Annotated in this window: 49 protein-coding genes (1 of these 49 running past the window's edge); 21 read left to right on the top strand and 28 right to left on the bottom strand. The window is 32.5% G+C overall.

Annotation, left to right across the window (positions count from 1 at the left end):
• Window positions 1-536, bottom strand: partial view of an FKBP-type peptidyl-prolyl cis-trans isomerase gene (locus AC1EUV_RS05055; RefSeq protein WP_480197595.1) — the 5' portion only. Its footprint begins 328 nt before the window's first position; the window shows 536 of its 864 coding nt (coding positions 1-536); the start codon lies at window positions 534-536; its stop codon lies beyond the left edge, outside the window.
• 74 nt (window positions 537-610) lie between these two features.
• Complete coding sequence (gene typA, locus AC1EUV_RS05050) at window positions 611-2380, bottom strand: translational GTPase TypA (protein ID WP_480197594.1); 1770 nt, start codon at window positions 2378-2380, stop codon at window positions 611-613.
• Between the two features lie 147 nt (window positions 2381-2527).
• On the opposite strand from typA, the gene AC1EUV_RS05045 reads away from it, so the two are divergent.
• The 9 genes from AC1EUV_RS05045 to AC1EUV_RS05005 all read left to right on the top strand — a co-directional run bounded on the left by AC1EUV_RS05045 (window position 2528) and on the right by AC1EUV_RS05005 (window position 12788).
• Complete coding sequence (locus AC1EUV_RS05045) at window positions 2528-3178, top strand: hypothetical protein (RefSeq protein ID WP_480197593.1); 651 nt, start codon at window positions 2528-2530, stop codon at window positions 3176-3178.
• Window positions 3179-3424: 246 nt separating this feature from the next.
• Window positions 3425-4183: a hypothetical protein gene (locus tag AC1EUV_RS05040; RefSeq protein WP_480197592.1), complete on the top strand. Its 759-nt coding sequence runs from the start codon at window positions 3425-3427 to the stop codon at window positions 4181-4183.
• Between the two features lie 68 nt (window positions 4184-4251).
• Window positions 4252-5289 (top strand): hypothetical protein, encoded by a 1038-nt coding sequence (locus tag AC1EUV_RS05035; protein WP_480197591.1) that lies wholly within the window; start codon window positions 4252-4254, stop codon window positions 5287-5289.
• A 2-nt stretch (window positions 5290-5291) separates the two neighbouring features.
• Window positions 5292-6707 (top strand): MBOAT family O-acyltransferase, encoded by a 1416-nt coding sequence (locus tag AC1EUV_RS05030; protein ID WP_480197590.1) that lies wholly within the window; start codon window positions 5292-5294, stop codon window positions 6705-6707.
• A gap of 56 nt (window positions 6708-6763) precedes the next feature.
• Window positions 6764-8785, top strand: a complete 2022-nt coding sequence (locus AC1EUV_RS05025) for a S9 family peptidase (RefSeq protein ID WP_480197589.1) — start codon at window positions 6764-6766, stop codon at window positions 8783-8785.
• Between the two features lie 4 nt (window positions 8786-8789).
• Entirely contained in the window at window positions 8790-10427 is a 1638-nt protein-coding gene (locus AC1EUV_RS05020) for an AMP-binding protein (RefSeq protein ID WP_480197588.1), read from the top strand.
• A complete protein-coding gene (locus tag AC1EUV_RS05015) occupies window positions 10424-11263 on the top strand; it encodes an alpha/beta hydrolase (RefSeq protein ID WP_480197587.1) in 840 nt (279 codons plus the stop codon). Before AC1EUV_RS05020 ends, AC1EUV_RS05015 begins: the two co-directional genes overlap by 4 nt.
• Window positions 11264-11265: 2 nt before the next feature.
• Window positions 11266-11847, top strand: a complete 582-nt coding sequence (locus tag AC1EUV_RS05010; protein WP_480197586.1) for a Crp/Fnr family transcriptional regulator — start codon at window positions 11266-11268, stop codon at window positions 11845-11847.
• 89 nt (window positions 11848-11936) lie between these two features.
• On the top strand, window positions 11937-12788 hold the full coding sequence (locus AC1EUV_RS05005) for an SDR family NAD(P)-dependent oxidoreductase (protein WP_480197585.1): 852 nt from the start codon (window positions 11937-11939) through the stop codon (window positions 12786-12788).
• A 14-nt stretch (window positions 12789-12802) separates the two neighbouring features.
• Here the strand turns inward: AC1EUV_RS05005 and AC1EUV_RS05000 are convergent, their stop codons facing one another.
• Both AC1EUV_RS05000 and AC1EUV_RS04995 read right to left on the bottom strand, forming a co-directional pair.
• Complete coding sequence (locus AC1EUV_RS05000) at window positions 12803-13090, bottom strand: LETM1 domain-containing protein (protein WP_480197584.1); 288 nt, start codon at window positions 13088-13090, stop codon at window positions 12803-12805.
• Entirely contained in the window at window positions 13090-14253 is a 1164-nt protein-coding gene (locus tag AC1EUV_RS04995) for a proline dehydrogenase family protein (RefSeq protein ID WP_480197583.1), read from the bottom strand. The genes AC1EUV_RS05000 and AC1EUV_RS04995 overlap by 1 nt, the downstream gene beginning before the upstream one ends.
• Before the next feature lie 86 nt (window positions 14254-14339).
• Here AC1EUV_RS04995 and aroB point away from each other — a divergent pair, with 86 nt between their 5' ends.
• A complete protein-coding gene (gene aroB / locus AC1EUV_RS04990; protein ID WP_480197582.1) occupies window positions 14340-15407 on the top strand; it encodes a 3-dehydroquinate synthase in 1068 nt (355 codons plus the stop codon).
• On the opposite strand, the gene bshA is transcribed toward aroB, so the two are convergent.
• Window positions 15404-16537, bottom strand: coding sequence for an N-acetyl-alpha-D-glucosaminyl L-malate synthase BshA (gene bshA / locus AC1EUV_RS04985; protein ID WP_480197581.1), 1134 nt, complete (start codon window positions 16535-16537; stop codon window positions 15404-15406). The genes aroB and bshA overlap by 4 nt on opposite strands.
• A gap of 120 nt (window positions 16538-16657) precedes the next feature.
• Between bshA and AC1EUV_RS04980 the strand changes: the two genes are divergently transcribed.
• From AC1EUV_RS04980 to AC1EUV_RS04970, 3 genes are all read left to right on the top strand, one after another.
• Window positions 16658-17290, top strand: a complete 633-nt coding sequence (locus AC1EUV_RS04980) for an NUDIX hydrolase (RefSeq protein WP_480197580.1) — start codon at window positions 16658-16660, stop codon at window positions 17288-17290.
• Between the two features lie 47 nt (window positions 17291-17337).
• Window positions 17338-18150 (top strand): lysophospholipid acyltransferase family protein, encoded by an 813-nt coding sequence (locus tag AC1EUV_RS04975; protein WP_480197579.1) that lies wholly within the window; start codon window positions 17338-17340, stop codon window positions 18148-18150.
• A 64-nt stretch (window positions 18151-18214) separates the two neighbouring features.
• On the top strand, window positions 18215-19168 hold the full coding sequence (locus AC1EUV_RS04970) for a hydrogen peroxide-inducible genes activator (RefSeq protein WP_480197578.1): 954 nt from the start codon (window positions 18215-18217) through the stop codon (window positions 19166-19168).
• Between the two features lie 27 nt (window positions 19169-19195).
• On the opposite strand, the gene AC1EUV_RS04965 is transcribed toward AC1EUV_RS04970, so the two are convergent.
• The 8 genes from AC1EUV_RS04965 to AC1EUV_RS04930 form a co-directional block, all read right to left on the bottom strand.
• A complete protein-coding gene (locus AC1EUV_RS04965; RefSeq protein ID WP_480197577.1) occupies window positions 19196-19390 on the bottom strand; it encodes a hypothetical protein in 195 nt (64 codons plus the stop codon).
• 113 nt (window positions 19391-19503) lie between these two features.
• A complete protein-coding gene (locus AC1EUV_RS04960) occupies window positions 19504-19773 on the bottom strand; it encodes a hypothetical protein (RefSeq protein WP_480197576.1) in 270 nt (89 codons plus the stop codon).
• Between the two features lie 61 nt (window positions 19774-19834).
• Window positions 19835-20458, bottom strand: a complete 624-nt coding sequence (locus tag AC1EUV_RS04955; protein WP_480197575.1) for a CatA-like O-acetyltransferase — start codon at window positions 20456-20458, stop codon at window positions 19835-19837.
• Window positions 20459-20461: 3 nt separating this feature from the next.
• A complete protein-coding gene (locus AC1EUV_RS04950; RefSeq protein WP_480198279.1) occupies window positions 20462-21160 on the bottom strand; it encodes an HAD family hydrolase in 699 nt (232 codons plus the stop codon).
• Entirely contained in the window at window positions 21157-22119 is a 963-nt protein-coding gene (locus AC1EUV_RS04945) for a type I phosphomannose isomerase catalytic subunit (RefSeq protein ID WP_480197574.1), read from the bottom strand. The genes AC1EUV_RS04950 and AC1EUV_RS04945 overlap by 4 nt, the downstream gene beginning before the upstream one ends.
• Before the next feature lie 3 nt (window positions 22120-22122).
• Window positions 22123-22533, bottom strand: coding sequence for a 6-pyruvoyl trahydropterin synthase family protein (locus AC1EUV_RS04940; RefSeq protein WP_480197573.1), 411 nt, complete (start codon window positions 22531-22533; stop codon window positions 22123-22125).
• Between the two features lie 2 nt (window positions 22534-22535).
• The gene (gene idi, locus AC1EUV_RS04935; RefSeq protein ID WP_480197572.1) at window positions 22536-23057 is read right to left on the bottom strand and encodes an isopentenyl-diphosphate Delta-isomerase; all 522 of its coding nucleotides are present in this window, start codon (window positions 23055-23057) and stop codon (window positions 22536-22538) included.
• A 19-nt stretch (window positions 23058-23076) separates the two neighbouring features.
• Window positions 23077-24294, bottom strand: coding sequence for a hypothetical protein (locus tag AC1EUV_RS04930; protein WP_480197571.1), 1218 nt, complete (start codon window positions 24292-24294; stop codon window positions 23077-23079).
• Between the two features lie 72 nt (window positions 24295-24366).
• Here AC1EUV_RS04930 and AC1EUV_RS04925 point away from each other — a divergent pair, with 72 nt between their 5' ends.
• The 3 genes from AC1EUV_RS04925 to AC1EUV_RS04915 all read left to right on the top strand — a co-directional run bounded on the left by AC1EUV_RS04925 (window position 24367) and on the right by AC1EUV_RS04915 (window position 27039).
• Window positions 24367-25074 carry a peptidylprolyl isomerase gene (locus AC1EUV_RS04925; protein ID WP_480197570.1) on the top strand — a complete coding sequence of 236 codons (708 nt, stop codon included), beginning with the start codon at window positions 24367-24369 and terminating at the stop codon, window positions 25072-25074.
• Between the two features lie 34 nt (window positions 25075-25108).
• Entirely contained in the window at window positions 25109-26695 is a 1587-nt protein-coding gene (locus tag AC1EUV_RS04920; RefSeq protein WP_480197569.1) for a peptide chain release factor 3, read from the top strand.
• A gap of 113 nt (window positions 26696-26808) precedes the next feature.
• Window positions 26809-27039, top strand: a complete 231-nt coding sequence (locus AC1EUV_RS04915) for a hypothetical protein (protein ID WP_480197568.1) — start codon at window positions 26809-26811, stop codon at window positions 27037-27039.
• 36 nt (window positions 27040-27075) lie between these two features.
• Here the strand turns inward: AC1EUV_RS04915 and AC1EUV_RS04910 are convergent, their stop codons facing one another.
• The 4 genes from AC1EUV_RS04910 to AC1EUV_RS04895 form a co-directional block, all read right to left on the bottom strand.
• Window positions 27076-30039 (bottom strand): ELWxxDGT repeat protein, encoded by a 2964-nt coding sequence (locus AC1EUV_RS04910; RefSeq protein ID WP_480197567.1) that lies wholly within the window; start codon window positions 30037-30039, stop codon window positions 27076-27078.
• Between the two features lie 35 nt (window positions 30040-30074).
• Window positions 30075-31709: an alanine/glycine:cation symporter family protein gene (locus tag AC1EUV_RS04905; protein ID WP_480197566.1), complete on the bottom strand. Its 1635-nt coding sequence runs from the start codon at window positions 31707-31709 to the stop codon at window positions 30075-30077.
• Window positions 31710-31829: 120 nt separating this feature from the next.
• Window positions 31830-32936: a hypothetical protein gene (locus AC1EUV_RS04900; protein WP_480197565.1), complete on the bottom strand. Its 1107-nt coding sequence runs from the start codon at window positions 32934-32936 to the stop codon at window positions 31830-31832.
• Between the two features lie 71 nt (window positions 32937-33007).
• Window positions 33008-34633 carry an arylsulfatase gene (locus AC1EUV_RS04895; RefSeq protein WP_480197564.1) on the bottom strand — a complete coding sequence of 542 codons (1626 nt, stop codon included), beginning with the start codon at window positions 34631-34633 and terminating at the stop codon, window positions 33008-33010.
• Window positions 34634-34764: 131 nt separating this feature from the next.
• Between AC1EUV_RS04895 and AC1EUV_RS04890 the strand changes: the two genes are divergently transcribed.
• Genes AC1EUV_RS04890 through fdhD form a run of 5 tightly spaced genes read left to right on the top strand, consistent with a single transcriptional unit; the run spans window position 34765 to window position 42284 of the window.
• Complete coding sequence (locus tag AC1EUV_RS04890) at window positions 34765-35847, top strand: AI-2E family transporter (RefSeq protein ID WP_480197563.1); 1083 nt, start codon at window positions 34765-34767, stop codon at window positions 35845-35847.
• A 2-nt stretch (window positions 35848-35849) separates the two neighbouring features.
• On the top strand, window positions 35850-37022 hold the full coding sequence (locus tag AC1EUV_RS04885) for a THUMP-like domain-containing protein (RefSeq protein ID WP_480197562.1): 1173 nt from the start codon (window positions 35850-35852) through the stop codon (window positions 37020-37022).
• A 59-nt stretch (window positions 37023-37081) separates the two neighbouring features.
• The gene (locus AC1EUV_RS04880) at window positions 37082-38701 is read left to right on the top strand and encodes an NADH-ubiquinone oxidoreductase-F iron-sulfur binding region domain-containing protein (protein WP_480197561.1); all 1620 of its coding nucleotides are present in this window, start codon (window positions 37082-37084) and stop codon (window positions 38699-38701) included.
• 11 nt (window positions 38702-38712) lie between these two features.
• Window positions 38713-41478, top strand: coding sequence for a formate dehydrogenase subunit alpha (fdhF, locus tag AC1EUV_RS04875; RefSeq protein ID WP_480197560.1), 2766 nt, complete (start codon window positions 38713-38715; stop codon window positions 41476-41478).
• A gap of 11 nt (window positions 41479-41489) precedes the next feature.
• A complete protein-coding gene (fdhD, locus tag AC1EUV_RS04870; protein WP_480197559.1) occupies window positions 41490-42284 on the top strand; it encodes a formate dehydrogenase accessory sulfurtransferase FdhD in 795 nt (264 codons plus the stop codon).
• A gap of 38 nt (window positions 42285-42322) precedes the next feature.
• Here fdhD and AC1EUV_RS04865 read toward each other — a convergent pair whose 3' ends face one another.
• The 11 genes from AC1EUV_RS04865 to AC1EUV_RS04815 form a co-directional block, all read right to left on the bottom strand.
• Complete coding sequence (locus tag AC1EUV_RS04865) at window positions 42323-43351, bottom strand: LacI family DNA-binding transcriptional regulator (RefSeq protein ID WP_480197558.1); 1029 nt, start codon at window positions 43349-43351, stop codon at window positions 42323-42325.
• Window positions 43352-43354: 3 nt separating this feature from the next.
• On the bottom strand, window positions 43355-44245 hold the full coding sequence (locus AC1EUV_RS04860) for a glycoside hydrolase family 17 protein (protein ID WP_480197557.1): 891 nt from the start codon (window positions 44243-44245) through the stop codon (window positions 43355-43357).
• 35 nt (window positions 44246-44280) lie between these two features.
• Entirely contained in the window at window positions 44281-45699 is a 1419-nt protein-coding gene (locus AC1EUV_RS04855; protein ID WP_480197556.1) for an MFS transporter, read from the bottom strand.
• 56 nt (window positions 45700-45755) lie between these two features.
• Window positions 45756-46388, bottom strand: a complete 633-nt coding sequence (locus AC1EUV_RS04850; protein WP_480197555.1) for a hypothetical protein — start codon at window positions 46386-46388, stop codon at window positions 45756-45758.
• 38 nt (window positions 46389-46426) lie between these two features.
• Complete coding sequence (locus tag AC1EUV_RS04845) at window positions 46427-47857, bottom strand: MFS transporter (protein WP_480197554.1); 1431 nt, start codon at window positions 47855-47857, stop codon at window positions 46427-46429.
• A gap of 30 nt (window positions 47858-47887) precedes the next feature.
• Window positions 47888-49378: a glycoside hydrolase family 30 protein gene (locus AC1EUV_RS04840; protein WP_480197553.1), complete on the bottom strand. Its 1491-nt coding sequence runs from the start codon at window positions 49376-49378 to the stop codon at window positions 47888-47890.
• A 20-nt stretch (window positions 49379-49398) separates the two neighbouring features.
• Window positions 49399-50688 (bottom strand): glycosyl hydrolase family 17 protein, encoded by a 1290-nt coding sequence (locus tag AC1EUV_RS04835; protein ID WP_480198278.1) that lies wholly within the window; start codon window positions 50686-50688, stop codon window positions 49399-49401.
• A gap of 36 nt (window positions 50689-50724) precedes the next feature.
• Window positions 50725-52017 (bottom strand): glycosyl hydrolase family 17 protein, encoded by a 1293-nt coding sequence (locus tag AC1EUV_RS04830; RefSeq protein ID WP_480197552.1) that lies wholly within the window; start codon window positions 52015-52017, stop codon window positions 50725-50727.
• A gap of 5 nt (window positions 52018-52022) precedes the next feature.
• Window positions 52023-55469 carry a hypothetical protein gene (locus AC1EUV_RS04825; protein WP_480197551.1) on the bottom strand — a complete coding sequence of 1149 codons (3447 nt, stop codon included), beginning with the start codon at window positions 55467-55469 and terminating at the stop codon, window positions 52023-52025.
• Window positions 55470-55503: 34 nt separating this feature from the next.
• Window positions 55504-57045, bottom strand: a complete 1542-nt coding sequence (locus AC1EUV_RS04820) for a sugar porter family MFS transporter (RefSeq protein ID WP_480197550.1) — start codon at window positions 57043-57045, stop codon at window positions 55504-55506.
• 105 nt (window positions 57046-57150) lie between these two features.
• Window positions 57151-57671 (bottom strand): hypothetical protein (locus tag AC1EUV_RS04815; RefSeq protein ID WP_480197549.1); only part of this gene is annotated, 521 nt, incomplete at its 5' end.

Here is a 57671-nt window from a genome sequence, read left to right as displayed (position 1 = left end):
GAAGGGATAAATAAAACACCTTTTCCTGTATTATCAAAAGATAGTGGTTCCCCAGATTGGGATGTATTATTACCGTCTTTGAAATTTTCAAACCCAAACTGCCAACCTCTAATAACATTCGGTAACGATAACCAGGTATAACTCAATCGCTCATCAAATTTTACACTATCTAATGTAAATCCGCTATAATTTACGAGTACCGAATCTCCTTTTGTAGGATTATTATTAGCTCCTTCGTTTTCTTGTAAGTAATATAGCTTATAATTTATATCATTCTCGACAATTTCTTGTACTATTAAATTAGGTTCAGAAAATAATGAAGTAACATTCTCTCCAGTTGTAATAGTATCAATAACACCGAATATATTATTACCAGTAGGCGGAATATAATGATGCGTTTTTAGATATTCAATAAGTGTTGAATCATCAATTAATGCTTGAGTAGCAGCATCAAAACTATCACCGTCATCATCACTGCTGCAAGCAATAATGGTTAGTAATAAACCAAAAATTATAATTAAATTCTTAAACTTCATAAATCTTTTAAAATTTTGCGCAATTTACAATTTTATCTATTTTCTATATATAGAAATAATAATTTAACAAAAAATTACCTAAAATCTATCTTTCGCATACGTAGATTTTGCGGAGTTACTTCTAAATATTCATCTTCTTTAATGTATTCCATACATTCTTCTAAAGAAAAATCTATTTTCGGAAAGATTTTTGCAGCATCATCAGCTCCAGAACTACGTACGTTTGTCAACTTTTTACCTTTAATCAAGTTTACGCCCATATCCTCTTGTCGAGAATTTTCACCAACTACTTGTCCCTTATAAATCTCTTCGTTAGGGTCAATAAAAAACTTACCTCTATCTTGTAGACGGTCAATTGCATAAGCAGTTGCTTTACCAGCTTCAGAACTTACAATAGCACCATTCACCATGTCACTAAATTCTCCTTTGTAGGCATCATATCCACGCAAGCGATGATTAATAATAGCTTCACCTTGTGTAGCTGTTAAAATCTTATTTCTTAAGCCTATCAATCCTCTAGAAGGAATATCAAATTCTAAGTGTTGCAAATCACCTTTAGGTTCCATAACCATTAAATCACCTTTTCTGAGTGTTACCAAATTGATAGCTTTACTCGCTAATTCTTCTGGAACATCAATAACCAACGTTTCGTAAGGTTCACTTTTAACTCCATCAATTTCTTTGAGAATTACTTGAGGGCGCCCAACTTGCAACTCGTACCCTTCTCTACGCATGGTTTCAATTAAAACTGATAAATGTAAAATACCTCTACCAAACACATTGAACTTATCTTCTGTATCAGTATCTTCTACACGTAGCGCCAAATTCTTTTCAGTTTCCTTATATAAACGGTCTCTTAAATGGCGAGAAGTAACAAACTTACCTTCTTTACCAAAAAATGGAGAATTATTAATGGTGAACAGCATACTCATTGTAGGCTGATCAACTTTAATACGAGGCAAAGGTTCTGGGTTTTCAAGATCAGCAATTGTATCACCAATATCAAATCCTTCAACACCGGTTATTGCGCAAATATCACCACTACGTACCTTAGGAGTTTTAGCTTTACCCATTCCTTCAAAAACATGTAATTCTTTAATTCTTACTTTTTTAGTGACGCCATTTCTTTTGCAAAGCATATAATCTTTACCTTCTTCTAAATTACCTCTATATACCCTACCAATAGCTATTCTTCCAGTAAATGATGAAAAATCTAATGAAGTGATTTGCATTTGGGGATTACCTTCTCTATATGGAGCTTCTGGAATAGATTCTACAACGGCATCTAATAATGGTATAATATCTGTAGTGGGTTGCTGCCAATCTGTGCTCATCCAACCATTCTTTGCAGAACCATAAATAGTTACAAAGTCCAATTGTTCCTCTGTAGCATCTAAAGCGAACATTAGATCAAACACTTTTTCATGCACTATATCTGGTGTACAATTCTCTTTATCAACTTTATTGACTACAACAATTGGTGTTAAACCCAGTTCAAGTGCTTTACCTAATACAAATCGAGTTTGCGGCATTGGACCTTCGAATGCGTCTACTAACAATAGAACACCATCAGCCATTTTAAGAACTCGCTCTACCTCTCCGCCAAAATCAGCATGACCAGGAGTGTCAATAACATTAATCTTAACTCCTTTATAGTTTACTGATACGTTCTTTGATAGAATAGTAATACCACGTTCACGTTCTAAGTCATTATTATCAAGTAACAAATCTTTTCGTTCTTTACGATCATCTAAAATCTTAGCCTGATCAATAATTTTATCAACCAAGGTAGTTTTACCATGATCTACGTGAGCTATTATTGCTATATTTCTGATAGATTCCATCCTCTTGATTTTGAAGGTGCAAAAGTAGTTGTTTTAATTTGTAATTAGCACATAAACTATCCTTTTTTAAAAAAGAATATAAAGTATATTTTTTGGTATAATTTTTGTTAAATTTGATAGAAAATATTCAAACACAAAATTTAAATCATGAAAAGAATTATTCTACTAGTTTTTGTTTTTATCTTATCTGCCCCAGTAACTTCAAAAGCTCAAAAAAAATCACCAAAAAAAGAACTGACGGGTATAATAACCGATTATGATAATAACCCCATAAAAGGAGTGCGAATATTTGTAGATTCTTTAAAGACTAAAGTGAAAACGGATAAAAAAGGGATTTATAAAATTTCATTATCAGCTAAAAACAAACTTGTTACAGCTTTTTCTTCGAAGCATGGTCTGATTGATATAGAATATACTGGGCAGGATAAAATAAATTTTATTTTCCCAAAAGAAAGTGTAATTATCTCTAAAAAAGAATTTTCAGATCTTGGTTATGGTGTTAATAGCTTTAACGATGGCCCTGATTACTCAAGTTATACAGATATTATACAGCTCTTCAGGTCAAAATTTCAAAATGTTGAAGTTATTGGCGAAAATATATTTATAAAAGGAGCAGGAATGTCGGTAAGTGGTGGTCGAATGTCTCCAATTTTTATTGTGAATGGAACTCAAGTCAATAATGTTAATGCCATAGCTCCATCCGATATTAAGCATGTTTCTATAGAGAGAGGTAACACAAGTCTATATGGTTCTAGAGGCGCCGGAGGTGTAATTAAAATCAAACTTAAAGGAAAATAATTCTAAAGGTATAATAGTTTAAAAGCCTAGTAAATAATTTGCTAGGCTTTTTTATTACCCAAGTTTGAAATAAAGTAGTATCTTTATAATCAACCAACTAAACTAAATATCAAGATGTTTCCCTTTAATCTTGCCATACTTACTTGCCTTAATTTTAACACTTACGACCTCCAACTTCGATTAAATTTAGAAGTATTAAAACCCTTGTTCCTTTTTAAACAAAACAACTAATTAAAATCATTTATTATGAAAATTTTTAAAACCTTAAGTTTACTAATATTATCACTATGTCTTTTACCAATTAATTCTTGGGCCCAAGATGATCAACCAACTATGTTTGTTGTACATCAAGACAATGTAAATTTTGCAATGATGCCACAATATGAAGCAACGGCTAAAGAACTTTTAGAGTTATGCAAAAAGCATAATATCAAAGCTCCATGGACTTCAATATCTATTGAAGATGGTCGATATGTACATGTATCGCCTATCAAAAGTATGGCTGACCTTGATAAGAATCCCATGTCTGTATTAGCTGAAAAAGAAAGTAAAGAAGTTATGAGCAATTTATGGCAAAAATATGACGAATGTTATGATTCGCATAGTAACTCTGTTATACATATGGTACCAGAATTATCTTACTGGCCAGAAGGTGTTTCTAATGACGGTAAAAACTTTAGAGAGTATCATTTTTTATATTATCCTCCTAAAAATGGAAAAAAAATGAAAGAAGCTATGAAGGCTGTCAAAGAAATGTTCAAAAATAAAGGTTCTAAAGCTGCTTACACAGTATATAGAAGTGGTTTTGGTAGCCCAGAAAGTTATTATATGGTTTCTATTTCAGGTGAGAATCAAGCTGAGACTGCAAAAAATGGAATGGAAAATGATAAATTATTAGGAGATGAACGCAAAGCTGTATTCTTTAATGTAATTAAACTAACGTCTAAATATGATCAAGTATTGGGCAATATAAGACCTGACCTTTCTTACACACCTGCAAAATAATAATTTTAAAAGTCCTGTTAAATTTAAACTTAGCAGGATTTTTTTCAAATATACTCTACAACTAACTTATGCAACTTAAAACTTCATTCATTATTGCACTTACATTAAGTGTGATTGGGCTTACTGCGTGGGAATTCTTTTGGCGTTCAAAAGGATATTTTCCTACTTTAAATGATGATAAAGCACTTTGGGCTGTACATAGAGCCAAAGTTGATGATTTAACCAAAGATAATGTCATTATATTAGGCTCTTCTAGAGCTTACTATGATATTCAAATAAATGAATGGGAAAAAGTTACCGGAAAAAAACCCTTGCAATTATCTTCAACAGGTTCATCTCCACTCCCTTCATTTCATGATATTGTTAATAATACTGATTTTAATGGAACTGTTATCCTTGGTGTTACTCCTGGATTATTCTTTTCAACCACATTTCCAGAAGCTTTTCCTTGGAAAAGAGTTCAATCAAAAGTTGATTTTTATAAAGATAGAACCTATGCTCAACGCTTAAATCATCAATTATCAATACCTCTGCAGAAGAATTTAGTTTTAATGTCTGCAGACGAAGAAGAATGGGCAGATGATATTGATCTAAAATCATTATTAAGAAAAATTAAGATTGGAAATAGAACAGGTAAGCCTAGAATGCCTCCGTTTTATTTTTTTGGTGATGTAGATTCTGAAAGAAATATGACTATGACCGATAGAACTGCTTCAGATACCGCATTCGCTAGTACTGTTATTAAGGTCTGGAAATTTTTTGGTGCCGGAGCTCCACCACCAGATAAAAAATCTACTACAGCCTTTTTTTTAAAAGATTTAGAAAAATTTAAAAAACGAGGAGGAAACCTCATATTGGTAAGACTTCCTTCGAGCGGTGGAATTAGAATAGGAGAAAATCAAGGCTTACCAAGAACAAAATTTTGGGGTGAATTGGTAAAACGAGCAAATGTTAAAGCCTATCATTTTGAAGATTATGACCAATTTAAAGATCTTAAGTGCCCAGAATGGTCTCACTTATCTAAAAAAGATGCACAATTTTTTACTACAGAGCTAGCAAAAATTATGATTAAAGATGACGTAATTACTAAATTTAAAAACAACTAATTATGTTATTTAATTCGCTCAGTTTTGTAGTATTCTTAATAATTGTACTTGCATTATATTATTCTAGGTTGTTTGGTTGGACAGGAAAAAAGCGTTTGCTTTTATTAGCAAGCTATCTCTTCTATGCCATGTGGAATCCGCCTTTGGTGATTTTATTATGGATATCAACAATTGTAGACTGGACAGCTGGCAATAAACTAGCTGTAGAAGAAAATGAACGTAAGCGCAAAGGTTGGTTACTTTTAAGCATGACTGTCAATCTTGGTTTTTTAGCATTCTTTAAGTATGGAGATTTTTTATTAGATAATTTTATCAAAATAACGAATCTTTTTGGCATTGATTTTCAAGCTCAACCTATGGATATTATTTTGCCAATGGGTATATCATTCTACACCTTTCAGACGATGTCTTATACTATAGATATGTATAACAGAAGAATACAACCTGCCAGAACATTTTTAGATTTTGCTTTATATGTAACCTTTTTCCCACAATTAGTGGCTGGCCCTATAGTAAGAGCTAAAGATTTAATTACTCAATTCTACGAAGAGAAAAAAGCAACCACAAATCAGTTTTTTTGGGGATTGTTCTTATTAACTATTGGATTATTTCAAAAAGTTGTATTAGCCGATACTTTATTAGCCGGAACTTCAGATGAAGTATTTGGTTCTAAAGAAATATTAAATAGTCTAGATGCTTGGACAGGGACATTGGCATTTTCAGGGCAAATATTTTTTGATTTCGCAGGCTATTCTACTTGTGCGATTGGTATTGCTTTAATGCTAGGCATTATACTACCAGATAACTTTAGATATCCATACGCAGCTATCGGATTTTCTGATCTTTGGAAACGCTGGCATATCTCATTATCAAGTTGGCTAAGAGATTATCTATATATCCCATTAGGTGGTAATAAGCATGGTATAACCCGATTATATGTTGCCTTGTCATTAACGATGCTTTTAGGAGGGCTGTGGCATGGAGCAGCTTGGACTTTTGTCGTATGGGGTGCTTTACACGGTATTTATTTAATTATTGAACGAATATTGCGCAATAAAGTGAAAATTAAGATTAATGCCTTTAATGGCATATTCCTCGCTTTCTTAACTTTTACACTAGTAAATTTTACTTGGGTCTTTTTTAGGGCAAGAGAATTTTCTACTGCCAAAAACATGATTACCTCTATGTTTTTTCTAAACCCCGATGGAGAAAAAATATTACAAAGTTTTGATATCATAAAAGTATTTGTAGTAATAGGTTTACTTTTTATCTGTCATTGGATTATGCGTAATACAAATATGAAAGAAGTTTCTCTTAAGACAAAACCTTGGATATTAGGTGTTGTTTGGGCGGTTCTATTTTTCTTAATAGCTATTGCTCAAGGAAGTGGTGAACAGTTTATTTATTTTCAGTTTTAATATTATTTGTAATTTGACTATCTCAAATAATTATAACCTTTTGGACCAATTTTAATATGAAAAAATTAATATTTCTTTTTTTAGTCTTAGCTTTTTTTATCAGCTACGGTCAAACAAAAACCAATCTTGAACTTTTAGATATTTTTAATCTAGAGTATGTTTCTGATCCTCAAATTTCTCCAAATGGATCTAAGATCATATATGTTAGAAATTTTAAAGATGTAATGACAGATAAAAACCTGTCTAACCTCTGGATGGTAAATTTTGATGGTACCAATAATCGCCCTTTAACAACAGGAAATCAAAACGACTCATATCCAAGATGGTCACCAGATGGTAAAAAGATCATTTACAAATCGAATGCTCAAGATAAAAAAACGAAGCTCTATTTACTATGGTTAGATACCAAAGAAAAAGTAGCATTAACAAATACAAAATTTTCACCTAGTGGGGTTTCTTGGTCTAAAGATGGTAAACAATTAGCATTTACTATGTTTACTCAAAAGAAAAACAATTCAATAGTCAAATTACCAACTAAACCAGAAGGTGCTAAGTGGAATAAACCTCCTATATACATAGATAAATTAGTGTATCGATTTGATGGTCAAGGTTATTTAAAAGATGGTTATAACCAATTATACACTCTTACATTAGATGGTGGAACGCCTAAACAGCTTACTTTTTCAGACAATCATCATGGAACACCTACATGGTCTAAAGATGGTAAGTCTCTTTATTTTTCTGCTAATCTTCATCAAAATAATTTATTTGAGCCACTCAATAGTGAAGTTTATCGGCTAACTATTAGCGATGGAAAGGTAAAAGAACTAACAAATAGATATGGCCCTGATACTAATCTATCACTTTCACCAAATGGTTCTAAGATTGCATATATCGGTTTTGATGATAAGCATCAAGGTTATCAGATAAACAACTTATATGTAATGAATTCTGATGGTACAAATTCAAAATTGATTTCTAAAAACTTTGATAGGTCGGTACAAAATATACAGTGGGGAGGCGATGGTAAAAGCATCTATTTTCAATATGATGATAAAGGAAAAACTAAAATCGGTACTAGCAACCTTAACGGGAAAGTAACAACTGTTACAGATAATCTTGGAGGGCTATCTTTAGGAAGGCCATATAATGCAGCTACTTATACAGTTTCTACAAATAATAAACTAGCATATACCTTAGGAACAACTAAGCATCCTGCTGATTTAGGAACAACCTTTAAAGGTGTGAATAATAAGATTACTAGTTTAAACGAAGATTTATTTTCATTTAGAAATATTGGTAATGTAGAGGAGCTTTGGTGGAAATCATCCTATGACAACCGTGATATTCAAGGGTGGTTGGTTACACCTCCAAATTTTGACCCTTCAAAAAAATATCCTTTCATATTAGAAATTCATGGTGGCCCATTTGCTAGCTATGGCTCTGTTTTTTCGGCAGAAGTGCAAGCTTTTGCAGCTGCTGGTTATGTGGTGCTATATACAAATCCACGAGGAAGTACAGGTTATGGTGAAGAGTTTGGTAACCTCATTCATCACGATTATCCTAATCATGACTATGATGATTTAATGTCTGGTGTAGATGCAGTTATTGCTAAAGGGTTCATCCATAAAGACAATTTATTTGTTACCGGCGGTAGTGGTGGCGGTGTATTAACTGCTTGGATTGTGGGTAAAACCAATCGCTTTAAAGCTGCAGTAGTTGCAAAGCCCGTTATCAATTGGTATAGTTTTGTGTTATATGCCGATAATCCGAATTTCTTTTATAAATATTGGTTTCCTAACAAACCTTGGGAAGATCCATCTAACTATTTAAAACGTTCGCCTTTATCATATGTTGGTAATATTAAAACACCAACCATGTTACTTACTGGTGAAGAAGACTATAGAACTCCTATTGCAGAGTCAGAGCAATTCTATACCGCTCTAAAGTTACAGAAGGTAGAAACGGCTATGGTTCGTATTCCTGGAGCCTCACATGGTATTGCAAATAAGCCAAGTAATTTAATAGCTAAGATTGCCAGTATTTTAGCCTGGTTTGATAAATATAAAGATAAGTAAAATCATGGAATTCAACTCTCCTCTAGAAGCCTTTTTGCATTGGGAAAAAGAAATGCCAGATCGTGCATATTTAAATCAACCAGTAAATGGTAAGAATATTCAATATACATTTAAAGAAGCCGGTTCGCAAGCACGTAAAATAGCTGCTGCAATTAGTAAATATGATTTACCTCGTGGGTCTCATATAGCATTGCTGTCAAAAAACTGTGCGCATTGGATTATGAGTGACTTAGCTATTATGATGGCCGGGCATGTATCTATACCCATTTACCCTACTTTAAATGCTGATTCTATTCATCAAGTGCTTACCCATAGCGAAGCTAAAGCAATTATTGTTGGTAAGCTTGATGACTTTACTTCGCAGGAGTCTGGTGTTCCAGATATTCATAAAATTAGTACAGGTCTTTACGGTGAATCAGTTGGTCAACTTTGGGAAGATATCATCAAAACACAAGAAGAAATAAAAGAAATCTCTCTACCAAGCAAAGATGATTTATATACTATTATATATACTTCTGGCACTACGGGAAACCCAAAAGGTGTGATGCATACAGTTGGCAACCTCATAGAGAGTTCTAAAACCTTAATTAGAACCTTTGCAATACCAAATCATCTAAATTTATTCTCGTATTTACCTTTAGCCCATGTAGCTGAACGAATGGGTGCAACGGTCGGATTAATCACCGGATCAAATACTTCTTTTGCAGAGTCATTAGATACATTTGCTTTAGATTTAGAAAGAACACAACCATATATTTTCTTTGCAGTACCTAGAATATGGACAAAATTTCAAGAAAAAATTCTTGAAACCATTCCTCAAAAAAAATTAAATATAATATTAGCTATTCCCCTTATAAATTCTATTCTTAAAAAGAAACTCAAACAAAAACTAGGGTTAAAAAATGCTAAAGTAATTGTTTCTTCAGCAGCACCAATTTCTGTAAGCCTTATAAAATGGTATAAAAGAATTGGTATTAAAATAGTTGAAGTTTATGGAATGACCGAAGATTGTGTTATCTCTCATGGAAGTCCACCGGCCATCAGCAAAATTGGTACCGTTGGTAAACCATACGATAGCGCTAGTGCAAAATTATCCGCTCAAGGTGAAGTTCTAATTAAGAATAACTGTTTAATGAAAGGTTACTATAAAGAACCAAAACTAACAGCAGGTGTCTTTACAGAAGATGGTTATTTAAGAACTGGAGATATTGGTGAATATGATCATGATGGTTATTTAACAATTACGGGACGTGTAAAAGATCAATTTAAAACAGATAAAGGCAAATACATTTCTCCTGCTCCTATTGAGCTGAAAATGGCTAAAAATACCGATGTAGAGCAAATTTGTATTGTGGGCGCAGGTATTCCACAACCGATTGCTTTAGTCACTTTGTCAGAATTAGGTAAAGCAAAATCTAAGGAAGACTTATCGGATGGATTGATTGAAACGGTTAATGAAATAAATCCCTTTTTCGAGAAACATGAAAAAGTAGAGAAAGTGGTGATTATGAAAGAAGACTGGAATGTTGATAACGGTTTAACAACACCTACTTTAAAAGTAAAGCGAAATGCCATAGAAAAAATACACCAACCTTATTACAAAGAATGGTTTGATATGAAGGAAAAAGTAATCTTTGAATGATAAAAGAAGAAAAAATTCATATTAACAACCTAATCTTTGACTGTAAAGTTTCCGGAAATAAAGAAGATCAATTAGTGGTTTTCTTACATGGATTCCCTGAAACTTCTTTTATGTGGATCAATCTTATGAAAAAAATTTCTCCTAAAGGTTATTACTGTGTTGCTCCGAATATGAGAGGATATAGTAAGGGCGCTATTCCAAGAGGTAAAAAACATTATTCAATAGATAAACTAAGTACTGATATATTAGACCTTACTAAAAAATTAGGAAAAGAAAAGTTTCACTTAGTTGGTCATGATTGGGGAGCTGCAATTGGTTGGTATTTAGTGCATGAACATTCAGAAAAGATTCTAAGTTGGTCTGCGCTTTCGGTACCTCATATATCTGCATTTGCAAAAGCTATAACCTCAGATAAAGATCAGATTAAAAAAAGTCAATACATTAGAAATTTTCAAATACTATTTTTACCAGAAATACGTATTAGAAAAAATGATTTTGAAGTATTTAAAAAACTATGGAAGAATAGTAGTCAAGAAGAAATTGATAATTACTTATCTATATTTAAAAATAAAAGATCACTAACTGCTGCTATAAATTATTATAGAGCAAATTACAAAGTGTTTTTAAAACATAGCATCGGTGATATTAATGTCCCTACGCTATTTATATGGGGAGAAAAAGATATGGCTATCGGTGAAACTGCAATTGAGTATAATCATCAATATATGAAAGCCTATTATAAATTTGTAAAACTAGATGCTGGTCATTGGTTAATTCAGACTAAATTTGATGAAATTAAAGAAGAGGTTCTAAAACATCTTTTGAAGTTTAAATAGTAATGCATCAAAAGCTTATAAATTATATAGAAAATTATATTCAGCTATCAAATGTTGAAAAAAAATTAATCCTATCTAAATTCAATATAAAACATTATCTAAAAGGACAATATATTGTTCAAAGTGGAGATGTTTCCAAATTCCTCAGCTTTATATTAAACGGCAGTGTTAAATCATTCTCTCTAGACCCTGATGGTAGAGAACATGTACTAATGTTAGCTATAGAAGATTGGTGGATAAGTGACTTGGGGAGTTTTACTGAAGGTTCTCCTTCAGATTTTTATATCCAATCCCTAGAGAAAACTTCTTTAATCCAAATAATCAGACCAGATTTAGAATTATTATTTGCTAAAATACCAAAACTTGAACGTTTTTTTAGGATTATTATACTTCGAAACTTAATCTTTACTCAAAAAAGAATTGTGACTAATTTGAGTCTTCCTGCCAAACAGCGCTATCTTAAATTTAGAAGCATGTACAGCAACTTAGAGCAACGTTTCCCACAATACTTAATTGCTTCTTACTTAGGTATTAGTAAAGAGTTTTTGAGTAAAATTCGTAATGAAATAGCCGCTACAAGTTAATCTACTTTAACTTAATTTATTAATCTAGTTCATTTTTCATCATTTCTAATCAATATAGCTTTGAGTAATAAATTTAAAGTTAAGAAATCATGAAAAAAAGATTTGATAAGAAAATAGTAATAGTTACAGGAGCTTCTAGTGGTATTGGAGCTTCAACAGCAAAGTTATTTGCAAAGGAAGGAGCAATTGTAGTATTAGTAGCTAGAACAGAAAGCAAGTTAATGTTAATATCAGATGAAATTCAAAGTAATTCGGGATCGTCATTTCTTATATCTACAGATGTGTCTGATGAGCAACAGGTTAATACTATGGTCAAACGCGTATTAAATGAATTTGGTAGAATAGATATTGTATTCAATAATGCTGGTACTTCATATGTTGGTGAGGTAAAGGGTGAAGATTTCACAAACCACCTAAAACAGATGCTTACTATAGATTATATAGGAACAGTAAATATTATTAAAGCAATATTACCTACAATGTTAAAGCAAAATTCTGGGCACATATTAAATATGAGCTCGGTAGTTGGTCTAAAATCTTTTGCAAAATTTACAGGATATTCGAGTGTAATGCATGCTATTACTGGATTTACAGATGGATTGAGACAAGAACTAGCAAGCACCAATATAAATGTTTCTATTATTCATCCTGCCCTAACTAAAACGGGACTATTAGATCATGTTAGTGAAGACGCTATGCCTAAACCATTTAAATCTATGACCCCAATGACTTCAGAACAAGTAGCAAAAGCAGCTATAAATGGAATCCTTAATAAGAAAAATAAAATTATAGTTCCTTTTCAACCTAAAATATTATTGTTTTTGAATACGATTTCTACTCGATTAGGCGATTCGTTTATAAGGCTGATCTCTAATAGAAAAATAGCAAGAATACTTGGAATGTATAGAGGTAAATTATACCATGATTTACACAGTAATTAGATAAAGTTATCAGATTATTCTTCCTCATCACCTCTAAAAGCACTTGGCATAATATCAGGTATAAGTTTAGCTACTATTGGTAATAAAATTAATCCTCCCGGAAGTAGAAAAATTGCAAATGCTGGTATGGTTTTAAAAACCTCTAACAACTGATGCTTCATTTGTTCTTTTTCTTCTTCAGAAAGCTTTGTATGTGTATACTTAACAATTAAAGAAAGTAATTCTTTATTGTTCTGCAATTCTTTTTCTAAACGCATTTTATTCTTTAGAAGTAGCGCTTTTACTTCGTCTTGCGTAATCATTATAACTTTCGGCGTTTCCGTTCTCTCTTTAATAAGCTTAATTCTCTACTAGTTTGCCCAGCTACAGAAGTATTTTCTTCGGCTCTCCTTATTAAATATGGCATCACATCTCGTACAGGTCCAAATGGTAGGTATTTAGCAACGTTGTAACCTTCATTTGCTAAATTAAAACTTATATGGTCGCTCATTCCGTATAATTGCCCAAACCATAAGCGCTTGTCAGTTTTAAGAATATCTTTTTCTTTAGCTAATTGCATTAATTTATAGGAGCTTTCTTCATTATGAGTGCCAGCAAACAATGCCAATTTCTCATTTTCCATAAAGAATTTTATAGCAATATTATAATTGTCATCAGAAGCTTGCTTGTCCTTACATATCGGAGATGCATAACCTTTCTCTTCTGCTCTATCTCTTTCTTTTTCCATATAAGCTCCACGAACTACTTTCATACCAATAAAATAGCCTTTTTGCTGGGCTCGCTCATATAGTGAAATTAAATAATCCATTCTATCATGGCGGTACATTTGTAATGTATTGAAAACTATAGCTTTCTCTTTATTATACTTTTCCATCATCTCTTCTATCAAATCATCAGCAGCGTCTTGCATCCAACTCTCTTCTGCATCAATTAATAATGGAACATCTTTTTCGTAAGCAGATTTACAAACAGTATCAAAACGTTTGACTACACTTGCCCATTCATTTTTTTCCTCAACACTAAGCTGCTCTCCCTCTGTTAACTTTTGGTATAATGCAAAACGGCCAAAACCAGTAGGTTTAAATACAGCGAACGGAATACTTTGCTTTTCATGTGCAAAATCAATACTTAATAATGTTTTTTCAAGAGCTAATTCGAACTGTTCTTCTTCTTCTTTACCTTCTACTGAATAATCTAAAACAGCATGCACATTTTTTGAATACATCTTTTTTATAGTAGGTAAACAATCTTCTTCGTTAACTCCACCACAAAAATGATCAAAAACCGAAGCTCTAATCAAATGCTCTACAGGCATATGTGCTTTTAAAGCAAAATTTGTAATAGCAGTACCAATACGAACCAAAGGTTCACTCTGTATCATTTTAAATAAAAAATATGCTCTGTCTAATTCGGTATCTGTTTTAAGTGAAAAAGCAGTTTGGGTGTCTTCAAATATTTTTTCCATTGATTAGCTAAATGTTTTAACAAATATAGTTACTCGCCATAGTTTTTTCAATAAATTCGCACTTATTTATACAAAATATCATCTAGGTGAATTCTATAAAATCTACAGATTATTATATTCATTTTCAAACAAAAGCTTTTAAGGAGCTTAATGAATATTTATCTAATCAAAATCAATCTAAAATAGCAGTACTTGTAGATACCAATACACGTACAAGTTGCTTGCAATACTTTTTAGATCAATTAGATAATAATATTACTATTGAAGTAATAGAAATTAAAGCTGGTGAAAAACATAAGAATATAACTACCTGCTTAGAGGTATGGAATGAACTTACAAGGTTTAATATTGATAGAAAAAGCATTTTAATAAACCTTGGTGGTGGAATGGTAACAGATCTTGGTGGATTTGTAGCTTCTACTTACAAAAGAGGTGTCAGATTTATTAATATACCAACTACCCTATTAAGTATGGTTGACGCTTCTGTAGGTAGCAAAACTGGAGTCGACCTAGGTAATCTTAAAAATCTTATCGGATTGTTCAGCAATCCAGAAATGGTACTAATTGATACTCATTTTTTGAATACTGTGCCAGCTAGAGAATTACGTTCTGGGATGGCAGAAATTATTAAATATGGTCTATCTTATGATATTAATTTATGGGATGAAATAAGTGAGTCTAAAAACCTATTTAACAACAATTTAAATAAAATAATAAAAAAATCTATTGAAGTAAAAAATGGAATCGTTTTACAAGATTTAAAAGAAAATAATTTACGTAAAATATTAAATTTTGGACATACCATTGGCCATGCTGTGGAGTCTCATTTTTTAGAGAATGATAATCTAGAAACATTAACTCATGGGGAGGCGATAGCTATTGGGATGATTGTAGAGCTTTATATTTCTCACAAGCTGTTAGGCTTTCCTAAGGACAAGCTCGAAGAAATTTCATCTAAAATTAAAGTGATTTACGGACAAGTAAATGTGCCAAAAAAAGATTATCCTGCTATTCTTGAATTTATGAGACATGATAAAAAGAATACAGGCAATGAGATCAACTTTGTGCTTTTAAATGACTTAGGGGATTACAGTATTGATTGTAAAGCTAATGAGCAATTAATAGAAGATGGATTAAATTATTATTATACCTAACAACATCCTGCTTTTACATTTCTATACAATTCTTCATACGTAGGTAAAATTCGCTCTAAAGAAAAACGTTGTGCAAAGTTTTGGGCATTTATTTTAAACTGTTCTAAACGTTGCTCATTTTCTAAAATATGAATAGCGTTTTTAGCCATTTCATCAATATTACCGACATCACTTATAAAACCTGTTTCTCCATTTATATTTACCTCTGGCAACCCACCAGTATTAGTAGAGATTACTGGCGTATTTGCCGCCATAGCCTCTAATGCAGCCAAACCAAAGCTTTCTGTTCTAGATGGCAATATAAATAGATCAGAGAAACACAATATTTTATTTACTTCATCACTATTACCCAAAAACAATACTTTTTCGTCAATACCTAAATCGCATACCTGTTTTTCTGCAGCTTCACTTTCTGGCCCGTCTCCCACCATTAATAACCTAGAAGGTATTTTTTGCTGAATTTTATAAAAGATATCTATAACATCAGAAATACGTTTTACTGGTCTAAAATTACTAACATGAGTGATTAATTTTTCATTTTCATTTGCTAATGAGCTTCGTTTACAATCAGCCTTATTCTGAACGGCATACTTTTCGAAATCAATAAAATTATATATTACCTCTATATCTTTTCTAACATCAAACAAACGCAATGTATCATCTCTTAAACTTTTTGATACTGCAGTTACTACGTCAGAATTATTAATACTAAATTCTACTGCAGTTTTATAGTTTGGATGACTTCCAACAAGGGTAATATCAGTACCATGAAGTGTAGTAACTATTGGAATCTCTATTCCTTCTTCCTTCAGCATTTGTTTCGCCATATAAGCAGCATATGCATGAGGAATGGCATAGTGAACATGTAAAATCTCTAAATCATACTGTTTAATAACGGCAACTAATTTGCTAGAAAGCGCTAATTCATAAGGCTGAAATTTAAAAAGAGGATATTCTTCAACAAAAACTTCATGAAAGTGAATATTTCTAGATAATGCATTTAAACGAACAGGTTGGCGATATGTAATAAAATGAACTTCATGCCCTTTATCTGCCAAAGAAATTCCTAACTCAGTAGCTACCACTCCACTACCTCCAAAAGTAGGATAACATACAATCCCTATATTCATAGTTGATTTTTATAAACAGTCGCCTAATCTTATGATTACTTTCACTAAACTTAAACTTTAGCTCACAAATAATATTAAATTAGCGTCTTTGATTATCTAAACGTAAAATTAAACTATTAAATGGATTTTAATTTCTTTTTAACACACCTTTCACATTTAAAAAACACACCTTTAGGTGGAATGACGTCGCAATTTAAGATGGCACCAGAACTGAGGTTAAAGTTTACTGAAGAAAGTATTGCAAAGAAAAACCCTAAACAATCAGCCGTATTAGCACTTTTCTACCCTAATGAATATAACGAAACACACTTTTTATTAACACAACGTGCTTCGTATAATGGCGTGCATTCTGCACAAATCAGTTTCCCTGGAGGTAAAAAAGAAGATATCGATACAAACTTAGAAGAAACAGCTTTACGTGAAACATATGAAGAAGCTGGTGTTATTGTAAAAGATATAAAAACGTTTAGAGAGCTTAGTAAAACTTATATTCCACCTAGTAATTTTTGGGTTACACCATATATTGCAACTATAAATTATAAACCTACTTTTATAGACAATAGTGAAGTTAACACTTTCATAGAGGTGAAAATAAGTGATTTATTAGATGATAATAGTCTGACTACAAAAAATTTAACAACATCATATATGCAAGATATTGACGTACCTTGTTTTAAATTAAATGGTCATATAGTCTGGGGTGCTACGGCTATGATCTTAAGTGAAATCAAAGACTTGTTAAAATCTCAATAAGTATGTTAGTTTTTGTAAATTTGGACCCCTTAACTCATTAACTTCATATGAAGCTATTTAAGCAAGATCCATTTGGTAATGCTTTATTTATAAAGAAAAACCTCATCCGTCTTATCGGGTTGATTTCCCATCAACGTTTTAGGGGTTTTAATTCATTAGATATTGAAGGCTCAGATATATTAAGGAATCTCCCCGAAAATGGTGTCTTATTTGTTTCTAACCATCAAACTTACTTTGCTGATGTAGCTGCTATGATGCACGTTTTTAATGCCGCTTTAAGCGGAAGGGATGACAATATTAAAAATGTAGGTTATCTCTGGCAACCAAAGCTGAATGTTTATTATGTTGCTGCTTTAGAAACCATGAAAGCTGGCATTCTACCCAAAATCTTTGCGTATACTGGATCAATTTCTATTGAGAGAACTTGGCGTAGCAAAGGACAAGATGTAAACAGGCAAGTAAAAATGTCTGATATTAGTAATATAGCCACCGCATTAGATGATGGTTGGGTAATTACCTTTCCTCAAGGCACTACAACACCTTTTAAACCCATAAGAAGAGGAACTGCTCATATCATCAAAAAGCATAAACCCATTGTAATTCCTATCGTAATTGATGGATTTAGAAGAGCGTATGATAAAAAAGGATTAATGATCAAGAAACGTAATATTTTACAATCTATAGTTATCAAAGAACCTCTTGAGATCGATTATGATAATGAAACTATAGATCAAATAGTTGAAAAACTACAATTTGCTATTGAGCAGCATCCTTCGTTACTAAATGTAATTTCTACTGAAGAATATGCTAAACAAGAAGCAGAACTCAATAAAAAGCGTGATTTCTGGAATTTTGATTAGTAAATTCAACATTCTGTTTTTTAATTATAAACATAATTGATATATTTGTATTTTATTATCAATTATGACTATAACTCAATTAAAATATGTATTAGCTGTAGCTGAATATCAGAATTTCACAACAGCATCAGAAAAATGCTTTGTTACACAGCCCACGTTAAGTATGCAAATTCAAAAACTTGAAGATGAGTTAAATGTTACCATTTTTAACAGAAAAAAGAAGCCCATACAATTAACAGCGATTGGAGAAAAGATTATAGAACAAGCCAAAGTAATTGTAGATGAAAGTGTTAGAATAAATGACATAGTAGATCAACAAAAAGGGTTTGTAGGTGGTGAATTTAAATTAGGCATTATACCTACTGTAAGTCCAACACTTCTTCCGTTATTCTTAAAGAACTTTATTAAAAAGTATCCTAAGGTAAATTTAAAAATAGAAGAATTAAACACTTCTACTATTATTAAGAAAATTAATGATGGCCATCTAGATGCAGCATTAGCTGCTACGCCTTTAGAAAATGAATCCATAAAAGAACGTGTACTATATTACGAACCCTTTGTTGGTTATTTAAATGCTGATCATCGACTTTACTCAAAAGAAAAATTAGCTGTAGATGATCTAAACCTTGAAGATATTTTATTACTAGAAGATGGGCATTGTTTTAAAAATAATATTTTAAACATCTGTAGAACATTAAAATCAAGTGATACTGAGCATTTTAAACTAGAAAGCGGAAGTTTTGCGACACTTGTAAAATTGGCAAAAGAAGGGTTAGGTATGACTTTACTACCTTATTTACAAACTTTAGATTTAAATGAAAAAGATAAAAGCTTATTAAAAGAATTTGAAAGTCCCGCCCCGGCTAGAGAAATATCACTCATCTATCACAAGTCACAACTGAAAATGCAACTAATAGAGGCATTAAAAAACACCATTGATGGTGTAATAAGAGGTGTTATTTCTTTTAGTGATGTGAAAATTATTAGTCCAATTCATAAAACAAAAAAGGAGCTTTAAAGTTAAAGCTCCTTTTTTAAGTTGTTCTTAGTTTACCATTCTCATGCAAACATATAATTCTGGTTTGTTAGCGGTAAATTCACTTAGCCATATTTTTAACTCCTCAATTTCGTGAGGGAGCAATCTATTAATGGCTTTTTCTAATTCTTTACAAAAAAGCTCCACGTTAAAACTAACTTTTTTTAGAACTGTTTTTGTGTACTCAAACATTGCTCTTGCCATAGTTCTTGTAGGTATTATTAGGCATACATATTTGTCAACGCATTAGGCGTAATCATATTATAAAAGATATGTTAAAATAGATATCTTTCATAGCAATTTTCGACTTAAAGATACTATAATTTCTGAATTTTTCCAAGCAAACCATTAGCTCTGTCTTCTAATTCTTTATTGATCGCCTTAAAGTGAACTTTCCTATTTTCAACATCTTTCGCATGAATTTTCTCTATCAACTCATCAAAAGTTTCGATAGTTTCATCTATAATTTTTTCAGCCTTAGCGGCCTTCTTCTCATCTTCTTGGAGCATTTGCCACATATAGCATTCTTCAATAATATCAGATAGTACGTAATTAATATCTTTCTTTAAATTTTTTACACTTGCCATAATTCTGTTTTAATGCTGCAAATTTAGTTTAAATAAGCCATTATTTATGTTTAAAGTTTTATTAAAATTTATTGAGGTTTTTCTGAAATTCTTCTACAAATTGCCCTACATGATAACCATCTACTAAGGCATGATTTACAGCAATAGCTACGGACATTTTTAGGGTCCCGTACTTCTCAACTACTTTGCCAAAAGCTAACCTAGGTACACTATCTTTATTATTTCCTGCAAAAGTTTCTTTGTGTCCTGTAAAATTAACCCAAGGTATAGCTGAACAATAGATGCAAGCAATAGAATCAGTCGAAGGAAATAAATCTGTAGAATTTACAATACGCTCTTTTTCTCTTAAAAAATTAGCATTAAACGTTTCAAATTCTTCTGAATAATTGATAAATGAAAAACCATATGTTCTATCTGGTCTTGCTATAGTCGCTGAAGCGGCAATTTCATCATAGATTATAATCTTATCATCAATAATGCGATATCTTAGGTTCTCAATAGAGTTAATTGCCTGAATAGCAGCATGTAAATATCTGGAAAAAAAAGAAGTATTAGTATCTTTTGCTAGTTTATATACTTTTGTTACATCCATTTCCACTGTAATCGCAAAAAAAGGATCAACAAGTGTCATATAATGCTCAAAAAGTTGTTCTCTATTCCATGTAGAAATGTCTAATTCTCTCATTTACTAAACAAATTTTAAAACATCTGTTAATTTAGAAATTGTATGATAATTAGTAGAATCATCATTATTATCAACTGTTTCATGTGCCCAAGTTGTATGAAATGGAACATGTATAGCCTTAGCTCCTACTTCTAATAATGGAAGTACATCAGATTTTAAAGAATTGCCTATCATTAAGAATGACTGAGGTTTTATATCTAAATGAGAAAGTAGTTTTTTATAATTTTCAGGTTTCTTTTCGCTTAATACTTCTATATGATGAAAATATTTGGTCAAGTTAGATTTTTCAAGTTTACGCTCTTGATCTAAAAGATCTCCTTTTGTAGCTAAGATGAGCTTGTATTTACCATTTAATGCCTGAAGTGTTTTTTCTACGCCACCTAACAACTCAATAGGCTTTTCTAGCATCTGTCTCCCCAAATCAATTATTTTTTTGATAGACTTCTGATCTATTTTATAATTGGACAGTTCTAAAGCCGCTTCAATCATCGATAAAACAAACCCTTTTACGCCATAACCATATAAATGAAGATTTTTTATTTCTACCTTAAATAGTTCTTGGTCTAATTTATTTTCGGTTTCATACTTGGAAAGCAATTTAGCAAACTCATGCTCAACTTCACGAAAATAGGTCTCATTTACCCATAATGTGTCATCTGCATCAAAGGCAATTACTTTTATCTCAGAATAATCTATCATTATATATATACTTCTAGCAATTTAGATTTATTGTCAGATTTAATTGTGAGTACTTTTAATGCAGCGGGTACTAGCACTGTTTCACCTTGGTTTACTTCAACATTATTGATGATTACTTTACCTTCTGTACATATATAGATTACAAAAGAATCTTTCTCACTATGGTCAACAGAAACCGTTCCTTCAACAGGAAAAATATTCGTTTTAAAATATTGACAATCAATTATATTAGATTGTTTATTTATACTTTCAGTGTATTTGGTGCTATATCTGTTCTGAGCCTTATAATCTATAGCATCTAAAGCTAAATCCGTATGTAATACACGGTAATTTCCATTATCATCTTGCCGATCCCAATCATATACACGATATGTAATATCACTAGTTTGTTGTATTTCAGCTAATACAACACCTGCACCAATTGCATGTACTCTACCTGTTGGTATAAAATAAACATCTCCTTTCTTAACCTTATCTACATTTAGAATTTTTAGCAATGATTTATCCTTGAGATGCTTTAAATATTCCTTTTTATTTGAATTTTTTTTAAATCCGACTATAAGTTCTGCATCATCCTCTGAATTCATAATGTACCACATCTCAGTTTTACCAAACGAATTATGACGCATTTTAGCTAATTCATCATTTGGGTGTAATTGTATACTTAGTGGTTCTTTAGCATCAATAAACTTTATTAATAAAGGGAATTTATCACCAAATCGCTCATAAATTTCTTTTCCAACAAGAGTTGCTTTATAATATTTAATAAGTTCCTTTAAATTTTTTCCTTTTAGCTGTCCATTAGCTATTATTGAAGTATCACCCTCAACATCAGAAAGTTCCCAACTTTCTCCAATTGAGTTCTTGTCTGATTTTTTATTTAAAAGTGTTTTTAACTTTTCTCCTCCCCAAATACGTTCCTTTAGGATTGGTTTAAATTTTAAAGGGTAATCTAACTCCATCAATTACTTGCCATTATAGGTTACATAATTTCTTGGTGTTTCATACAGCGTCACAGATAATTCCTTAGAATTGCTTATGTGCGATCTTAACTTATTCCAAATTACTACTGCTATATTTTCTGCTGTAGGGTTTAATTTTTTAAACTCAACAACTTCTTTATTAAGGTTCTTATGATCTAAAAGCTCTTCAACCTCGGTTTTAATTAACAGCTTTAAAACCTTCATATCAATTACAAAACCAGTTTCAGGGTCAATTTCACCTGTAACAGAAACTACTAAATCATAATTATGACCGTGGTAGTTCGGGTTGCTACATTTACCAAATACTTGGGCATTCTTCTCATCTGACCAATCTGGTCTAAACAAACGATGTGCTGCATTAAAATGTGCTTTTCTATTTACAGTAACCTTCATAATTATGCTTCAACTAAACGCTGATAATATTCATTAAAAATGATTTTAAACCATTCAGTATAAACTTCTGGATGCTTTTGCATATCATCTTTAATATTATCTAAATCCATCCATTTATAACTTTCTACCTCTTCTTTATTAATTTTCGGTTCTCCTTCAAATTCACCAATCATTACGTGATCCAGCTCATGCTCAGTCAACCCGTTATCGAATGGTGCCTTATAGATAAAAGAAAATACTTCTTTCAATTTGCATTCAAAGCCCATTTCTTCTCGCAAACGGCGCCTACCCGCTTCTATACTAGTTTCTCCATCTCTTTGGTGACTACAGCAGGTATTTGTCCACAATAACGGAGAATGATATTTATCAATCGCTCTTTGTTGCAATAATAATTCACCTTTTTTATTAAATACAAATACCGAAAAAGCCCTATGCAATAAAGCTTTCTCATGCGCTTCCATTTTAGACATCAGCCCAATCTTTTCGTCATTCTCATTAACTAAAATTACTAGTTCTTCCTTCATTATTCAAATTTCTACAAAACTACAAATTCTCTAAATTAATATAAGCCGTTTTAATTACAGGGTTTTCACTCGAAACGTCTGTCCAGGCAAAATAAGCTCTATCATTTAAAATTTCCATCTGTGGAAATCCGCTTGAACGAGATGGATCAAATTCTGAAATAACGATAGGATCCTCCTTTTTACCTGAAATATGAACTTTAACAACTCTAATAACAGTTTTAGAATTTTCTAATGATACCCAACTAATGAGAGCATTTTCACTATTAATCATAGCAACATCTACTCGACCAATAGTTTGTACTTCATCAATTAAAATAGGTTTATCAAAAGTTGCACCATTATCTCTTGAAAAAATAACTTGAACTTTCGGCATCTCACTAGATGCTGTATACCAAGCAATTACTAAATTGCTTTTGTTGCAATCTGCTTTTGGCCCATTTACTGGGCATCCTTCAATCTTCCAATTATCATTATAAATTGGTTTTGGTAATGACCATTGATTATCTATTAAACGTGTAATGTATATATCTCTAATCTCTGTATTGGATCGATCACGATATACTACGACAGGTCCATTTTTGGTAATTGCAGCTGATGTTTGGCAACAATCACATGTCTTTGAATCTAATTCAAATTCATTTATTTTAGTTCCGCTAGCTAAAATTTCAGCCGATCTAATAGTCATTGCGCTATTTTCATGATGATCATGACCACCCGTAGCATTTCTACCATCTAACCATGTAACAAAAAATGAGTCATTTTTATATGGTAACATAGTAACAAAACCATGTTCAGACTTAGTACCGTCATCATGTAAAATAAAAGGATCTGACCAAAAATTCTCTTTTTTTCTAAACTGTTTTAAATAAATATCATAAGTATATGTTCCATCTTCAGATTTTTGTAGATAATGACTTAATAGATTGCCATTATTTTCAGCTATAGCAGGAAAATCTGCCCAATTAACAAACCAGTCCCTTCCATTTGTTATTTCAAAAGGTGTAGACCACTCATTATGAATTAATTTAGAATAATTCAAACTTGAGACTGAATCATTGATTTTTTGCGTCCAAGACATAAATAATTCTTTGTCGTTAGAAAATAAATATGGCTGAACACAATTTTCAGAAGAAGGCGCTTCTATATAGTTGATTTCAACCACCGTGTCTTTCTTATCACTGATTTTACAGGAAAGTGCTACCACTAAAAACAATAAAATAAAATGTATTTTTCTCATTGATCAGAATAATAATCGAAAATACAAAGTTTTATATGATTACAATTATATTTGCTTATCATAATTCTAATAATGCGACTACACACTTTTGTTTTTCTAATCTTAATGTTATCAGTAACGTCTTGTCACGAAAAAAAGCAAGCACCATTAGAAAAAAGTAAAACCCAAGTCAATATTGATAAACCTTCTAAACCGACTAGTAAAAAACAAGCGCAAAAAAAATTAAAAGAAGAAACAATTAGTAGAAAAAATACTGTAGAATTTTTAACTAAATACGGAAAAGAAAATCCTGAGACTTTAGTTTTATTTAAAACAAGATTAGGCGATTTAAAAATCAAATTATATAAAGATACGCCATTACACAGGGCAAGTTTCATTTTTTTAACAAAAGAGGGGTATTTCAGTACTACTAGTGTACATAGAATTGTTGAAGGTTTCGTTGTGCAAGGTGGTAATTCTGAAGCTCCATCGACAAGAAAGTTAAGAAGAAAATTTGATGCATATACATTATCATCTGAATTTAGAAAGAATAGAACTCACATATATGGAGCTATAGCAGCAGCACGTGATTGGGATAATAATCCAAATAAACGCTCAACACCTTTTGAATTCTATTTTGTGCAAGATAAGAACGGTAGTCATCATCTAAATGGAGAACACACGGTCTTTGGCGAAATTATTAGTGGGTTTGACACATTAGAAAAAATTGCAAAAGTTAAGGTTGGTAACGACGAATGGCCAATACAAAATGTCTACTTTGATGCTACAGTAATTCGTTAAATTAAACTTATATTTGCCTCCCCAATTTTAATTCATGAGTTTTTTAGAAGAAATACAACGTAGACGTACCTTTGGTATTATTTCTCACCCAGATGCAGGTAAAACCACTCTAACGGAAAAGCTGTTACTCTTCGGTGGTGCAATTCAAGAAGCTGGCGCTGTAAAAAATAATAAGATTAAAAAAGGGGCAACTTCCGATTTTATGGAAATTGAACGCCAGCGTGGTATTTCTGTTGCTACTTCTGTACTAGCTTTTATCTACAAAGACAAGAAGATTAATATTCTAGACACACCGGGGCATAAAGATTTTGCTGAAGATACCTTTAGAACGCTTACTGCCGTAGACAGTGTTATTGTAGTGATCGATGTTGCCAAAGGTGTAGAGGAACAGACTGAAAAACTAGTTGAAGTCTGTAGAATGCGAAACATACCTATAATTGTCTTTATTAATAAATTAGATCGCGAAGGTAAAGATGCTTTTGATCTTTTAGATGAAGTTGAACAAAAATTAGGGTTAATAGTTACGCCATTAAGTTTTCCTATTGGGATGGGTTATGATTTTAAAGGAATTTATAACATATGGGAAAAGAAATTAAATCTATTTTCTGGAGAAAATAAACAAACTGTTGCTGAAGGAGTTGAATTTGATGATATTTCGAACCCTGAATTAGATGAAATTGTTGGCGAGGATGCCGCCAACACTCTACGCGAGGAATTAGAATTAGTCTATGAAGTTTATCCAGAATTTAATCAACAAGAATACTTAGAAGGAAAATTACAGCCTGTATTTTTTGGTTCTGCGTTAAATAATTTCGGTGTAAAAGAGTTACTCGACTGTTTTATAAATATTGCTCCCTCTCCACAACCGAAAATGGCTGAAGAGCGATTGGTAGATTCAAAAGAAGAAAAATTAGCAGGTTTTGTATTTAAAATCCACGCAAATATGGATCCAAAGCACCGTGATCGTTTAGCTTTTGTTAAGATTGTATCGGGTACTTTTAAACGTAATGCTCCTTATTTACACGTACGTAATAATAAAAAGTTGAAATTCTCAAGCCCTAACGCTTTTTTTGCTGAAAAGAAGGAAATTGTTGACGAATCTTTTCCTGGAGATATTGTAGGTTTACATGATACCGGTAACTTTAAAATTGGTGATACACTAACAGAAGGTGAGCAATTAAATTTTAAAGGAATTCCTAGTTTTTCACCTGAACATTTTCGTTATGTAAACAACGCTGACCCAATGAAAGCTAAGCAGTTATATAAAGGATTAGATCAGTTAATGGATGAAGGAGTTGCTCAATTATTTACCTTAGAATTAAATGGTAGAAAAGTGATTGGTACTGTCGGTGCTCTTCAATATGAAGTGATTCAATATCGTCTCGAACATGAATATGGTGCAAAATGTACTTACGAAAATTTACCTATGCATAAAGTGTGCTGGGTAGAGTCAGAAAATGAAAAAAATGATGAGTTCACCGAATTTAAACGTGTAAAACAACGTTATCTAGCGAAAGATAAACAGGGACAATTAGTGTTTTTGGCAGATTCAGCCTTTACAATACAAATGACGCAGCAAAAATACCCTAGCGTAAAACTGCATTTTACCAGTGAATTTTAAGATTTAGTTAGTAGGAATAATAGATTCTTATTATACCTAAATAAGAATAAATAATAAAATTTCTTTCATATTTGCATGAATTTTGCTAGCTTTATATTAGTAATACTATTTATATGAACAAAGAACATCAAGAAATAATAGATAAAGCATTAGAATTTGAGAATTCTAAAAACCCAATAACAAGTACCTCAGAACGTGTTATCGTTTCAAGAAAATCTAAAGAACATATATTGGCTTTAAACGAAATATATAAGGTTACTAAAGACGTTGAAATAATGGATATTATGAAGCGTTTAACAGCAATTAAACAAAGAGCTGAAAAACGCTTGATAATGCGCGTATAAATAATTTATTATCAATTACTTAGCGTATTACATTTTTTACTTAATTATCAATTTAGTAGTTAATTCTCGACTATCTTCTAATTGAATTTTTACAAAATATATACCAGCCAATAAATTATCCACTTCTAAACTCATTTTATTTGTTTGAATGCTATTTTTTACGGTTTTTAACTTTTTACCTTTTATGCTAAATAAATCAAGTTTTAAAATAACTGATTTATCATTTGTGCTAAAACTAACAACTCTATCTGAAGGGTTTGGGAACATGGCAACTTTCAATCTATCTGCATCATTGTTATTTAAATAATCAGAAGAGTTTAGCGTAATATTATTAGGAGTGGTTACATATAATTCAGTTCCACTAATCTCATTATAAGCACTAAAATAAAGCTTATCACCGCTGCTAATAATTTCTCCAAATGAATCAAAATCATCAAAATTTTGTCCATTAATGACGTTTATATCTAACTGCTCAGTACCTTCTACTGTTCCATTGGTTACCCAAACCTTTTGAAAGTAATCATCTCCAATATAAAATAAGTTCTTTTTTAGACAAGCTAAATCTTTTATATATTGAAACCCTCCAGCAATTGGTTCAGTAATTTTTATTGTTCCATTAACCGTACCGTCTGTTCTCCACAATTCTTCATCAACACCTGAACTATTTTTAATTGTATAGTATAAATAATCACCACATATAGTTAAATTACTCATACTTATAAGGTTATCATTATGATTGATTCCATCATATAACAATATGGTACCATCAATTGTACCGTCCGTCTTGTAAAGAGATTTTCTGAAACTTTCTGGATTATCAGCAAAAAAGTACGCCTCATTATTAAATATGACCATAAAATTATTATTAGGCCCAGAACCAATTCCAAAAGTTTTGAGGAGCTGTGTTCCATCTATAGTACCATCAGATGACCATAATTCATCACCTTCCGAGTTTCCTTCTACAATTAGTATTAATTTATCATATGTAGCAACAATTTTTCTTATATAATCGAAATGTTTAAATTTAAAAGTATTAGTTTCCGTACCATCAGATGAATAAAGAGAATAGCTCAACCCGTCATTAGCAGCAAAATAAATCCGACTATTCAACTTTGTAAAATGAGAAGGATAGCTCCCGACTCCAAAACTTCCATTTCGAATATCCTTAATCATATACGTACCGCTTTCAGTTCCATCGCTTACCCATGGTTCAAAACCATGCGAACCGTCACTCCCCATAAAATATAACTTATCATTGATAACATAAAAGTCGTCATATCTCCTTAGACCATCCTTATTACCAATATTCAAATCTTTTACCATAACTGAACCTTCTTCTGTTCCATCACTCTTCCAAAGTTCAAAGCCATGAATACCATCACTTGCATTAAAGAATAAGGTCCCATTGATATTTCTCATACCAGATTCATCTCTTATACTTTGGAAGTGATCATTATTTATATCTTTAACCATGTAAGTGCCGTCTAAAGTGCCATTACTTTTACATAATTGAATACCATATTCTAGAGCTCTAGCACCGAAAAAAAGCATACCGTCAACATCCGTTAATTGTTTCGGATAACTACTATTAGCTTTGTTAAGATCTTTGAAAAATTTAGTTCCTAAAACACTTCCGTCTGTTACCCAAAGTTCATTACCATTCTTATTGGTTTCAAGACCAAAAAAAACTTTATTGTTATAATCAATAAAGTCGAAATTAAAATTAGAACTAGACTTAATTCCATTATTATTTAACTCATATGTTCCTGAATCGGTACCATCACTAATCCAAAATGTTCTCAGTAAATTAACATCTTTATATCCAGAAAAAAATAATTTATTATTTAAAACTTTCAAATCTTTAATAGAACTTGTTCCACTTCCAACATAAATATCCTTTACTATTTTTGTTCCTGTTTCGGTTCCATCAGATTTCCATAACTCAATGCCATTAACGCCTTCATCGGCTAGAAAGAAGACTTCATTATTCAACTTAGTGAATGGAGTCCTATATGGTATACTCCCAAGGTTTGGATTTATTTCTTTAATCATTATAGTTCCTTGTGCTGTGCCATCACTTTTCCAAAGTTCGCTACCATGAATCCCATCATTGGCTACAAAAATTAGCTGATTATTAACAACCTGACCCTCTAAAGAGAATACACCGTTAGAAAAACCTTGCCAAATATCTTTAACCATGGAAGTACCTTGAGGTGTTCCGTCACTTTTCCAAAGCTCATAACCATTTTGACCATTATTTGCAACAAAATAAAAACTGTTATTCAGCATTAAAACCCTATTATTCAATAAAATACTACTAAAAGATTCATTAATATCTTTAAACAACTCTGTTCCTTCAGAAGTCCCATCAGTAAACCATAATTCAACATTATGTGTACCATCATCTGCTGAAAAAAATAACGATTCATTAAATACAAAAAAGGATGCAGGATTACTATGATTAATACCTGGATATATATCTTTTAACAACCTTGTTCCTGCCTCAGAACCATCACTTACCCATAGTTCACTCCCATTTATGCCATCTTCAGCTGCAAAATATATTTTGTTATTAAAAATTTTTAATTCAGATAATAATGGAAATGAATCAATACTACCACTCCTAATATCTTTTATAATATAAGTGCCATCTCTAGTTCCGTCACTTCTCCATAACTCATACCCATGTACTCCATCATTAGCTATAAAAAACAATATGTTATTGGCAACGACTAATGATTTGATTCCAGAAGAATTTCTACCTTCATAAATATCTTTTACTAAATAAGTGTTTTCAGAATCTCCATTTGAAAACCATAATTCTCTTCCGTATATTTTATTATTTGCGGTGAAATAAAATCCAGAATTAGTTTTAATGAAATTTTGCGGGTCGCCATCTTCAAAGAAATTTAATTCTAATAAAGTAGCATCTAAGGTCTGAGCATTTATTGCAACCGAATTTAAAAAGAAAAAAAAGAAAATAGTAGTATATTTTTTCATGTTTAGCGTTTTAATATTACAATACTAAAAATTTGTTACGATATTGACAAAGAGTTTTTAATTTTTTTTATTCCAACTAAATATTTATTTAATTCTTCTCTAACCTTAGGAAATAAAAACAATAGCCCTATCATATTAGGGAATACCAATGCTAAAATCATAGCATCTGAGAATTTAATTACTGCATCTAGCGTAACAGCCGCTCCTAAAACTGTAAAGATTAAAAAGATAATTTTATAGGTTAAGTCTGTCCATTTTCCTCTACCGAAAAGGTATTTCCAAGATTGTAATCCATAATAAGACCATGAAAGAATGGTGGAAAAGGCAAACAGAACTACTGCAATGGCTAACACATATGATGATCCTGGAATGGCACTATCAAATGCCATAGAAGTTAAATTTACTCCTCCTGCTCTACTACCATCAGCTAACAATGCTTGATTGTTTATTACATCTCCGTATACAAAAGCACCATCAACATTGAACATGATAATAACAATGGCCGTCATAGTGCAAATCACTACTGTATCAATAAAAGGTTCTAATAAACCTACAAGCCCCTCAGAAGCTGCAAATTTTGTATTTACCGCAGAATGCGCTATAGCAGCTGAACCAGCTCCTGCCTCGTTTGAAAATGCCGCTCTTCGAAAGCCTTGTATCATAACTCCAATAAATCCACCAGTAATAGTAGCTCTAGGTGTAAACGCTTCGCTAAAAATTAACTGAAAAGCATCATCAACGTAGCTGAAATTTGAAAGAATAATAAATAAGGCCGTAGCTACATAAAGAACAGCCATAAATGGTACAATTTTTTCTGTAATCTTAGCAATTCGTTTAATACCTCCAATTATCACAATTCCAACAAAAATGGCAAAAATGAGTCCAATGATACTTCCAGAAGATGACCCTTCTATGCTAAATCTAGATATTATTTGAGCTGCTGCTTGATTGGTCTGAAATGCATTACCACCACCAAATGATGCACCAACACATAGAATAGCAAATAAGCCAGCCAATAATTTACCTAAATGCTTATAGCCATTTTCCCTTAGCCCTCTAGATAAGTAATACATCGGTCCACCATAAACACTTCCCTTTTCATCTATATCTCTATAACGTACTCCTAAGGTACACTCTACAAATTTTGATGACATTCCTAATAAACCTGCTAAAATCATCCAGAAAGTAGCTCCAGGACCTCCAATTGAAATAGCTACTGCTACCATAGCGATATTTCCTAAACCTACTGTACCAGAAACAGCTGTAGCCAATGCTTGAAAATGATTGACCTCACCGTGATGACTTTCATCTTTTAAGGTATCTACAATGTCTCCTTCTATTACATGAACATTCGAAGTTGTTTCTACTTCTAAATATTCTAATTCATCATATTTTCCTCTTACAACTTGAATGGCTGTTGGAAAATGACGAAAATTTACAAATCCAAAATAAATGGTAAAAAATAAAGCTCCAGCAAGTAATAGTATCAACACTACAGGAATCCCATGTCCTGCAATAGTAATTTGTGTAAAAATTAAGCTTTCCCACCAAATAGCTATAGGCATAAACGCATCGTTTATTTTTTCATCTAGCCCTTTTGATTGTGCAGACGCTAAGAAAGGAGTTAATAATAGTAATGTGAATAGTAAGTGTTTCTGTTTCAAATTCATGACAATGATTTTTTAATTCGACGCAATTTGTATCATGAATTATCTTTGCATGTAAAAAGTCAGAAATAAGATAAAAATGTCAGTAAAGTAACTACTGACAAAAATGTAAATAAGTAAAATTTAAAGTGTAATATTCTTTGGAGGCAACGCTAATCGGATTCTTCGCTCTCGCTTTTCCGACATTTCAAAAAGTGTTTTCTTTAATGGGTTTAGGTGATGATTTCGTGTCCAATTCTCCTTACCAAAGACACCATCTAATAAAGCTGTAAGCAATCGTTTAATCTCATTATGATCATTAATATCATACGTTTTTGAAAGATCAAAATTCTTTGGTTTTATTTCAAGCCAATCATCTTTTTGCTCTTTTTTACGTTCAGCAAATCTTAGAAATAGATTAAATAATGCTGGAGTTAGTTGAACTTTCCGCTCATTTTCACCAGGTAATCCTTTTAAAAGTACAAATTGTTCTATTTTATCTTTATTATTTCTCTTCTTATCAAACTTAATATAAAAATGCTCTGAATCTGGTATTACATTCTCTGCTAACTCTTTTACCCAACTCAATGCTAATGCAAAGAATAACATAATTAATGATGTTTTAAAGATGGCTGAAAATAAGGTAAGGTTTATAGATGAGTCGGTTAGTTTATATAATTGAGCTACTAATGTTATAAGTACAGTAACTAGTGATAACCATGCCAACATTTTTAATCTTCGTTTTGCGAATGACTCCCATAAAACAAAACCTAAAAAGCCTAAGGTTAGAAACGCATAGTAGACATCTAGTTCACTAATTAAGCTTAATGTTTTACCAGAAATCATCTTGCTTATTGTTGGTAGTAATGAAAATAAAAAAGGTAAGCCAATAATATATATCCAGTATTTAGATTTTATAATATGTTCAACAGGTTTTGGTAAGTATCGAAACCAAGGCAAAGCTAACAGAATAAAGAGACTATTGAATAATGATAAAATACTACGCCATCCATCAAGTATAAAGTTATTCCCTAAAGATGTATTCGCAAAATATACTTCAACAATTCCAGAAATGCTCCAACATAAAATTGAAAGTGCCAACCATACTTGGCCAAAATCATTTTGTCGCTTGCCTATATGCCACCAGATAGATAGCAAAGCTATAAATGCAAATAAACAAACAGTAAACTGCCACCATCCATAAAAAGATAGAATATCTGATTGCCCTTGAAGTATATTAAAAGAATTCAAATTACTGTTTTACATATGACTCAAATGTAGTAAAAACTGAAATGTAATTATTTTTGAAGTTATTATAAAAATCATTGAGAATTAAACCGTTGAACCTTATAGTTCACTTTAAATTCTTTCCACACGCTTAATAACTCTTGAAATTTTTCAGGATACTCTGTTTTAACATCCTTAGATTCTTGTGGATCTTCTTCTAAATTGAAAAGTAAAAAATTTGATTCTTCCCAATTCATGGCTGGGTTTACAAGTTTCCAATTTCCCTTACGAACTAGCGCGTGATGATTATGCTCCATAACCCAAGCTTCATCGGCACTATGTACCTCTTTAGTACTTCCATTCAAAACGGTTAATAATGATTTTCCTTGGAGCGGATGCACCCGTTTACCATTGTAATACTCAGGAAATTGCACATTAGCTACGTCATAAAATGTCGGAGCTAAATCCGTTAAAGTAGTAAAGCCTTTATAAATTCCTCCCTTACCATTTTTATATGGATGTCGAATAATAGCAGGTATTTTTATACCTCCTTCAAAAGTGTATTGTTTGTGATTTCTAAAAGGTGCTGCACCAGCTTCAGCCCATTGCTTATCATAAAACACAAAAGAAGTTGGTGAACCCATATTTTTATAACTGTTATCATAAATGCTATCTAAAAACCTACGAATTGAAGGTTCTGCATAAAACTCTCCAGCTGCTGCTCCATTATCACTCATAAAAACTATTAAAGTATTATTGTATTGATTTATACTCTTTAAAAATTTTATAAGGCGCCCAATATGAAAATCTAGATTTTCAACCATACCAGCGTATAATTCCATTTTACGTGATTCTATTTTTTTTTCTTCAATTGTAAGAGAATCCCATGGTTTTATTCCTGGGTATAAGGATGGTAATCGATGTTCTTTAGAAATGATTCCTGCATTTTTTAATCTTTGATGGTTCCTTACTCGTAAAACTTTGTAACCATCATCGTATTTTCCTTTATATTTTTTCCAAAACTTATCTTCCACTTGCAGAGGCCAATGTGGTGATGTATATGCTGCAAAAGCAAAGAAAGGCTGATTATTTTCTAAATCTTCTTTAATGAAATCAATTAAATAATTTGTGTAAATCTCTGTCGAATATCCATCCATAGGCCATTCAGCTTTTTCTCCATTAAGACTATAGTGTGATTTTGGATTTGAAGCTGTAAGATTTATATCATTGTAGTGATTTCCTGCACCTTCGTGCATTATAAATGATCGTTCAAAACCTTTATTGTGTGGTAATTGATCATCTTTACCACCTAGATGCCATTTACCAGCCATATAAGTTCTATAACCAGCCTTTTTTAACAACTGAGGGATAGTAATTACACGATCGCTTAAATGACCTTCGTATCCCCAATCGCCTATCCTTCTAAATTGTGATCCCATGCCTGCAATATGATTGTTAGCGCCAGAAAGAAGAGAAGCTCTAGTTGGTGCACAGGAAGGAGCTGAATAAAAATTTGAAAAACGAATTCCTTCACTTGATAAAGAATCAATATTAGGTGTACTTATATCACTACCATAACTACCAATGTCTGCATAGCCCAAATCATCAGCAACTAATAGTAATATATTAGTTTTTTTATGGATTGTATTTTTATGGGATTTCTGACATGAGATAAAACATACTACTATAAATAATATGGTAAAAAACGAAGATTTCAACATGGTTTATTTAGCTAGCGTTAATAATAGATTGATTTTGAATACTATAAAGATATCAAAACAATATAAACTAATTAATAATCCAAAGCTATGGGTGAATAATTGGTTTAATTTTTTGCTATATATTTACGCTTATGAACTCAAAAACAATCAGCAACGGAATCTTACGAGCGCTAGGTATTATTTTAAGCATTGCAGGGCTTTTGTATTTTCTCTACCAGATAAGGTCGGTTATAGTTTACATAGTTATAGCAGCAGTATTGTCGTTAATTGCACGCCCAATAGTAAGGTTTTTAAAGCGAAAGTTAAAGTTTCCGAATACTTTAGCCGTCGTTACTACTATGACACTATTTCTAGCGATGTTGTTTGGATTGATTTCAATGTTTATTCCAGTGATAGTTAAACAAGGACAAAATCTTTCTTTATTAGATATTAATCAGCTTGAGTTAAAAATTGAGAATTTACTAAATCAAGCTAATGCTTATTTTACTTCTCACGGAATCAATATTTTGGACCAATTAAAAAGCGTAGATATTTTTTCTAATGTAAAGATAATTCCTAATTTTTTAAATAATGTAATTGGTACTATAGGAAGCCTTAGTGTTGGGTTATTCTCGGTGTTATTTATTGTATTTTTCTTTATGAAGGATAGTCATTTATTGCATAATGCTTTAATGGTAATTGTTCCTGATAAAACCGAAAGTCGTTTTGCTGCTTCTATGGAAAAAATAGAAGACCTTTTATCAAGATATTTTATCGGTTTGGTTACGCAAATCTCGATACTGTTTGTTTTATACACAATAGTTCTTCTCATTTTTGGGATTGATAATGCCATTGTTATTGCATTTTTGTGTGCTTTATTGAATTTAATCCCTTATGTAGGACCTTTAATTGGAGGTGTTTTAATGGCGATTTTGACCATGACCAGCCATATAGATGAAGATTTTAAAACACAAATCTTGCCTACAACTATTTATGTACTGATCGGTTATGGAATTACGCAACTTATTGACAACTTTATAAGTCAACCACGTATATTCTCTCAGGCTACAAAAGCACACCCCTTAGAAATCTTTTTAGTAATTATTATTGGTGGGTTAATATTCGGTGTTACCGGAATGATCGTAGCAGTACCAATATATACCGCCTCAAAGGTGATTTTAAAAGAGTTCTTAGCGGAAAATAAGATTGTAAAGTCGCTTACTAAGGATTTATAAAATTGAATCCTAAAATTCTACATAAAGAAGTTCAAGATTTTATTAATAAAAATCTTAAAACTGATATTTCAAAATTACTTTTTAAGGGTAGTCCTTTTGGCGGTATTACCATTCAGGAATTAGCAGAACAAGTTGAAGCCAAAAAGCGTTGTGAAAAAAAACTGCCAACTTGGTTTCAAGCCCAAAACATCTATTACCCAAATAAACTTAACATTGAGCAGACTTCCTCTGAAGTAACAGCAAAGTATAAATCTAAGCTCATTTCTGGTAGTTCGATTATCGACCTAACTGGTGGATTTGGCATTGATTCCTACTATTTTTCTAAGCAATTTAAAAATGTAACTCATTGTGAACTTAGTACTGAACTCTCACAGATAGTTACTCATAATTTTAAGCAGCTAGAAACTACTATTAAAACAATAGCTCAAGATGGCTTAGCTTATTTAGAAAATGAAAACCAGCAGTTTGATTGGATATATGTAGATCCATCACGAAGAAATGATTTAAAAGGCAAAGTTTTTCTCTTAAAGGATTGTTTACCCAATATTCCAGAAAATCTAGACTTACTATTTAAGTATTCAGATAATATCTTAATTAAAACATCGCCTATTCTAGATATTTCAAGTGCAATAAATGAACTTAAGTATGTCAAGGAAGTTCATGTGGTTGCCTTAGAAAACGACGTAAAAGAGTTATTGCTTTTACTTAAAAAAGATTATTTAAGCACAATAGTTATCAAAACTGTCAACATAAAAAAGGATATAGCTGATACATTTGAAGCTGTTTTTAATTCAAATACTATAGCAACATATTCTGAGCCTCTAACCTATTTATATGAACCTAATTCTGCCATTTTAAAAGCTGGACTATTTAATGAAGTATCAAATCAATTAAATATTTATAAATTACATGTTAACAGCCATTTGTATACTATAAATAATTTAATAAAATTCCCCGGAAGACGTTTTAAAATAAATCATAAAATAGCTTATGATAAAAAACAGCTAAAACAATTAATCCCATCTAAAAAGGCTAATATAACTACGCGTAACTTCCCGGAAACGGTAGCTCAAATCCGCAAAAAAACAGGCATTAAAGATGGCGGTGATCAATACCTCTTCTTCACAACCGGCATTGATAACAAACATGTAGTACTCATCTGCGAAAAAGTTTAACTATAGCTCTTTTTATATCGTACTTTATTTTAGTAATTTAGTCCAACTAATCATTATTCATGGCAAATAAGAATATTCGTTCATTATCCTATAGAAAAGAACTAGATGACAACCTTTTCGAGAATGTTGCTCAATTAGCCAATAAATCTGCTTCTCAAGTAGAATATCATGAATTGGCTGAACGCTTTATGATTGACGACTCTGTGGTGTTTGGAACTACTTCTTTTTATGATTTTTTACGTCCAGAAAACCAAGGTAAAACTGTGCATGTGTGTAATGGTACAGCTTGTATGGTTGCTGATAGTCAGGAAAAATTGATCACTAATTTAGAAGGTATTGTTGATAAGGATAAAATTGGTCATGCCCCATGTTTAGGTCATTGCCACCAAAATAATGCGTTTCTGTATGATGATAAAACCTATTCTTCAAATTCACCAGAAGTATTAAAAGAAATTATTGACACAAAGGATTATCAGGATAATATTTATCATGTAGATTGTAATTCTACACCTATACTCACTTCAACTATTGATGATATCGCCAGTTTTTATAAACTAGCAGATGAGTTTAGAAATAAGCCATATGAAGCTATTTCAGCACTCAAAACATCTAATTTAAGAGGCCGTGGTGGTGCTGGGTTTCCATTTTATTTCAAGCTAGATGCTACCATAAAAGAAGAAACAGATCAAAAATATATCGTTTGTAATGCAGATGAAGGTGACCCAGGCGCCTATTCTGATATGTACTTGATGGAGCTTCAACCTCATAAGGTGTTATTCGGGATGTATATGTCTGGAATTATTGTAGGTGCAGACACAGGTGTACTATATATTCGTGGCGAATATCCAGATTCTATTCGTAAAGTAAAAGCGGCAATAGATGAATTAAAAGGGTTAGGATTAGCACAAGACTTTAGGTTTAAGATCATTAGAGGGCAGGGATCTTATATCTGCGGTGAAGAAACAGCATTGTTGAGTTCTATAGAAGGCTTGCGCCCAGAAGTTAGGGTTCGCCCACCCTACCCTGCTCAATATGGTTTATATGGTAAACCAACTGTACTATCTAATGTTGAAACGTTTGCTAATGTACATTGGATTTTAGAAAACGGAGGTGCGGCTTATACTAATTTAGGTAACCAAAAATCTACTGGTACAAAGTTAGTTTCTTTAGATAGTTTCTTCAATAGGCCTGGTATGTACGAAATTGAAATGGGTACACCATTAAAAACTGTGTTTGAAGAATACGGTAAAGGGTTTAAATCAGATGTAAAGGCTGTACAAATTGGGGGCCCTTTAGGTGGTATTGTTCCTACTCATAAAATTGATGAGCTGACCTTAGATTTTGAGTCATTTACTTCTCAAAACTTTCTATTAGGGCATGCCAGCGTAGTTTCTATACCTGCAGATTTTCCGATGGTCAAGTTTTTAGAACATTTATTGGAGTTTACAGCTGATGAATCTTGTGGCAAGTGTTATCCTTGTAGAATTGGTTCGCATAGAGGGTATGAAATGCTGAAAAAAGCTCAAAACGAAAATTATAAGATCGATAGACAATTATTCGATGATCTAGTTGAAACCTTAGAAATAGGTTCTTTATGTGCATTAGGTGGTGGTATTCCCTTGCCGATTAAAAATGCATTACAGTATTTTGAAGATGAATTGAAGTTATACTTCGCTTAATCAATATTATAATGGAAGATAAAGCAACACAAAGTATACAAGCAGAAAAGTTAAAAAATGGCTCTCCAAAGGCTTATATTAACAATCAAGCATATACAATTATGCCTGGCGAGACAATTCTCGAGTTTGTAAGACGTATTGAAGATAGAGACGCTATACCAACCATGTGTCAAGATGATCGTTTAGATAATTTTGGTTCTTGCAGAGTTTGTTCTGTAGAAGTAGCGCGAGTAAAAGATGGCGAAACAAGAACAGTAGCCTCATGCCATACACCTGTTGGTGAAGGACAATACATTTATCATACTACTGATAAGATGAAGCGTTTGCGCAAGAATATTGTTGAATTGGTATTATCTGATTATCCTCCCGATAAAGTTTTTGCTCCAGATGATAAGAAACCAACCGAATTTCAAAAAACAATCGCTCAAATAGGTATCCCAAACGTACGTTATCCCAAGGGAGATCATCATTTAGATATAGAGCCAGATAGAGCACACCCATATATAAAATCAGATCTATCGCAATGTATTAATTGCTATCGTTGTGTACGTGCCTGTGAAGAAATTCAAGGTGAAATGATCTTAAATATGTCTGGTCGTGGTTTTGCAACCAGTATTATTAAAGGTTTTGATACTTCGTTTGATGAATCTGCTTGCGTTTCTTGTGGTGCCTGTGTACAAACATGTCCTACTGAAGCACTTACCGATAAATTTGAAACTAAAACTTTAATAGCAGATAAAACGGTTAGAACCACGTGCACTTATTGCGGAGTTGGCTGTCAATTAGATGTATCTGTTATTGATGGAAAGATTCGTGGTATTCGGGCTCCCGAAACTGCTGAAGTAAACGAAGGACATACTTGCTTAAAAGGACGTTTTGCATTTCAGTTCTATAACCATCCAGATCGTTTGAGAGAGCCCATGATTAAAAAGGATGGCAAATTTGAAATTGTTTCTTGGGATGAAGCTTATGATTTTATTACTGACAAGTTGATAGAAATAAGAAAAAAGCATGGTCCTGACGCTATTGGAGGTATTTCCTCTTCTCGAGCTACCAACGAAGAGAATTATTTAATGCAAAAAATGATTCGTGTAGCTGTAGGTACAAACAATATTGATGGATGTGCCAGAGTTTGCCATGCGCCAACAGCCTATGGCATGCAACAAGCATTTGGTACAGGTGCGGCAACAAACTCTGTAGAAGATATGAAGGATGCTGATGCCATATTCTTATTCGGTGCCAACCCAATAAAAGGGCATCCGGTAACAGGCGCTAAGTTTAAGCAGGCTTTTATGAAAGGGGTCACTTCTATTGTAGTAGATCCCGTAAAAACCAAATTAGCTGATCTTGCTACTTATCATTTACAAATTCGCCCGGGAACGAATGTGGCTATCCTTAATATGATTGCTCATTATATCATCAAAGAAGGCTTAGTAAAACAAGACTTTATCGATTCTTATACCGAAATGTATGATGAATTTAGAGATCATGTTATTGGCTTAGATATGGATGAGCTTTCTGAACTTACCGGAGTTAATAAAGAGCTAGTTAGAGAGGCAGCTATTGCCTACGCTTCCGCGGAAAGAGCAATGGAATTTCACGGGTTGGGAGTTACTGAACATTTTCAAGGAAGTAAAACAGTGATGTTGCTTTCAAATATTGCCATGATGACTGGTAATGTGGGTAGAAAAGGTGTAGGATTAAATCCGTTGCGAGGACAAAACAATGTGCAAGGGGCAGCTGATATGGGTGTTCAGCCACATCAAGGAGCAGGATATTTAGATATAAACAAACCTGAAATCCAGCAATATTATGCTGAAAAGTATGGTATTGAAAAAATGCCAGAAAAAGAAGGTTTAAAGATTCCTCATATGTTAGATGCTGCCATCGATGGTAGAATAAAGGCCTTATACATCGTGGGTGAAGACACTATAATGACTGACCCTAATTCTAACCATAGCATCAAAGCTTTTGAAAACTTAGAACTCATTGTAGTTCAAGAACTATTTATGACTGCTACGGCTGAACTAGCTGATGTAGTTTTACCAGCTTCTTCATATTTCGAAAAAGATGGTACGTTTACTAATGGAGAGCGCCGTGTTCAAAGGGTAAATAAAGTTGTAGAACCCATTGGGAATACTAAACCTGATGGGCAGATCATTATTGATATGATGCATCGATTAGGTTATGATCAACCAACAGGTTTAAAGTATGAAGCTTCTAAAGTCATTGAAGAAATTGCAGATGTTATTCCGTTTATGAAAGGATTAAGTTGGGAGCGTTTAGGCAAAAACGGCTTGCAATGGCCTGTTAAAGAAGATGGTACCGATACCAAAATGTTACATGTTGATGGTGCCTTTAAAAAAGGAAAAGGAAAATTCCACCACTTTGATTTTGAGGAAACACCTGAGATTGTTGAGCATGGTGCTACCTATCCTTTTATTTTGACGACAGGTCGAGAACTAGAGCATTACAATTCGGGTACTATGACTCGTCGTACAGATAATCAAGAAATTTTAGGCAAAGATTATTTAGAAGTGCATCCTCGAGATGCAAAAGATAAAGATGTTACTGATGAAGATATTGTTCGGATTTTTTCTGATCGAGGAAGTGTAAATATTCCCATCAAAGTTTCCAAAAATGTAAAACGTGGTATTTTAAGAACTACTTTCCATCAACCAGAAGTTTTTATAAATATTATTACTGGAAGTGTTGGTGATAAAGAAACGCTGACGCCAGAATATAAGGTAGTTGCCGTAGATTTTGAAAAAGTTTAAGCATTCAAGTTATGCAGTCGTATAATTATGATGCCATTAAATACAACGGTAAAAATTCTAAGAAGATTAGTGATACCCTTGTAGTCGAAGCTGCTTTGCAAATTAATATTAATAATGAGCCATACACTGTTGTAATGAGAACACCAGATAATGATGAACATCTGATCCGAGGCTTATTATACGCAGAAGATATTTATAAAAGAACCGAACCCTTATTATTAGAAACTATCGAAGAAAAGTCAAATGGCTTTTCAATTATTAATGCTATAATTCCAAAAGAAAAACTCGGAAAAGGCTATATGAATAAACGTACATTGCTTTCTGTTTCATCTTGTGGAATTTGTGGTAAACAAGAACTTTCTGATATAGAAGTTGAAGGGTCATCAATTCAACCGAATGACAAAATAAGTTTAGCTGCAATCAAAAAGATGTATCAAGAAATGAAATCTAGGCAAAATTTATTTAAAAAAACTGGAGGATCTCACGCTACTGCTGCTTTTAATTCGACTGGTAATGTATTGAGCTTAAAGGAAGATATCGGTCGACACAACGCCTTAGATAAAGTGGTCGGAGAACTCTTGGACACTAAGAAATTAAAAGAAACTAGTTGTATTTTAGTTAGTGGTCGCGTTTCGTACGAAATAATTTCTAAAGCATTTATCGCTAAAATACCTTTAGTCGTTGCTGTATCAGCTTGTTCATCATTAGCAATTGATTATGCTAAAGAATTAGGAATTTGTGTAATTGGTTTTAATAGGGATAATAAAGCAACTGTGTATGCAAATCCTGATTACGTTAGAATCTAAAAGCAGAATTGAGAAGTAAAAATTTTTAAGAAATTCATTTAATTATAGCAACTCTGTGCTAGTTTTTTTGTAGATCCTCTTTCTATTATTTCTGAATCTACGGTATATGTTGAAAAGCTATCATTTATTTCTTCAATGCTTTTAACTAATGTTTTGATAGCATTTTTACCTATTTCTAAGGCATTTTGATTAACAACAGATAAAGGAGGATCTAACAGACGAGAGGTTTTGTTATCTGAGAAACCAATTATAGAAATATCGTTAGGAACGTCATAACCATTTCTTTTGGCTATTTTTAAAGCGATAGCAGAAGACACATTATCTGATGCTAATATCCCATCTAAATCAGGGTTATTCTTTATTAATTTATCTATACTTAACTCATATTCATTTTTGCTTTTTATTTCTAAAACAATTGGATCTACCTTATCAAAATAACTACTTACAGCCATCTTATATCCATTTATCCTTAGCTTTCCTAATCTTATATCGTTTAACGAAGTAATCAGTGCCACTTTTCTACAGCCAGATTTATAAAGATGCTTTGTAGCGTTATATGTGGCCAACTCATCGTCAATAATCACCTTATTACATCTTTTTATTTTATCAGAAACTCTATCAAACATTGTTATAGGGTATCCATTATTAATAATTTTGTTAAAATGGTCAATTCTTTCTAGTCTCTGAGTTTCTTTAGCTATCGAAAGAATAAAACCATCTACACTTCCATCTGATAGGAGTTCTAAGCAATCAACTTCCTTTTGATACTTATTATTTGATAAGCAAATAATTATTTGATACCCTAACTTATTAGCTTCTTCTTCAATACCAAGGAGCACTTTAGCAAAGAAATAATTTAAAATATTTGGAATAATTACACCTATTGTCTTTGTTTGACGATTTCTTAGATTTTTAGCAGTCTTATTAGGTCTATAATTATATTTACTTGCTAATTCTTTCACTAGCCTTTTTGTATTACTACTAATTTCATAACTATCATGTAAGGCTTTCGAAACTGTAGATACAGATAAATTTAATTCATCGGCAAGCTGTTTAAGAGTAACCATTAATTAAAACTTCAGTTTTTCATTTTTATCCCAAATACCCCAATAAGCTCCAACATCACCCTCAGATCCTACTTTCCATGATTCATCGAAAGAGGAAAAGTAGAATATTTCTATATCTTCTTCCTGAGACCATTTTTGTGTATTTATAAAATACTTTATAGCGTTTTCTTCTGAAGGAAAAGCTCCTTGAAGGCTTGTGCCTTGACTTGGCCAACCGGTTTCGGTAATAATTACTTTTTTACCATTACCAGCATGTTTTGCTTTATTATACATATCTTTCATATACAATAAAGAATAATCTAAGTCGCAACCTTCCCAGAAAGGATAACAGTTTGCTAAAATTACATCACATGCCTCAGTAATTGCAGGCCTCTCCTGAAATTCATAATAGGCGTCAACATAGCCTACAGGTATATCTAAATTCTTTATAGAAGCTTTAACATAGTAGATTTTATCTAAAAGCTCACCCTCATTTAAATCTCCTCTATACATAACTTCATTACCAACGGCAGCAACATCTACAAACCCTTGATGTGATAAACTAATAAGCCCTTCTAGCTCTTTCTTATTAATTTCTGGATCATCACCCAACCACGCACCAGCTAACGTTTTCATTCCCATCTCTTTAGCAATTTTTGGAATAAGTTCGTTTCCATCCGTACAAGAAAATGAACGAATCCATTTTGTATACGGCTTCATAATCTCTAATCGACGTCGTATTTGAGATTCAGACAATTGATCTCCTGGCTTTTGTCCTTCTTGGTATGGACTAGAACATAAACCATGCATTCCAGACTCAAGAGCTTTTCTAAACAGTGCTCTTAACTCCTCGATAGATAATCCATTATAATCTATGGATGCTAGCGCTAAAAATTTTTCTCCTCTATATGACATAATCTAATAAATTATCATTAACAAATATAATACTATTATAACTCATTTCTTTTCTTAACTAATTCGGTTTTAATTTCGTTGGCGCGCTCTTCAGTAACACTATAATCACACATAATAAACATGGCAGTAAGCGTTCCAATCATAGGAAAAAAACAGAAGAAGGCATGTAGGCCATCAACGGAAGATTGTTGTGCGGTAGTTGCTAGATCAGGATTAAACCCAACTATACTTATAATAACACCACTTAACCCACCTGCTATTGCAAAACCAACCTTAACCATCCACCAATAAATAGCTCCAAAAATACCTTCTCTACGCTTACCAGAATTTAATTCATCAATATCTATTACATCTGCAGTCATTGACATCATTATTGTAAATAAACTGCCTATTCCAAAAGAAAAAAATGGTAATGCGATGATATACATCCATGGCTTGCCGGGAATGAATAAGAACCAGAGTAAAATATACCCTATCAATGAAATACCCTGAGACAATAAAAAAGCCTTTTTTTTTCCCATGATCTTAGACATCCAAGTTATGGCAGGTATTACTATAAATGTGGTCCCTAATGCACCTAAAGCACCAAATAAAGAAACCCAAATACCACTAGCAGCTGTGTCCCCATTAAAAAGTTTGTAGACAATTACAAAAAAGGTAAGTGACGCGACTGTATTAAAAGCATTATAAATTAGAAATGTGGCTCCACATAATTTTCTAAACTCTTTAATCTTAAAGGCTTCAATGAAAGTAGTATAGATCTTTCTCAAACTTCCACCCACATTTTTTAAACTTAATGATTCATAATCTTCTTCTAAAGTAGATTTGCTTTTTAAGAATATTGCTGGTACTATTGCACAAAGTGCACAAGGAATAGCTACCCAAATTGCCAATTGTCTCACAGCTACTTCTGCCGATGGAAACCAATCTGGATCATACATTATAATCCAAAATAAAGGAGCGATTACCCAAGCCCACTGCCCAATCCATTGTGCGACAGCCATAATGCTGGTACGCTCATGAAAATCATCACTCATTTCATAACCCATTGCTACATATGGAACACTAAAAAAAGTAAGCCCCAAATAAAAGACTATAGACCAGAGAAAGAAGTACCAAAAATTATAACTCAGGGAATTTTCCTTAAAAAGTTGCCACATAAATATGTAGGCCACTCCCATTAATATTCCACCAATTAAAACATATAATCTTCTCCTTCCCCATTTTGATTTGGTATTGTCTGAAATATAACCCATTATTGGATCTGTAATAGCATCAAATATTCTTGGGAAAAAATATATTAGAGACCACATCCAACCAGAAAAACCTAAATCTTGCACCAGAACCACCATAAAAATACCTAGAATGGCTGGAAACATTTGATTGGCAAACATGCCTACACCAAAAGCAACTTTTTGACTAAATGGGACCCTATCTTTATATACTTTTTGCAAATATTCTACATCATTAATTTATAACTAGGCTTCATATTAACGAGAGTTGTTATATGCTAAAAAACACCTCTACAATTTTTTCTAGTGTAAATTTCAATACGTTCAACTTCCTTTGCTCCTGATGGCATTTCTTTTAGTTCTAACCCAGGGTACTCGTCCGCTTCTTTCCATTTCGCTATAGTACTACTAAAAATTGATGATGCAGTTGAATCGGCTTCATAAATGATCAAATCATAAACTTCACCTTTATCTCCACCGAAACGTGTTACAACTTGCCATTCGCCATCTCTTTTATAAGAAGTGTTGGTATGATCTGATTGAGGATAGTATCTATCATCAACCGGTCTAATAACCACCCATATATCTTTATCGTTAGATTCAGGATAAACTCCCATAGTTAAAATACGGCAGTCCACCGAATCTTTATCTATTGGAGATATAACTTTTATAGTATTTATAGGCCCATCAATCTTTAATTTTTTCCCTATAGATACTTGCTCCATTTGACTACTGTAATTAACTAAATCGGATGAATAGCTCGAGTATATAAGCATTAAAATGCCTATAATACCAGCCGGTATTCCAATTTTAGTACTAATTAGTCTTGAACTAGAGTTTCTTTTTATACTACTAAGGATTGCAATTAATATAAGTACAACCCCTATTATGATGATTATTCTTGTTGACATCTTACTATTTTTTAATTGTATAATCTAAATTAACATTATTATAACACTCCTCTTCTTTCTTCTAATTGAGCTTTAATATCTTTTGCTCTTTCTTCAGATAGGCCATATTTCCACATTACCCAAATAGCCAAAGCTGCCGTTACTACAGGAATAACTATATCTGCAATTCTTAAGTTTGTTAAAGTTTCTACCGATTGCGTGGCAGCATTACCATCGAAACCTATTAGCTTTAACACCAAGCCTCCTAATACTAGCGCCAATCCTTGTCCTAATTTTACAACCCACCAATATAATGCGCCAAAAGTACCCTCTTTTCTAGGCATTCCGTTCTCTAATTCATCTAAATCGCATACATCAGCAGTCATACTCATCATCAGAGTAAATAGACTACCTAAACCAAATGACATTAAAGGTATTGGAATAAAAGAAAGCCAAACATTTTCAGGAGTAAAAGCCCACCATTTCATAGCATACCCTACTATAGATAAAGCTGTAGAAATAAGAAAAGCATTCTTTTTTCCCCATTTCGTGGCCATTTTTGATACAATTGGAATCACTAAAAATGCTGATACTAATGCTCCAATAGAGCTAAACCAAGCTGGCCAGGTCGAAGTTGCATCGTAGCTTCCATTAAAAATGTAAAAAACAAAAATAAAAAAACTAAAAGATGCAACTATTTGATAACCATTGAACACTAAAAAAGTAGCGCCGCATAATTTCATAAAAGGTTTATTCTTCACAGCCTCTTTTATACTCCTAAATAGATCTTTTAAATTGCTAAATATAGACGTCAGGCTTAATTTTTTCCTATCTCCCATATGAGAAGCATCAATACCCCTACAAAAAATAGCAGGTAAAAGACCTAGAAGTAAACATGCAATTCCGACATATAATGCCATAGTTCTTACGCCTTCTGCTTGATTACTAAAAAAATCTGGATCAGCAATAATTACCCAAAACCAAGGGACAATAACCCAAGCCAAAAGACCAACTGTCTGTGAAAATGCCATTAGACGTGTCCGTTCATTGTAATCGGAAGTCATTTCATAACCTAAACCAACTAAAGGAGTAGCAAACATGGTATTTCCGATAAGAAAAACCATAGACATAATTAAGAAATACCAAAAATTATAGTCTGAAGAATTGGTTTCATCAAGTTGCCAAAGCAAAACAAATGTAATAGCACTTAAAATACCTCCAACAAAAATGTATGGTCTCCTTCTACCCCATTTTGAACTTGTATTGTCTGAAATAAAACCCATAATTGGATCTGTAATTGCATCGAAAAATCGAGGTAACCCGCCTAAAAGTCCTGCTAAAAATGGATCCATACCAAATGCAGTTAATAGAAAAAACATAAAGAAACCTAAGGCTCCAGGATATAAATTTAAAACTAAATGCCCTGCTCCAAAGGCTGCTTTTTGCCCTAACGGAACTCTATCTTTTGCGGCTGTTTTCACTTGTGACATAGTATTCTATTTAAGTTAGTTAATATGCTCTTAGCTTTTTACTACAATCGTTTGTATTGCTTTAGCATTTATTTGTATATCTGTACTTCTTTCATTAATAGAAAGGTTAATATTTTTAGCTTTATTATTTTCATTAAACACAACTATAGCAATAGATCCATCAGGGTTTTGTGCTGCAGTGACCATTACGCTATTATCTGAATTTTCTAAACCAATAACTTTGGCTTCTGGTCTAATATATTTACTAAAATGAGCCATTGTATAATAGAGAGGTGTAAAATATACTTCATCCTTATCTGGATCAACAATTACTGGAGCTACACACCAGTTTTTAAACCAGTTTGGTCCTCCTTTAGTATCTAATACCATATTCCAATCTACCCAACCATCTACCCAATTATTTAAACAACCAATAATATCTCTGGCATAACGATTTACAGGTGCATATTTAGGATGTAAATGTTTGTCTTTTTCAGGAGCCCAATCCCAACCCCAGTCTGTGGCTTCTTTTTTCCAATACCATGAATCATCTTGCCAAACAGGAACTTCTGCATCTACACATGCCTCTGATTGAATCAAGAGTTTATCTGGCGCCTTGTCGTGTGCATATTGTAATTCATCAGGAAAAACTTCAAAAGTGCTGGCATACCAATGAATAGCAGTACCGTCAAAATACTTAGATGTTTCTTCATTTTTAAATTGAGAATCTATCCATTCTTTTAAATGCTCTCTATTTTGATCGTAACCTAATATCTTTAAATCACCTTTACCATCTGCTTCTAATTTTGGTCCCAAATAGTTCTGAACAAAATTGGTCATTTCGTCTGGCGTGTAATGCATGCTATCCCAGTTATTCCCATTCCCTAAAGGTTCATTCTCTACTGTAAAACCCCAAATATCTATACCTTCTGCTTTATACGCATCTACATATTTTGAAAAGAATAGCGCCCAAGTATCGTAATACTCTGGTAGTAATTTACCTCCAACATACTCGTTGTTATCCTTCATCCAAGGAGCGGCTGTCCATGGAGAGCCGAAAATTTTAAAACCATCTGTTGAAGCTTCCATAGCATCTTTGATGAATGGAATTAAATCTTCTTTATCTTCTTCTATTGAAAAATGTTCAAGACTCTTATCGCCTTCAACCGGCGTATATGAATAATTAGTTAATGAAAAATCACAAGAATTCATATGGGTTCTTGTTAAAGAATAGTGTGCCCCTTCTTTACTAAAATATGCATCGATTATCTTCTTACGGTTTTCTTTGCTTAGTTTATTTAATAAATAGGCAGAAGATTCTGTAAAGGCACCACCAAAACCTGTAATAGTTTGCAGCTTTTTTTCAGGTAATAATTTTATTTGAATAGGGTTATCCGCTTTTTCAAATTCTGTTATTTGAGTTAATTTATTGCCTGATGCTGAGGTCTCGTATACATCAACAAGTAGTGTGTTTTCCTTCTTATTACAACTTATCATAATTAGAATTGCTATTATTGATATTATATTCTTTAAAACCTTCATGTTGGTTAGTTTACTACAACCTATTTTTTATTCGCATGCCATTCCTCTGATGTAGGAGGCACTTCAACATCTTTCATTAATGCTTCTTTATCTCCATCATACGTCTTAGTTATAGGATTTCCATTCCTCGTTAACCCTTTAAAAGTTCCTTTATCTACCTCATCCCAAAGGGTATATTTCGCTTTTCCATCAACTGTAAATAACCCAAAGTGTTTTTCAGAATTTCCTGAGTTATCTCCTCCTTTCCATGGTTCATCAAACCCTTCGAAATAAAAACAAGACATTTTCGCTTCGTTAGTCCAGTCTCTCATATGTTTATAGTAAAGTGCTTCTTTATACTCATCACAAGCTTTTGCACCTTTTGTACCATAATGCCCTGAAGAAAAACTTGCCCAACCAGTCTCGCCAATATGAATAGGCTTATTTACACCGAGGCTTTCCATATATTTCTTTACATTTTCATATTGATTAATGGCATATTCTTTAGCCCGTAACATAGAAATTTCAACTTTTTCCATATCGGTTTTTCCTTCAAAACCTTCTTGATCTAACCAAAACTCAGGTTGATAATGTGTATCATGCATCGGATATGTGTGTACCGAAAGGAAATCTACCGCCTTAATCAATTTATTTAAGTCTTCAACGTGGTACTCCTCTCCACCACCTCCCCAAGACGCAAAATTATCTGAACTAGTGATCCATAAATCTTTCGATAGTTTCCCTTCTTTCTTTAAATCTTGAAGATAATTTACCCACTTTAAAATTATCCATGGTTCTACATAGTAACTTGCTGCCCATTTTACCATTGCTTCATTACCAACAGCTAGAACCTTAATTATATCTGGATATTGATTGGCCAAAGCAACTGATTTTTCTACTTGTGGTACATTGGCTTCACTTTCTGTATTATGATCTTTTTCTAAATCGGTAAAAGCATTTTTGCAATCTATCCAAATACCCAGCATTACATACATCTCGAAGTTTGGATCTTCTTTTTTTAATTCTGTAATAACTTTTAGAATATTTTCAGCTTGAGGAAAATGAACTTTATATGTACGAATCATCTTCACTCCCATGGCACTAAGAATTTTCATATCCTCTTTTAGTTCATCTAGAGTTGGCTCAATACTATGATCTGCATATCTATACCCTCCATAAGACATTGCTAAATATTTAGGATTACCTAAAATGTCTTTCGCTGTAATTTGATTTTCGGTTTGTGCTTGTTCTTTCAATTTAGTGGTGTTTTTGCATGACCAAATAGACAATGAAATAACCACTACAACAAAGATATTTTTACTCAATTTCATCATTTACTCTTTATTTTTAATAATTATTCTTCTAGTTTAAAAACCAACGGCCACAGACAATTTAACAGATGGTAATTCCACATGCTTCATTAGTTCCTCTTTATTACCTTCATAAGTTTTAACAATAGGGCTTCCACCTCTCGTTAATCCTTCGAAAGCTTCTTTATCTACTAAATCCCAAAGTGCATATTTGGCTTTTCCATCAACAGTAAATAATCCAAAATGATTCTCTGAGCCTTTTTGATTATGTGCATCTTTCCACGGTTCATTAAAAGCTTCAAAATAAAAACATGAGATTCCAGCTTTATTGGTCCAATCTCTCATATACTTATAATACAAAGCCTCTTTATATTCGTCTGTAGCTCTAGAGCCATTTGGTCCATAATGCCCATTAGAAACTGTTGCCCAGCCTGCTTCGCCAATATGGACTGGTTTATTTGGTGCTATATTATGAACATACTCTAAAACATTAGCGTATTGTCTCTGGGAAAAGAGTAAAGCGCGCTTCATAGCAGATTCAATCTTTTCTTCTTTAGAAAGATTCTGTTCGTCATCATTGATTCCCCAAAATTCTGGGTTGTAATGTGTATTATGATAAGGATATGTATGCATAGAAACATAATCTACAGCCTTAATTAATTCTTCAAGGTCTTTAACACGATAGCTTTCATTACCACCACCCCAAGATGCATAATCATCTGAGCTAGTAATCCATAAATCTTTTGGTAATTTGCCTTTACTTTTAAGGCTTTGGAGATGATTCACCCATCTTAAAATCACATCTGGTTGTACATAATAACTTATTGCCCATCTAATCATAGCTTCGTTACCTACTGCAATTATTTTTACAATATCTGGGTATTTGTTTGCTAAATTCACTGCACGCTGTATTTCGCTCGCATTCTTTTCACTTTCAATATTGTGGTCAGGTTCTTTGTCTGTCCATGCATTTTTACAATCTATCCATGCACCGAGCATCACATACATTTCGAAAGTATGATCTTCAGCTTTTAACTGTTTTATTGCTTTAAGTAAATTAGATGTCTGGGCTAATTGAACATTATAGGTTCTCAAGACCTTTATATTCATAGCTTGAAGAATTTTTAAATCTTCTTTAAGTTGTGCCATAGTAGGCTGAAATTCTCTAGATGTTTTACGGTAACCCCCATATGAAATGGCAACATAGTCTGGGTTACCTAAAATGTCTTTAGCGGTAATATTATTGTTAATTGGGTTTTGCATTGATTCTTCCTGTTTTGATTTTTGACTAAAAGACAACATAAGCACTGTGCATAAAATTGCAATTACTATGTTTAGTCTTATTTTCATCATTCTTATTTTAGGATACTTTTTTTAATATTTACTTTTATACTTTCTACTTCACCTGTTCTTTCGAACAATTTTTTACTCGTTTTTTCGTCTAAACTTAAACCAGTAATTGTGGTTATGGAACCATCTTTTAAAGTTACCTCAAGACTATTTTCACTTGCCATACCGTAGGTTACAGGAACTTGACAATAAGTAAAAGCTAATTCATGTTTGTATAATTGTACCTCTTTAGGCTCTTGATTTAGGTTAATATATTTAAATAATTTAGGCTCTTTTAAAAATTCATCTTCTCTGAGTAGACAAGGATTAAACTGAACTTGTCCGTTTCTAACAGACACACCTAATTCACCAATACGTGTTAAAATATCTTCTTTAACCTGACCTGTCATACCAGGTTGTTGAGCACCTTTGGTATAAGGTGTATGTGAATATGGATCTGTTGGATACGCACCATATAATTCAGGAGATTTATGCACTCCAATGCCTTCATTAATTTCATAAAAATGTTCTAGTAAACGACCAACAGTTTCTTCACTTTCATTTGCTTTAATAGCTTGCGAAGCACATTCTTTAACTGCTAATAGTAATTTAGAAACCATATGCCAATATATTGACCCTAATCCTTCATAGCCATAAAAAGTACCCGATCTACCTGTAAAAGCTTTATGATTAAAAACCTCTTCGAATAACTCGAAAAGATCTTTTTCATTTTCAATCTTTTGGTGATCATACCTTTGTGGTAGTTCTGATAAAGCCTTTTTTAGACTTTCTGCATTATTAAAATTACCATTAAAGTGATAATTACCTTTAATATCTTTTTTTATAATTTGTGAATTACCATCCTTAATTAGCTCTATCAATAAATTATTATTCTCAACTCGTGATTTTGGAACATTATTTTTATCTACAAATAATGGCAATTCTTTGTTAGGGTATAATAAATAACTGTACTGATCGGATCTAAACAATGCACTGTTTTTCATACTATCAAGTAATGCAATACATTCATTAGCTGATAGATATCCAGAACTTAAAACAGCAACTTGACCTTCAAGCATTTCATCTAAATAATCAATAGAAACTTCTGTATCACTTTTAACGGTCATTAAATTATAAGCATGATACATATTATCATCTCGCTTATTTGTATCAATAGAATGATCTAAATATTTTAAAGAAACATTTACAAAATCTTTTAAATCATTTAACTTAATTGCTTCTTTCTTTCCAGTAAAGGCGTTGTTGTAAATACTATTTCTATAGTTACTACCAGCAATACCTAAACCGTCTAATATTTTTTTTCTATCTGTATTTCCAATACTTCCGCTTAGTACATTTTCGTTAGTTTTAAGTGTATTGTATACGCCGTTAAAGAATTCTATTAATTCCTTAGAAATTTCTATGTCATCATTGTTAACTTGAGCGAGCGATTCTTTAAAGAAGTTTAAGAAACGTCTTAAGTAATATAAAGTAACCATTGACACGCCATTACCTACTAACGCATTATTAGCATCATTCCATTCAGGTCTCTGGGTATTCAACCAAATACCCCCTTCAGGAATAAAATTTGATAGTTTGGCTAATACTGTAGCTAAGATCTTTTCAGTAAAATTTACTTTATGAATAAAGTAATTTACATCTCTAATCAATGCACCATCAGCGCCAAATTCATCACGTTTTTTACGAATGTTGAGGTCTAAATCATAATCGAAGATAATGGTATCCTTAGGATCTTTTAAAATATCTTCATACGATTTAATCTTATATGGAACATTAGCATAAACAAATAGATCTTTATTAAAATAGTCAATAAGTTTATTAGGGTAATGATTCTGAATAATTTCCAAAAATTTCAGCAAATAAATAATTTGATGATCTCCCCAATAACCAATATAAGACCAAGGGTCGTGTTCTTCTATCACTTCCCAATCAAAACCATCTTTAGTTACTCGATAAGGGTTATACCCATCGAAAGTTGTTGCATTTAAAAACTTAAATATCATTGCCTCAATAAACTCAGGATAAGAAGAAGCTAGGGCTTCCCAATTCTGAAAAATATCACGCCAATTGCCTTCGTAATCTAAGATTTTAGAACCATCAACTTCATCGCGTGTATTTATAGTAAACTTGTTCCATGGGCGGCTAGGGTCACCATGACGACGGCTAAACTTTAAAGGCATATACTCTAATGCTAGCCTTCTAAAATTCTTATCGTCACTTTCATAGGCAACTTTTCTTAAATTTTGTAGGGTGAAAACTTCCGGTAATTCTGATAGCAAAGACTCGTTATTAAAATGAACTTTTCGATTAGCCTTAGAAATGTATTTAACAAAGTCTTGTTTTTCTATATTGTAATTATCGTCAAAAATTCCACCACGCATTATATTGAAAAGCGTATTTGAATAATGACGTGCATTACTACGCTTATCGGCTGTTAATTGAAAACCGTCTGAAGCAGCAATAAGGTTAATTAATCTCTTTGTTCCCAGCTCCACATCCTTTTTTATCTGAATCTCTAAATCTTCTTTCGATCTTATTCTTTCGGAAATTGTAACTATATCAGAAGGTCCTTGATTAACATTAGCAACTAAAATCCATCGTTTTGTTTCTTCAGATTCTAATGTTAATTCTGTAGCAATAAAATAAGCTCCTTTCTCAGCTTTAATATCTTCTTCTTGGTATATCTCTCTTCCTTTTCTAAAAGTGTTTAGTTGTAAAGAAGAGAGTAAATATTTAGGATTATCTAAACCTAAAGACCAAACAGTGTTAGCTTTTAAAGCTTCGCTAGGTTCAGCTCTATCAACAATAATAGCGCTTAAAGCAAAAATGCCTAAGCCCACATCGGCCTTAAGTTCACTTCTTTTATATGCATCAACAAGATTACTTCTAATACCTTGTGTGTCTGCAGTTACACCATAAGGCATTAAATTCTGTATACCATCTAATACCCTAACATTAACAGAGTCATGGTTATTATTAATAAGATAGCTTGTTCTTACAAAACCATATTTATCGCTAGAACTCCACTCATATCTAAATGTTAGTTCATAATTATGGTTAATTTCTTCAAATAGAATTTTATTTCCGTATGCACTTTTATAAACATTTCTAGAATAATTATAACTACTAGAAAACCTTTCTGAAAAAGGTTCCCAAACTCTCCACTGATCTCCAAAAAATACTTGAAAAATAGTTTTACTACCAGTGGTATCGTAAGACTCTGTAATCTTATCATCTGTATAATATGGGAATAATGCATTGTCAGCATCTTTTCTACCTGCTGATAAACCTCCATTACTCGAAATGAACATCCAGTGATCTGAATCGCTCACAACACTCATAAAGAAGGGTCTCATGTTGTCTACATTGGTAATGCTATAAAAAGTTTCGTTATTTATAACAACCTGTTTAAGTTTTATTCTTTTATCCAAGTTAGTATCGGTATGTTGCATTAATATACTTTCGTTAACCATTATTAATTTATTTCTAAGCTCTTATTAATAATTCTTCAACTTCCTCTAAGGTTTTCCCTTTTGTTTCTATAACATATCTATAAACAAATAAAACAGCTAATAAAGAAAGTGCCGCATATATTGCAAAAGTTAAGGTCGGACCTAAATTTGATAGTTCCCAGGGAAAAACTTGAGTTACAGAAAAACTTATTAATGAGTTAAAAAATCCAACAACAGATATCGCAATTCCTTTAATTTTGCTCGGAAACACTTCAGAAATTAATGTCCACATTACCGGTCCTAAAGAAATAGCAAAAGCAGCCACATACATTAAAATAGCTACTAATACCATTGTTGCATTTATATTTATAAAATTTGTGATTTGATTACGTTTAAAATCTAAAAACTGTTCGTTATTGAGTCTTTCTTTTAAAGCAGTAAATAATTCTGCTTGACTATTAAAAGATTTGTCTTTAAAATTAACTAAAGCCTCCTGCATAACCATACTACTAACTTTACTCAAAGCTTCGTCATTAAATTTATAGGTAGCATTATTAAATGCTAAAGTGGCCATTAACAATGCTATTGTCATAAAGCTAGTACCTATTAATAACAAAGGTTTTCTTCCTAACTTATCTATAAGCCAGATTGCCGCTATAGTAAAAACTAAATTTGTTAGACCAACTACTATAGCTTGTAAAAAAGATGAATCTGTACTTCCACCAGCCTGTTCAAAAATTGTAGGCGCATAATAAAAGATGGCATTGATTCCTGTAATTTGCTGAAAAAAAGCAATACCAAATGCAATTATCATTATGGTTGCATACTTGTTTTTGAAAAGATCAGCCAGTTTACCTTTTTTTTCTTTTTTGTCAACTCCTCGTTGAATTTCAGCTAAAGTAACCTTGGCATAATCTTCACCACCTATTTTTTGTAATACATGGTTGGCCGATTCAACATTATTCAATTTCTGAACTAACCATCTCGGGCTTTTAGGAACAGTAAACAATGATAAAAAATAAATTACCGCAGGTATCGCTTCAACTCCTAACATCCATCGCCAATTTTCATCACCGTAGTTTACCAAAAAATAATTGGAGAAATAAGCAACCGAAATACCAATAACAATATTTAGTTGATTAAAAGAAACTAAGCTCCCCCTTAGCTTTGGAGGTGCTATCTCTGCAATATAAATTGGCGCAATTAAAATGGCACCACCAATACCAACTCCTCCAATAATTCTAGCAATAATAAACTCTGTATATCCCGTAGCCAAAGCAGACCATGTTGCTGAAATTGCAAATAGTGCTGCTACAACAATTAGAACTTTTTTTCTACCAAATCTGTCAGCCATTGGTCCTGCTAATAGGTTACCTGCCATTGCACCAAAAATGACGCAGCCAACTGCAAAACCGAGCATAGCATCTGTCATTTCAAAGTACGAGGTAATTCCTTTTATTGCACCAGAAATAACGGCGCTATCAAAACCTAGTAGAAAACCACCTAATGCTACGATCAAACTAATAAGGATCGTATACGATTTATTCATTTTTATATCTACTTTTTGGTCTTGCATCTTAAGAGAGACGTTACAGATTTCTAAATTTTGTTGTTTGAAAAGGCCGAGACAAAAACACTCGACCTTTTCAGACTAACTACACTAATTCAAATATTAATTATATTATGGTTTAAGAGTAAGAGAAACATTATCAATATTTACAGTTCCCGCACAAGTTCCTGCTCCACCACAAACTAACTCGAACAATAAGGATATCCCTCCGTCTACGTTAGCCGCAGTTGTAAACTCATAAGTTCGAGTTTCCCAACTAGCATTAACATTTGGATCTCCAGCCACTAACACATGCTGTGTAGCAGGGAGTCCAGAACCATCTGCTGGCTCTGAAAATGTAAAGGCTTGGAATACTGCTCCATCTACTAACGCAGAATTCGCTTGAATGTCAAATGTTACAACATATGTGGTATTTGGTTGTATTGTACCTACCCCAAATCTGGTTTGTTTTAAACCTGGGTTAGCTCCTTGAGCTGTAGCTATTTGACCTGAATTATTTCCTCCTCCATTGCTAACATTTGTAGATATTGTTGTACTGCCACCATTATCGAATACTTCCCAACAACCAACATTTGCTTCAAAATCACCATCTGATATGAAATCTCCAGCTGGTGGAGCTGGACATGTATTAC

The sequence above is a fragment of the Maritimimonas sp. 2304DJ26-3 genome, assembly GCF_056591635.1.
This window is presented reverse-complemented; position numbering and strand designations above follow the sequence as displayed.

Bases quoted from the DNA above. Each gene is read 5' to 3' on its own strand.
- typA (WP_480197594.1), bottom strand. From the start codon at position 2,380: ATGGAATCTATCAGAAATATAGCAATAATAGCTCACGTAGATCATGGT.
- AC1EUV_RS05045 (WP_480197593.1), top strand. From the start codon at position 2,528: ATGAAAAGAATTATTCTACTAGTTTTTGTTTTTATCTTATCTGCCCCA.
- AC1EUV_RS05040 (WP_480197592.1), top strand. From the start codon at position 3,425: ATGAAAATTTTTAAAACCTTAAGTTTACTAATATTATCACTATGTCTT.
- AC1EUV_RS05035 (WP_480197591.1), top strand. From the start codon at position 4,252: ATGCAACTTAAAACTTCATTCATTATTGCACTTACATTAAGTGTGATT.
- AC1EUV_RS05030 (WP_480197590.1), top strand. From the start codon at position 5,292: ATGTTATTTAATTCGCTCAGTTTTGTAGTATTCTTAATAATTGTACTT.
- AC1EUV_RS05025 (WP_480197589.1), top strand. From the start codon at position 6,764: ATGAAAAAATTAATATTTCTTTTTTTAGTCTTAGCTTTTTTTATCAGC.
- AC1EUV_RS05020 (WP_480197588.1), top strand. From the start codon at position 8,790: ATGGAATTCAACTCTCCTCTAGAAGCCTTTTTGCATTGGGAAAAAGAA.
- AC1EUV_RS05015 (WP_480197587.1), top strand. From the start codon at position 10,424: ATGATAAAAGAAGAAAAAATTCATATTAACAACCTAATCTTTGACTGT.
- AC1EUV_RS05010 (WP_480197586.1), top strand. From the start codon at position 11,266: ATGCATCAAAAGCTTATAAATTATATAGAAAATTATATTCAGCTATCA.
- AC1EUV_RS05005 (WP_480197585.1), top strand. From the start codon at position 11,937: ATGAAAAAAAGATTTGATAAGAAAATAGTAATAGTTACAGGAGCTTCT.
- AC1EUV_RS05000 (WP_480197584.1), bottom strand. From the start codon at position 13,090: ATGATTACGCAAGACGAAGTAAAAGCGCTACTTCTAAAGAATAAAATG.
- AC1EUV_RS04995 (WP_480197583.1), bottom strand. From the start codon at position 14,253: ATGGAAAAAATATTTGAAGACACCCAAACTGCTTTTTCACTTAAAACA.
- bshA (WP_480197581.1), bottom strand. From the start codon at position 16,537: ATGAATATAGGGATTGTATGTTATCCTACTTTTGGAGGTAGTGGAGTG.
- AC1EUV_RS04980 (WP_480197580.1), top strand. From the start codon at position 16,658: ATGGATTTTAATTTCTTTTTAACACACCTTTCACATTTAAAAAACACA.
- AC1EUV_RS04975 (WP_480197579.1), top strand. From the start codon at position 17,338: ATGAAGCTATTTAAGCAAGATCCATTTGGTAATGCTTTATTTATAAAG.
- AC1EUV_RS04970 (WP_480197578.1), top strand. From the start codon at position 18,215: ATGACTATAACTCAATTAAAATATGTATTAGCTGTAGCTGAATATCAG.
- AC1EUV_RS04965 (WP_480197577.1), bottom strand. From the start codon at position 19,390: ATGGCAAGAGCAATGTTTGAGTACACAAAAACAGTTCTAAAAAAAGTT.
- AC1EUV_RS04960 (WP_480197576.1), bottom strand. From the start codon at position 19,773: ATGGCAAGTGTAAAAAATTTAAAGAAAGATATTAATTACGTACTATCT.
- AC1EUV_RS04955 (WP_480197575.1), bottom strand. From the start codon at position 20,458: ATGAGAGAATTAGACATTTCTACATGGAATAGAGAACAACTTTTTGAG.
- AC1EUV_RS04945 (WP_480197574.1), bottom strand. From the start codon at position 22,119: ATGGAGTTAGATTACCCTTTAAAATTTAAACCAATCCTAAAGGAACGT.
- AC1EUV_RS04940 (WP_480197573.1), bottom strand. From the start codon at position 22,533: ATGAAGGTTACTGTAAATAGAAAAGCACATTTTAATGCAGCACATCGT.
- idi (WP_480197572.1), bottom strand. From the start codon at position 23,057: ATGAAGGAAGAACTAGTAATTTTAGTTAATGAGAATGACGAAAAGATT.
- AC1EUV_RS04930 (WP_480197571.1), bottom strand. From the start codon at position 24,294: ATGAGAAAAATACATTTTATTTTATTGTTTTTAGTGGTAGCACTTTCC.
- AC1EUV_RS04925 (WP_480197570.1), top strand. From the start codon at position 24,367: ATGCGACTACACACTTTTGTTTTTCTAATCTTAATGTTATCAGTAACG.
- AC1EUV_RS04920 (WP_480197569.1), top strand. From the start codon at position 25,109: ATGAGTTTTTTAGAAGAAATACAACGTAGACGTACCTTTGGTATTATT.
- AC1EUV_RS04915 (WP_480197568.1), top strand. From the start codon at position 26,809: ATGAACAAAGAACATCAAGAAATAATAGATAAAGCATTAGAATTTGAG.
- AC1EUV_RS04910 (WP_480197567.1), bottom strand. From the start codon at position 30,039: ATGAAAAAATATACTACTATTTTCTTTTTTTTCTTTTTAAATTCGGTT.
- AC1EUV_RS04905 (WP_480197566.1), bottom strand. From the start codon at position 31,709: ATGAATTTGAAACAGAAACACTTACTATTCACATTACTATTATTAACT.
- AC1EUV_RS04895 (WP_480197564.1), bottom strand. From the start codon at position 34,633: ATGTTGAAATCTTCGTTTTTTACCATATTATTTATAGTAGTATGTTTT.
- AC1EUV_RS04890 (WP_480197563.1), top strand. From the start codon at position 34,765: ATGAACTCAAAAACAATCAGCAACGGAATCTTACGAGCGCTAGGTATT.
- AC1EUV_RS04880 (WP_480197561.1), top strand. From the start codon at position 37,082: ATGGCAAATAAGAATATTCGTTCATTATCCTATAGAAAAGAACTAGAT.
- fdhF (WP_480197560.1), top strand. From the start codon at position 38,713: ATGGAAGATAAAGCAACACAAAGTATACAAGCAGAAAAGTTAAAAAAT.
- fdhD (WP_480197559.1), top strand. From the start codon at position 41,490: ATGCAGTCGTATAATTATGATGCCATTAAATACAACGGTAAAAATTCT.
- AC1EUV_RS04865 (WP_480197558.1), bottom strand. From the start codon at position 43,351: ATGGTTACTCTTAAACAGCTTGCCGATGAATTAAATTTATCTGTATCT.
- AC1EUV_RS04860 (WP_480197557.1), bottom strand. From the start codon at position 44,245: ATGTCATATAGAGGAGAAAAATTTTTAGCGCTAGCATCCATAGATTAT.
- AC1EUV_RS04850 (WP_480197555.1), bottom strand. From the start codon at position 46,388: ATGTCAACAAGAATAATCATCATAATAGGGGTTGTACTTATATTAATT.
- AC1EUV_RS04845 (WP_480197554.1), bottom strand. From the start codon at position 47,857: ATGTCACAAGTGAAAACAGCCGCAAAAGATAGAGTTCCGTTAGGGCAA.
- AC1EUV_RS04840 (WP_480197553.1), bottom strand. From the start codon at position 49,378: ATGAAGGTTTTAAAGAATATAATATCAATAATAGCAATTCTAATTATG.
- AC1EUV_RS04835 (WP_480198278.1), bottom strand. From the start codon at position 50,688: ATGAAATTGAGTAAAAATATCTTTGTTGTAGTGGTTATTTCATTGTCT.
- AC1EUV_RS04830 (WP_480197552.1), bottom strand. From the start codon at position 52,017: ATGAAAATAAGACTAAACATAGTAATTGCAATTTTATGCACAGTGCTT.
- AC1EUV_RS04825 (WP_480197551.1), bottom strand. From the start codon at position 55,469: ATGCAACATACCGATACTAACTTGGATAAAAGAATAAAACTTAAACAG.
- AC1EUV_RS04820 (WP_480197550.1), bottom strand. From the start codon at position 57,045: ATGCAAGACCAAAAAGTAGATATAAAAATGAATAAATCGTATACGATC.